Annotated in this window: 38 protein-coding genes and 1 pseudogene (1 of these 39 cut by a window edge); 27 read left to right on the forward strand and 12 right to left on the reverse strand. The window is 64.6% G+C overall.

The genetic code is table 11. From position 1 onward, the window contains the following. The 5 genes from CCC_RS11375 to CCC_RS11395 form a co-directional block, all read right to left on the reverse strand. Positions 1-685 carry the 5' portion of an enoyl-CoA hydratase/isomerase family protein gene (locus CCC_RS11375; RefSeq protein ID WP_009867742.1) on the reverse strand. 83 nt of this gene lie to the left of the window's left edge, so the window shows 685 of its 768 coding nt (coding positions 1-685); it begins with the start codon at positions 683-685; the stop codon falls past the left edge of the window. A gap of 225 nt (positions 686-910) precedes the next feature. Continuing rightward, positions 911-1,855, reverse strand: a complete 945-nt coding sequence (locus CCC_RS11380; RefSeq protein ID WP_052473110.1) for an alpha/beta hydrolase — start codon at positions 1,853-1,855, stop codon at positions 911-913. Positions 1,856-1,943: 88 nt separating this feature from the next. After that, positions 1,944-3,140: a 3-oxoadipyl-CoA thiolase gene (locus CCC_RS11385; RefSeq protein WP_009867744.1), complete on the reverse strand. Its 1,197-nt coding sequence runs from the start codon at positions 3,138-3,140 to the stop codon at positions 1,944-1,946. A gap of 3 nt (positions 3,141-3,143) precedes the next feature. Beyond that, positions 3,144-4,664, reverse strand: a complete 1,521-nt coding sequence (locus CCC_RS11390) for a 3-hydroxyacyl-CoA dehydrogenase (protein ID WP_041041336.1) — start codon at positions 4,662-4,664, stop codon at positions 3,144-3,146. Positions 4,665-4,666: 2 nt separating this feature from the next. Further along, positions 4,667-5,437 (reverse strand): enoyl-CoA hydratase, encoded by a 771-nt coding sequence (locus CCC_RS11395; protein ID WP_009867746.1) that lies wholly within the window; start codon positions 5,435-5,437, stop codon positions 4,667-4,669. A gap of 133 nt (positions 5,438-5,570) precedes the next feature. On the opposite strand from CCC_RS11395, the gene CCC_RS11400 reads away from it, so the two are divergent. From CCC_RS11400 to CCC_RS22615, 23 genes are all read left to right on the forward strand, one after another. Then, the gene (locus CCC_RS11400) at positions 5,571-6,353 is read left to right on the forward strand and encodes an IclR family transcriptional regulator (RefSeq protein ID WP_009867747.1); all 783 of its coding nucleotides are present in this window, start codon (positions 5,571-5,573) and stop codon (positions 6,351-6,353) included. Between the two features lie 36 nt (positions 6,354-6,389). Continuing rightward, positions 6,390-7,541: an acyl-CoA dehydrogenase family protein gene (locus CCC_RS11405; RefSeq protein WP_009867748.1), complete on the forward strand. Its 1,152-nt coding sequence runs from the start codon at positions 6,390-6,392 to the stop codon at positions 7,539-7,541. Next, on the forward strand, positions 7,541-9,094 hold the full coding sequence (locus CCC_RS11410) for a class I adenylate-forming enzyme family protein (RefSeq protein WP_041041338.1): 1,554 nt from the start codon (positions 7,541-7,543) through the stop codon (positions 9,092-9,094). Before CCC_RS11405 ends, CCC_RS11410 begins: the two co-directional genes overlap by 1 nt. 22 nt (positions 9,095-9,116) lie before the next feature. Then, on the forward strand, positions 9,117-10,283 hold the full coding sequence (locus tag CCC_RS11415; protein WP_009867108.1) for an ABC transporter substrate-binding protein: 1,167 nt from the start codon (positions 9,117-9,119) through the stop codon (positions 10,281-10,283). 141 nt (positions 10,284-10,424) lie between these two features. After that, positions 10,425-11,300, forward strand: a complete 876-nt coding sequence (locus tag CCC_RS11420; protein WP_041041340.1) for a branched-chain amino acid ABC transporter permease — start codon at positions 10,425-10,427, stop codon at positions 11,298-11,300. Positions 11,301-11,302: 2 nt separating this feature from the next. Further along, positions 11,303-12,256 carry a branched-chain amino acid ABC transporter permease gene (locus CCC_RS11425; protein ID WP_041041341.1) on the forward strand — a complete coding sequence of 318 codons (954 nt, stop codon included), beginning with the start codon at positions 11,303-11,305 and terminating at the stop codon, positions 12,254-12,256. After that, positions 12,246-12,962, forward strand: a complete 717-nt coding sequence (locus CCC_RS11430; RefSeq protein WP_201773303.1) for an ABC transporter ATP-binding protein — start codon at positions 12,246-12,248, stop codon at positions 12,960-12,962. The genes CCC_RS11425 and CCC_RS11430 overlap by 11 nt, the downstream gene beginning before the upstream one ends. Continuing rightward, positions 12,946-13,674, forward strand: a complete 729-nt coding sequence (locus tag CCC_RS11435; protein WP_009868203.1) for an ABC transporter ATP-binding protein — start codon at positions 12,946-12,948, stop codon at positions 13,672-13,674. The genes CCC_RS11430 and CCC_RS11435 overlap by 17 nt, the downstream gene beginning before the upstream one ends. Continuing rightward, positions 13,664-14,095, forward strand: coding sequence for a PaaI family thioesterase (locus CCC_RS11440; RefSeq protein ID WP_041041343.1), 432 nt, complete (start codon positions 13,664-13,666; stop codon positions 14,093-14,095). The genes CCC_RS11435 and CCC_RS11440 overlap by 11 nt, the downstream gene beginning before the upstream one ends. Further along, positions 14,092-15,078: an NAD(P)H-dependent flavin oxidoreductase gene (locus tag CCC_RS11445; RefSeq protein WP_009868201.1), complete on the forward strand. Its 987-nt coding sequence runs from the start codon at positions 14,092-14,094 to the stop codon at positions 15,076-15,078. Before CCC_RS11440 ends, CCC_RS11445 begins: the two co-directional genes overlap by 4 nt. Continuing rightward, positions 15,075-16,484, forward strand: a complete 1,410-nt coding sequence (locus tag CCC_RS11450; protein ID WP_041041345.1) for a hypothetical protein — start codon at positions 15,075-15,077, stop codon at positions 16,482-16,484. The genes CCC_RS11445 and CCC_RS11450 overlap by 4 nt, the downstream gene beginning before the upstream one ends. 30 nt (positions 16,485-16,514) lie before the next feature. Beyond that, positions 16,515-17,735 (forward strand): CaiB/BaiF CoA transferase family protein, encoded by a 1,221-nt coding sequence (locus CCC_RS11455; RefSeq protein WP_009868198.1) that lies wholly within the window; start codon positions 16,515-16,517, stop codon positions 17,733-17,735. A gap of 37 nt (positions 17,736-17,772) precedes the next feature. Continuing rightward, on the forward strand, positions 17,773-19,752 hold the full coding sequence (locus CCC_RS11460; protein WP_009868197.1) for an O-linked N-acetylglucosamine transferase, SPINDLY family protein: 1,980 nt from the start codon (positions 17,773-17,775) through the stop codon (positions 19,750-19,752). Positions 19,753-20,311: 559 nt separating this feature from the next. Then, positions 20,312-21,310, forward strand: coding sequence for an FAD:protein FMN transferase (locus CCC_RS11465; protein WP_009868196.1), 999 nt, complete (start codon positions 20,312-20,314; stop codon positions 21,308-21,310). A 5-nt stretch (positions 21,311-21,315) separates the two neighbouring features. After that, positions 21,316-21,852 carry a SoxR reducing system RseC family protein gene (locus CCC_RS11470; RefSeq protein WP_009868195.1) on the forward strand — a complete coding sequence of 179 codons (537 nt, stop codon included), beginning with the start codon at positions 21,316-21,318 and terminating at the stop codon, positions 21,850-21,852. Between the two features lie 15 nt (positions 21,853-21,867). Further along, the gene (gene rsxA, locus CCC_RS11475; RefSeq protein ID WP_009868194.1) at positions 21,868-22,449 is read left to right on the forward strand and encodes an electron transport complex subunit RsxA; all 582 of its coding nucleotides are present in this window, start codon (positions 21,868-21,870) and stop codon (positions 22,447-22,449) included. Between the two features lie 13 nt (positions 22,450-22,462). Then, complete coding sequence (locus tag CCC_RS11480) at positions 22,463-22,999, forward strand: RnfABCDGE type electron transport complex subunit B (protein ID WP_009868193.1); 537 nt, start codon at positions 22,463-22,465, stop codon at positions 22,997-22,999. Positions 23,000-23,012: 13 nt separating this feature from the next. After that, the gene (rsxC, locus tag CCC_RS11485; RefSeq protein WP_009868192.1) at positions 23,013-24,509 is read left to right on the forward strand and encodes an electron transport complex subunit RsxC; all 1,497 of its coding nucleotides are present in this window, start codon (positions 23,013-23,015) and stop codon (positions 24,507-24,509) included. Next, complete coding sequence (locus CCC_RS11490) at positions 24,506-25,582, forward strand: RnfABCDGE type electron transport complex subunit D (protein WP_009868191.1); 1,077 nt, start codon at positions 24,506-24,508, stop codon at positions 25,580-25,582. Before rsxC ends, CCC_RS11490 begins: the two co-directional genes overlap by 4 nt. Continuing rightward, positions 25,579-26,211: an electron transport complex subunit RsxG gene (rsxG, locus tag CCC_RS11495; protein ID WP_041041347.1), complete on the forward strand. Its 633-nt coding sequence runs from the start codon at positions 25,579-25,581 to the stop codon at positions 26,209-26,211. The genes CCC_RS11490 and rsxG overlap by 4 nt, the downstream gene beginning before the upstream one ends. After that, a complete protein-coding gene (locus tag CCC_RS11500) occupies positions 26,211-26,882 on the forward strand; it encodes an electron transport complex subunit E (protein WP_041041349.1) in 672 nt (223 codons plus the stop codon). The genes rsxG and CCC_RS11500 overlap by 1 nt, the downstream gene beginning before the upstream one ends. 16 nt (positions 26,883-26,898) lie before the next feature. After that, positions 26,899-27,192: an RnfH family protein gene (locus CCC_RS11505; RefSeq protein ID WP_009868234.1), complete on the forward strand. Its 294-nt coding sequence runs from the start codon at positions 26,899-26,901 to the stop codon at positions 27,190-27,192. After that, entirely contained in the window at positions 27,189-27,602 is a 414-nt protein-coding gene (locus CCC_RS22615; protein WP_009868235.1) for a hypothetical protein, read from the forward strand. The genes CCC_RS11505 and CCC_RS22615 overlap by 4 nt, the downstream gene beginning before the upstream one ends. Before the next feature lie 79 nt (positions 27,603-27,681). Here the strand turns inward: CCC_RS22615 and CCC_RS11515 are convergent, their stop codons facing one another. From CCC_RS11515 to CCC_RS11545, 7 genes are all read right to left on the reverse strand, one after another. After that, the gene (locus CCC_RS11515) at positions 27,682-28,932 is read right to left on the reverse strand and encodes a cation:proton antiporter domain-containing protein (protein WP_052473111.1); all 1,251 of its coding nucleotides are present in this window, start codon (positions 28,930-28,932) and stop codon (positions 27,682-27,684) included. Continuing rightward, complete coding sequence (locus CCC_RS11520) at positions 28,929-29,735, reverse strand: ABC transporter permease subunit (RefSeq protein ID WP_009868238.1); 807 nt, start codon at positions 29,733-29,735, stop codon at positions 28,929-28,931. The genes CCC_RS11515 and CCC_RS11520 overlap by 4 nt, the downstream gene beginning before the upstream one ends. Beyond that, complete coding sequence (locus tag CCC_RS11525) at positions 29,732-30,619, reverse strand: ABC transporter permease subunit (RefSeq protein ID WP_009868239.1); 888 nt, start codon at positions 30,617-30,619, stop codon at positions 29,732-29,734. Before CCC_RS11525 ends, CCC_RS11520 begins: the two co-directional genes overlap by 4 nt. Then, entirely contained in the window at positions 30,616-31,755 is a 1,140-nt protein-coding gene (locus tag CCC_RS11530; protein WP_009868240.1) for an ABC transporter ATP-binding protein, read from the reverse strand. Before CCC_RS11530 ends, CCC_RS11525 begins: the two co-directional genes overlap by 4 nt. A gap of 5 nt (positions 31,756-31,760) precedes the next feature. Beyond that, positions 31,761-32,870, reverse strand: a complete 1,110-nt coding sequence (locus CCC_RS11535) for a polyamine ABC transporter substrate-binding protein (RefSeq protein ID WP_041041352.1) — start codon at positions 32,868-32,870, stop codon at positions 31,761-31,763. A 222-nt stretch (positions 32,871-33,092) separates the two neighbouring features. Beyond that, complete coding sequence (locus CCC_RS11540) at positions 33,093-34,763, reverse strand: cation acetate symporter (protein WP_041041354.1); 1,671 nt, start codon at positions 34,761-34,763, stop codon at positions 33,093-33,095. Beyond that, positions 34,760-35,074 carry a DUF485 domain-containing protein gene (locus CCC_RS11545; protein WP_009868244.1) on the reverse strand — a complete coding sequence of 105 codons (315 nt, stop codon included), beginning with the start codon at positions 35,072-35,074 and terminating at the stop codon, positions 34,760-34,762. The genes CCC_RS11540 and CCC_RS11545 overlap by 4 nt, the downstream gene beginning before the upstream one ends. Before the next feature lie 270 nt (positions 35,075-35,344). Here CCC_RS11545 and CCC_RS11550 point away from each other — a divergent pair, with 270 nt between their 5' ends. From CCC_RS11550 to CCC_RS22165, 4 genes and pseudogenes are all read left to right on the forward strand, one after another. Then, complete coding sequence (locus CCC_RS11550; protein ID WP_009868245.1) at positions 35,345-38,122, forward strand: cache domain-containing protein; 2,778 nt, start codon at positions 35,345-35,347, stop codon at positions 38,120-38,122. Positions 38,123-38,176: 54 nt separating this feature from the next. Next, a complete protein-coding gene (locus CCC_RS11555; RefSeq protein ID WP_009868246.1) occupies positions 38,177-38,893 on the forward strand; it encodes a response regulator transcription factor in 717 nt (238 codons plus the stop codon). A gap of 85 nt (positions 38,894-38,978) precedes the next feature. Continuing rightward, positions 38,979-40,604, forward strand: a complete 1,626-nt coding sequence (locus CCC_RS11560) for an acyl-CoA synthetase (protein ID WP_009868247.1) — start codon at positions 38,979-38,981, stop codon at positions 40,602-40,604. After that, positions 40,604-40,717 (forward strand): annotated as a pseudogene (locus tag CCC_RS22165) (electron transfer flavoprotein subunit beta/FixA family protein); the annotation flags it as partial. The gene CCC_RS11560 and the pseudogene CCC_RS22165, both read left to right, overlap by 1 nt.

Raw genomic sequence — 40,717 nt, forward strand, 5'->3', positions numbered from 1 at the left:
CGTAGCCGTCGCGCGACGGGTCGAGGGAAGCCTCGATACAGGATTTGGACGCCGCCACGGCGGCGCGCGGCAGCGTGGCCAGGCGGTCGGCCAGATTGGCGGCCTTGTCGGCCAGTTCGGCGCGCGGTGCCGACCAATGGACGATGCCCAGGGCGGCGGCGCTTTGGCCGTCCAGGATTTCGGCCCCCAGGATCAGGCGCTTGGCGATGGCCGGGCCGCACAGCCGGGTCAGGCGCTGCGTCCCCCCCGCCCCTGGGATCAGGCCCAGATTGACCTCGGGCAGGGCCAGCTTGGCCTCATTGGCCGCCATGCGGAAGTCACAGGCCAGGGCCAGTTCCAGCCCGCCACCCATGGCCGCGCCGCCCACCTCGGCCACGGTGGCCAGGGCTAAGGTTTCGATGCGCTTCAAGACGTTCTGAAGGTCACGGACAAAGGCGATCTGAGTATCCACCAGATCGGGGTTGGCCAGATTCTCGCGCATCTCGGACAGATCGGCCCCCGCGCAGAACGCCTTTTGCTCGGAGCGCAGATGCAGAACGCGGATGGTCTTATCCGCCTCCACCACATCCATGGCCCCATGCAAGTCCTTGATCAGGGCACGCGACAGGGCGTTCACAGGCGGGCTGGCCAGGGTCACCACGAAGACGGCACCCCGTCGGGCGGTATTGAGCACGGAGAAGGACATTCACGCCTCGAACTGACTGAGCATTCAATCTGACTGAATGTTCATTCATTCTGATGTGGGAGTCAAGGGCGATTGAATGACCGTTCAACTCCATCATGATCGCTACTTCATATCGGAAGACGGATGGGCACGGACGCCGCTTCGTGGCCACGGATAAGCACGGATGAATACTCATCCGCGTGCGGTGCAAAGCCCCGCATCCGTGTCCATCCGTGTCTCAAAAACTCAGGCTTGAACGGACCGCCAAGCCCCGCAAACCTCCGCCAAGGCTTGCCTGCCCGAGGCGACATAGCCCGCCAGTCCCAGGCAGCCGTGGATGGAGCCTTCCAGGCGCACATGGCGCACAGGAACCCCCGCCCCTATAAGGGCCTGGGCATAGGCGTCCCCTTCATCCACAAGGGGGTCGAAGCCGCATGTCAGCACCAAGGCCGGAGCCAACCCGCCATGGGAGGCGGCGCGCAAGGGCGATGCGTCGGGCTCTAGCACCGGTCCCTCATGCCCAACGAAATATTGTTGGGTAAACCACTCGATATCGCCCTGGGTCAGGAGATAGCCGTCAGCCAGCCGCGTGCGGGAGGGAAAATCTCCCTTCTGGTCCACCGCCGGATAAATCAGCATCTGAAGCGCCAGAGGAATATTCAGATCGCGGGCATGCAGGGCCACCACCGCGGACAAGGTGCCGCCAGCGCTGTCGCCAGCCACGCCCAACGTCCAGCCCGCATACTCTGCCGCCGCCCATTTGAGCGCGGCGATACCGTCTTGAATGGCTGCGGGATAGGGATGTTCCGGCCCCAGGCGATAATGTAGCGCCACCACCACGGAGCCGCTTTCGGCTGCCAGGGCGCGGCAATGGGGATCGTGGGTCTCCAGATCGCCCACCACAAAGCCGCCGCCATGGAAATACAGCAACATCGCCTTGGCCTTGGGGCCGCCCTGAGGCTGATAGCGCCGGGCGGGAATTCCCGCGATGGTGATGTCCTCGGCCTCCACCCCATGCGGAGCAGGTGGGTTCGACCGCGAAAGCCGCAACGCGAACTCCGTCCGCGCCCCAACCGGCCCCAGTTCATACAATTTCGGAAGCTTCAGTTCGGCGACCTTGGCCAGAATGAACTCCAAATCGGCATCAAGCCGCCCCGGCGTGCCCAGGGAAAAGAAACCGGTTTCAAGCATGGGCTCACTCCTTGGGCGCGGAACAAATAACGAGGGCGGCGGATTGTTGCCTGATCCGCCGCCCTTCGTCGACTGAATCCGAGGAGGACTAAACTCTTTCGATCACAGCGGCCAGGCCATGGCCGACGCCGATGCACAAGCTGACCACGGCGTAACGCCCGCCGGTCCGCTGCAACTGCCGCGCCGCGGTCAGTGCCAACCGCGCACCGGAACAACCCAGCGGATGGCCGATGGCGATGGCGCCGCCATTGGGATTGAGGCGCGAATCATCGGCGGCCACGCCCAGTTGGGTGACACAGCCCAGCACCTGCACGGCAAAGGCCTCGTTGATCTCGATGAGGTCGAGATCCTTGAGGGAAAGTTTGGCCCGCGCCAGGGCCTTGGTGATGGCCGGAACCGGCCCCAACCCCATGACGCGCGGGGCAACACCGGCCGCCGCACCGGCAATGATCCGGGCGATGGGCTTCACCCCCGCCTTTTCTCCCGCCGCGCGCGAGCCGATGAACAAGGCGCAGGCGCCGTCATTGATGCCCGACGCATTCCCGGCGGTCACCACGCCGCCCTCGAACAAAGGCTTCAGCTTGGCCAAAGCGGCCAGATCGCTTTGGGGGCGCGGATGTTCGTCTTCGCTCACCACGGTGTCGCCCTTGCGGCCCGCTATGGTGATGGGGTGGATCTCGCCTTCGTAGAAGCCCTCCGCCTTGGCGCGGGCATATTTGGCCTGGGAAGCGGCGGCGAAGGAATCCGAGGCCTCGCGGGTCAGGCCCAGATCATGGGCGATGTTGTCGGCGGTCTCGGGCATGGAATGGCTGCCGAATTGCTTCACCACCTTGGGGTTGGCGAAGCGCGCCCCGATGGTGGTGTCGAAGATCTTGGCGTCGCGCGACCAGGCGCTATCGCCCTTGGCCAGAACGAAGGGCGCGCGGGTCATGCTCTCCACCCCGCCCGCCAGATACAGATCCCCTTCGCCGCAGGTGATGGAACGCGCCGCGTCCAGGACGGCGGCCAGGCCCGAGGCGCACAGACGGTTGACGGTCTGGCCCGCCACCTCGACGGGCAGACCGGCCAGCAAAGCGGCGTGGCGCGCCACGTTGCGGCTGTCCTCGCCCGCCTGATTGGTGCAGCCGAGGATGACGTCCTCGATATCCTCGGGCTTGAAGGCGGAACGGGCCACCAGGGCGCGGATCACCTCGGCGGCCAGATCGTCGGGCCTGACGGGGGCAAGGCCTCCGGCATGACGGCCGATGGGAGAGCGCAGTCCGTCGTAAAGGTAAGCGTCGAGCATGGATCAGGACTCCGAGGTCAACAGGGAAACACCCAACAGGGCGCGGCGCTTCAGCCACAGGCTGGCGCGATAGCGGGGATCGCCGGTGATGGCCAGCAAGGTGTCGAGAATGGCGACCACCTTGGCCGCGCCGATGCGGTCGCCCCAGGACAGCGGCCCGGCGGGATAGCCGAGACCCAGCGTCACCGCCTTGTCGATGTCTTCCGGCGTGGCGATGCGCTGCTGGGCGATGTCACAGCCGATATTGACGATGGTCGCCACCACGCGCTGGGCCACCAGACCGGGACTGTCGCAGATCACCGAAACCGCCACCCCGTCGGCGGCCAGCAAACCATGGGCACCATCGCGGATCTCAGGCTCAGTCACCGGATTGGTCATTAAGGTGCGATGGCCTTCCAGCCCGAACAGGGGATCGATGGCAACAGCACGGGTCGCATCAAGCCCCAGGCGCACCACGGCCGTAGTGCAATCCTCGCCCAGAACCGGAACCAGGCACAGGGCCTCCTTGGTGGGCTTCTTGCCCTTTTCCAGCTTGACGCCAAGGCTGGTTACCAAAGCGGAAACGGCCAGCGATCCTTCGCCCGGCGCCACCCAGACCGGCCCGGCCCAGGCGGTGGGAATGGCGGGCGCGGGCGGCGCCACCTGCTTGTCGCCCTCATAAGCGTAGAAGCCCCGGCCCGTCTTGCGGCCCAGCAGCCCGGCCACCAGACGGCTCCGGGTGATGGGCGACGGGCGGAAGCGCGGTTCCTGGTAATACTGGTCGTAAATGCTTTCCATCACCGGATGGGAAACGTCCAGCGCGGTGAGGTCGAGCAGTTCGAAGGGCCCCATGCGGAAACCGGCGGCACCTTTGAGGATACGGTCGGCGGTGAACACATCCGTCACCCCCTCCCCCACCAGTTTCAGCGCCTCGGTGCCATAACCCCGTCCGGCGTGATTAACCACGAAACCGGGGGTGTCCTTGGCCTTGACCGGCGTGTGGCCCATGCGCCGCGCTAAGGTGATCAGCGCCTCGACCACCCAAGGCGCGGTCATGACACCATCGATGACCTCGACGACCTTCATCAGTGGAACGGGATTGAAGAAATGAAAGCCCCCCACCCGCTCCGGATGCTTGCAGGCGGCGGCGATGGAGGTCACCGACAGCGACGAGGTATTGCTGGCGATCAGGCAGTCGGAGGAAACGATCGCTTCCAGATCCTTCATCAGGGCCTGCTTGACCTTGATGTCCTCGACGATGGCCTCCACCACCACATGGGCGGGCGCCAGATCGGCGAGGCTTTCGCCTAGCTTGAGCCGCGCTGTGGCGCTCGCACAGGCCTCGGGCGTCAGCTTGCCCTTCTCGGCCAGTTTGGCCAGCATGGCGGCGACCGCATCACGGGCCTTGGCGGCGGCGCCGGGCTGCGCGTCAACCAGGATGACCGTGACACCGGACATCACGGCGATCTGGGCGATACCGCGCCCCATTGTGCCGGTCCCCACGAGTCCAAGAATCAGATCGGAACGATTGGCGTCGAGGCTCATGGTCATTTTCCCTCATAAGCAGGCTTGCGCTTCTCGATGAAGGCCTTCATGCCTTCCTTCTGGTCGCGGCTGGCGAATAGCAGTTGGAACGCCTTACGCTCCAGCATCAAGGCGGTATCGAGCGAGGCATCCTGACCCGCCAGCAGCACTTCCTTGATCTGGGCGATGGCCACGGGCGGCATGCGCGAGATGGTCTTGGCGATCTCCAAAGCCTTGTCCAGAACCTGCTCATCGGGGACCACCAGACTGGCAAGGCCCATCTGACCGGCCTCCACACCGCTGATGGCCTGGCCGGTCATCACCATCAGCATGGCCTTGAACTTGCCCACGGCCCGCGTCAGGCGCTGGGTGCCGCCCGCGCCGGGCATGATGCCCACCTTGACCTCGGGCTGGGAGAAGCTGGCGTTTTCGCCCGCCACGATGATGTCGGCATGCATGACCAGTTCACAGCCGCCGCCCCAGGCATAACCGTTCACGGCGGCAATCACCGGCTTTGGGCAATTGGCGATAGCCCGCCACAGCAGGTGGTTGTTCCTCTGCATCAGTTCGATGGCGCCCACCTCGGCCATGTCCTTGATATCGGCCCCGGCGGCGAAAGCCTCCTGGTTGCCCGTCATGACGATGGCCCGCACCGAGGGGTCCGCACCCAGCGCCGTCATGTGCTCGGCCAACTGACGGCGGACCTCGCCGTTAAGGGCGTTCTTGGCCTCGGGCCGGTTGATTCGCAGCAACACCACGGAATCAAAGGGTTTTTCCAACAGCACTTCCGTCATGGCGTCCCTCAGTTTCGCTGTGCGAAATTCAATTTCACATTTTGTTGACGCCAGAGCCTAAGTCGTGATTTGGTCCCTTGGCAAACAAAATCATACCCCCCGGTCACAACGGCGGGGTCCGGGAGATGAAGCCTTGAGCGAATCCGAGGAAACGCAGGATCGGCAATTCGTGGTGGCGCTGTCGCGTGGCCTCGATGTGCTGCGCTGCTTCCGCGCGGGCGACGCCATGCTGGGCAACCAGGAGATCGCGGCGCGCACCGGCCTTCCCAAGCCCACCGTGTCGCGGCTGACCTATACGCTGACCAAGCTGGGCTACCTCACCTATATCGACCGTTACGCCAAATACCAGTTGGGCACCGCTGTGCTGTCGCTCGGCTATACCGCCCTGGCCGGGATGGATATCCGCCATGTGGCGCGGCCGCTGATGCAGGAACTGGCCGATTATTCCGATGTGGCAGTGTCTCTGGGCAGTGGCGATCAGACCAGCATGATCTACATCGAATCCTGTCGGGGTAAAGGGGCGCTGACCATCCGCCTGGCCGTGGGTTCGCGCATTCCCGTGGCCACCACCGCCATGGGGCGCGCCTATCTGGCGGGGCTGGCCGAGACGGAGCGCACCCCCATCCTCGACGAGGTGCGAAAGCGCCACCCCGACGACTGGCCACGCATCAAGTCGGGCCTGGAGCGAGCCTTGCGCGAATACGCGGCGCGCGGCTTCACCATGTCGGTGGGCGACTGGCAGTCGGATGTTCACGCCGTGGGCGTGGCGCTGACCAACCCCGCCACCGGCGTTGTGATGGCGCTGAACTGCGGCGGCGCGGCCTTCCTGCTGCCGCGCGAACGCCTGGAAGACGACCTCGGCCCCCGCCTGGTGGCGGTGGCGCGCAAGATCGAGGCGGCGCTGGGACGCCGCTAGACCCCTCATCCATTTTGAAGACGGGACGAGACCCACATGATCCGTGACCAGGAAATCCTCAATCAGTTGCTCGACACCATTTCGCGCTTCGTGCGCGAACGTCTGGTCCCCAACGAGGAACGCATCGCCGAAGACGACGCCATTCCGCCCGAAATCGTCGCCGAGATGAAGGAATTGGGCCTGTTCGGCCTGTCCATCCCCGAGGAATACGGCGGGCTGGGCCTGACCATGGAAGAAGAAGTGCTGTGCGCCTTCGAGATCGGCCAGACCAGCCCGGCCTTCCGCTCCATCTTCGGCACCAATAACGGCATCGGCTCGCAAGGAATCATCATCGACGGCACCGAAGAGCAGAAGCGCAAATACCTGCCCCGTCTGGCCACCGGCGAGCTGATCGCCTCCTTCGCCCTGACCGAGCCCAATGCCGGGTCCGATGCCGCCTCTCTTCGCACCACGGCGCGCAAGGACGGCGATCATTACATCGTCAACGGCACCAAGCGCTTCATCACCAATGCGCCGGAGGCCTCCATCTTCACCCTGATGGCTCGCACCAACCCTGAGAACAAGGGCGCGGGCGGCATCTCGGCCTTCATCGTCGAGGCCGATTCCCCCGGCCTAAGCTTGGGCAAGATCGACAAGAAGATGGGCCAGAAGGGTGCTCATACCTGCGACGTGATCTTCGAGGATGTGCGCGTGCCCGCCGCCAACATCATCGGTGGCGTCGAAGGCCAGGGCTTCAAGACCGCGATGAAGGTTCTGGACCGTGGGCGCCTGCATATCTCGGCCACCTGCGTCGGCGTCTCCGAGCGCCTGATCAGGGACAGCGTCAAATACGCCGCCGAGCGCGTCCAATTCGGCAAGCCCATCGGCGAGTTCCAGCTGGTCCAGGCCATGCTCGCCGATTCCAAGACCGAAGCCTATGCGGCGCGCTGCATGGTGCTGGACGCGGCGCGCAAGAAGGACCAAGGCATCAACGTCTCCACCGAGGCCGCCTGCTGCAAGATGTTCGCCTCCGAAGCCGTGGGCCGCATCGCCGACCGCGCCGTGCAGGTTCATGGCGGCGCGGGCTACATCGCCGATTACGGCATCGAGCGCTTCTATCGCGATGTCCGCCTGTTCCGCATCTACGAGGGCACCACCCAGATTCAGCAACTGGTCATCGCGCGCAATATGCTGAAGGACATCGCCTGATGCGGCCAATCGCCGACATCCTGGCCGATCTGCCGCCGCGCCTGTCCCAATTGGTCCGCCAGTGGGAACGCCGATCGCCCCAGGCCCCCGCCATGATCCAAGGGGAAACCCGCTGGAGCTACGCCCAGTTAGGCAAGGCCATGGACGAGGCCGGGGCGCTGCTGAAAGGCCTGGAGGTCCGTCCTGGCGACCGGCTGATGCTGGTGGGCGAGAACTGCCTGTTGCTGGTGGCCATGATCTTAGCGGCGGGCGAGCTTGACGCCTGGGCGGCGATTATCAATGCCCGGCTCTCGGAACGCGAGATCGACACCATCCGTGACCATTGCGGCGCGCGACGGGTGATCTACACCACCGAGGTCTCTGCCGAAGCCACTGTCCATGCCAGACGGCACGGGGCGCAATTGCGCGCCACCCCCCTGCTGGGCAGCTTCGCCGTGGGACCGCTCAACCACGATTGTGGTTCGGAAGAAGTCGAACCCGGCAATGGGCAAGTGGCGGCGCTGATCTACACTTCGGGCACCACCGGCACGCCCAAGGGCGTCATGCTCACCCACCGCAACATCATGTTCATCGGCGCGGTGTCGGGGGGATTGCGCGATATGGGCCCCGGCGACGTGGCCTATGGCGTGCTGCCCATGTCCCATGTGTTCGGGCTGGCGTCGGTGCTGGTGGGAACCCTTTACGGCGGAGCCTGCCTGCATGTGGCGCCGCGCTTTGCCCCCGCCCAGGTGTTGGCCGATCTGAAAGCCGGCCTCACCATGTGGAACGGCGTGCCCGCCATGTTCGCCAAGTTTCTGGAACATATCCGCCTCACCGGGGCCAAGGTCGAGGCCCCCGCACTTCGTTTCCTGTCGGCGGGCGGCTCGCCGCTCGACCCCGCCATCAAGGCGGAGACCGAAGCCGTGTTCGGTCAGGTGTTGAACAACGGCTATGGCCTCACCGAATCGGCGCCGACCATCTGCCAGACAAGGCTTGATGCGCCCCGCACAGATTGCTCGGTGGGCCATGCCCTGCCCGGCGTCGAGGTGCGCATCGTCGGCGAAGGCGGCAAGGATGTGCCCAAAGGCGAAGTGGGCGAATTGTGGAGCCGCGGCCCTGGCACCATGAAAGGCTATTACCGCGCCCCCGCCATGACCGCAGAGGTGATAAACTCCGACGGCTGGCTCAATACCGGCGATTTCGCCCGCCAAGACGCCGACGGAGCCCTGTTCATCGTGGGACGCGCCAAGGAACTGATCATCCGCTCGGGCTTCAATGTCTACCCCGCCGAGGTGGAAGCGGTGTTCAACGCCCATCCCCTGGTCACCCATTCCGCCGTGGTCGGCCGCCCCGCCGCCGACGGCAACGAGGAGGTGGTGGCCTTCGTCCAGGTGGCGCCGGGCACCGATCTTGCGGCCCAAACCCTTCTGGACTGGGCGGCGCAACGCCTTGCGCCCTACAAGCGCCCCGGCGAAGTGGTGGTGGTCGATCATCTGCCCGCAGGCGCCACCGGGAAGATCCTGAAAAACCGCCTTGCCGAGGCGGCAAGAAACCACAGCTACGACACATTATAAAAGTTGGGAGGACTTAAAGATCATGTCCAAAAGCAAGCTTTGTGTTTCAGCCCTGGCCCTGTCCCTGATGCTGGGCTTCGCCCCGGCCCATGCCGCCGAATTCAAGATCGGCGCCGAGATTCCGCTGTCGGGCAATCTGGCCCGCGTCGGCACCGCCATGAACGAGGGCATCCAGGTGGCCGCCGAGATGTTCAACAAGAAGAGCGGCAAGCACAGTGTGAAAATCATCACCATGGATGACGAATCCTCGCCCGCCAAGGCGGTGGGGGCCGTGGAGAAGCTGGCCGCCGACGGCGTGGTGGCCTATACCGGCGGCTACGGCTCCAACATTATCGGCCCGGCCTCCGAAGCCGCCGAGAAGCTGGGCAAGGTCTATGTGACCTCGGGCGGTGTCGCCTCGGAACTGACCAAGCGCAACTTGAAGACCTTCTTTCGCATCAACAGTTCGGAAGGCTATGCCCGCGCCTTGATGGGCATGTTCAACAAGCAAGGCGTCAAGTCGGTGGCGGTGGTCTATTCCACCAAGGAAGCCACCGAGGAAGTGGCCAAGATGCTGCAATCGGGCCTCGGACCCCAGGGCGTCAAGGTCACAATGCATGCGTTTGATCCGGCCACCAACGATTTCAAGCCCATCATCCACAAGATCAAGCTGCAGGACCGTCCCGACGCCATCGCCATGATCGGCTACGAGAACGACTATGTGGGCATCTTGCGCGCCGCCAAGGTGTTGAAGCCCGACATCAAGACCATCGCGGGCGTGTGGTCCCTGGCCACCGCCAAAATGGCCGCCGAATTTCCTGATCTGATGGAGAACGTCTCGGGCACCTCGACGCTCTCCTATCCGGCCGAGTTCACCACGCCCGAAGCCAAGGAATTCGCCGAGACCTATCAGAAGATGTTCAACAAGGCCCCCGATTACCTGGGAATCTTCGGCTATGTGCAGTCCAAGCTGCTGTTCGAGGCGGTGGCGCGCGCCGCCGATACCGGAACCGTGGACAAGGGCGGCATCGCCACCGAGATGCGCAAGACCCTTTCCGACACGGTGATCGGCAAGGTGCGCTTCGACGAATCCGGCGACAATCCCGAATTCACCCACCGCATGGGCCAGCATCAGGCGGGCAAGGTGGTGCTGGTCTGGCCCAGTGATGCCGCCACCGGCACCATGAAGTACCCGGCCGTGCCGTGGTGAGGTCAGCCTCAAGCGTCACCCCGGACGAGCAACGCGAGATCCGGGGCCCAGGGGGGACGACTCCTGGGCCCCGGATAGCGCTCCGCGCTTCCGGTGTGACGAAAATCAGAGTCTTTCTCCTCTGCCCCAGGGTCCAAGTCCATGCTTGAACTAACCCTTCAATCCCTGTTTTCCGGCGTGCTGTCGGGAGCCTATTACGCTCTGATCGCCCTGGGTCTTGCCCTGGTGTTCGGCACCATGCGGGTCATCAACCTCGCCCATGGCGAACTGGTCTTGCTGGGCGCCTATATCAGCTATACCGCCGAGGAAAAACTGGGCCTCGATCCCCTGGCCTCCCTGCCCCTGGCCCTGGCCGTGGTGGTGGGAACCGCCATCCTGGTCTATTATCTGGTCAGCCTGATCAAGACGGATCGCGAGCTCAATTCGCTGATCCTGACCTTCGGCATCGGGGTGATCCTCACCAATGGGGTGCTGATGATCTGGTCGGCGGATATCCATTCCGCCACCACGCCCTGGTATCACGACGCCACTATTTTGTTCGAGACCCTGTTCGCCATGCAGGCCGAGCTGGTCTTTGCCGGGATCGGCATCCTTCTGGTGGGCGCGGTGTGGTGGTGGCTGGAAAAAAGCTGGTATGGCAGGGCGTTACGCGCCGTAGCGTCGAACCGCGACGCCGCCAAGCTGATGGGTGTCAACCCGCAATTGACGGAGATTCTGTCCTTCGCCGTGTCGGGCCTGCTGGCCACGGTGGCGGGGGTGGCCATCTACACCGCCAAGGTGATTCAGCCCGCCATGGGCCATCACCTGACGGTCAAGGCCTTCATCATCACCGTGCTGGCAGGCATGGGTTCGGTGCCCGGCGTGCTGCTGGGCGCGGTATTGCTGGGCGTGGTGGAAAGCCTCACCGTCACCCTGGCGTCCTCGGCGCTGCAGGAACTGGCGGGCATGGTGCTGTTCCTGGTGGTGCTGCTGTTGATGCCGTCCGGCCTGTTTGGCCGTGCCAAGCGGCGGGGGTAGGCATGAACGACAAGATCAAGATCGCCCTCTTCCTGGTACTCGCCTATATCGCCGTTCCCCTGGCCCTGGGCTCCAACGCCTATGTCATCGGATTGATCGTCGCGGCGCTGACCATCGGCGGCATCGCGGTGGCCTGGGCTCTGCTGGGCAATCTGGGCGGCATGGTGAGCTTTGGCCACGCCGCCTTTTTCGGCGTGGGCGCCTATGTCTCTGCCCTGCTGACGCTGAAAGGAGGCTGGCCGGTCTTTCCGTCCATGCTGATGGCGGGAATCGGCGCGGCCATCGCCTCGGTGGCGACCATGCCAGCGCTGCGGTTGCGCGGCCCCTATTTCGCCCTGGCCATCCTGGCCTATGCGGAAATCTTCCGCATCCTGGCCACCGAGGCCAAGCCCATCACCGGCGGCGCGGCCGGATTGCTGTCCATTCCCCGCCTGCCCATTGTTCTGGGCCTGGATTTCGGCTCCAAGTTGGGTGGCTATTTCGTCATTCTCACCATCGTGGCAGCCTCCATGGCGGTCTACCACCTGATCCGCAGCTCCACTTACGGCCTGGCACTGAAAGCCATGCACGACAGCGAGGACGCGACACGGGTGGTGGGCGTCAATTCCACTCTACTCAAGGCCTGGATGCTGGCGGTCTCGGCCTTCATCACCGGCGTGGTGGGCGCCTTCAACGCCCATTACATCAACTTCCTTGAACCCGATTACGCCTTTGCCGGGCAGTGGACGACCCTGGCCATCGTCTCGGCCATCTTCGGCGGCTACCGCACGGTGACCGGTCCGCTGCTGGGCGCGCTGGTGGTCTATCTGGTGGATCAGCTGGCCTTCAAGCCCATCCTGCCCCAGGGCCACCAGATCGTGCTCGGCGTGCTGCTGGGCGCCATGATCCTGTTCAGCCCTGGCGGGTTGATGCCCCTGCTGCTCGCTAAAAAGAAGGGACCGGCCCATGCTGCTTGAGCTTGACGGCATCACCGTGGCCTTCGGCGGCCTGACCGCCGTGGGAGATGTGACCTTTTCCATGGCCAAGGGCGACGTGCTGGGTCTGGTCGGCCCCAACGGAGCGGGCAAGACCACCTTGTTCAACGCGGTCTCGGGGCTGGTGCGCCCCACCCGCGGCACGGCCCGCTTTAACGGCCATGATCTGGTGTCCATGCCCATCCACGCCCGTGCCCGCGCCGGGATCGGCCGCGCCTTCCAGGTGCCCCAGCCCATGCACGAGTTGACGGTGCGCGAAAACCTGATGGTGGCGTCGCGTTTTGCCACGGGGCGCGTCGATAAGGAGCGCATCGAGGAGATCCTCGACCTCCTGAAGCTGGGCCACAAGGCGGAGTCCGACGCGGCCACCTCGCTGGCGCTCACCGAGCAGAAGGCCCTGGAAGTGGGCAAGGCCTTGGCCACCAACCCAAAGCTGCTGATGCTGGACGAGGTGCTGGCGGGCCTTGAGACGGCGGGCAAGCGGGCCTTCATGCATACCCTGGCCGAGGTGAAACAGCGCTACGGCATCGCCCTTTTGATCATCGAGCACGATATCGAGACCATCACCCGCCTGTGTCCCCGCGTGGTGGTGCTGAACTTCGGCCGACTGATCGCCGAGGGCAGCCCCGACCTTGTGTTCAACGACCCCGAAGTCATCAGGAGCTACACCGGTGGCGAAGCTGCTTGAGATCGAAGATTTACGGGCCGGATACGGCTCCATCAACGTGTTGTGGGACCTGTCGCTCACCATCGAGGAAGGCAAGCTTACCTGCATCCTCGGCCCCAATGGCGGCGGCAAGACCACCCTGTTGCGCGCCATCATGGGACTGGTGAAAACCGGAGCGGGCCGCGTCCTCTATCAAGGCGCCGACCGCACCAATGCCGCCACCTGGGACATGGTGGCCGACGGTATCGCCATGATCCCCGAAGGCCGCATGGTGTTCCGCGACATGAGTGTGGCCGACAATCTGATGATGGGCGCCTTCCCCAAGAAATGCCGCAAGAACGCGGCGCGCAATCTGAAGATGGCCTATGACATGTTCCCAAGGCTCTACGAGCGCCGCGACCAATTGGCCGGAGCGCTGTCGGGCGGCGAGGCCCAGATGCTGGCCATGGGGCGCGGCCTGATGGAGGAGCCGAAACTCATCCTTGTGGACGAGCCCTCGCTGGGCCTCGCCCCCGTGGTGGTGGACGAGGTGATGGGCATCCTCGACCGCCTGCGGCATGAAGGCCTGACCATCGTCCTGGTGGAGCAGAACACCAACAAGGCCCTGAAGATCGCCGACCATGTCTATCTGGTCAGAGGCGGAAAAGTGGTCTTGTCCGAAACGGCAAGTTCAGTGGATCTCGGCCATCTTCACGACCTCTATTTCGCCAGGGACACCCTGAATGAGCAATAACTTGCTGGACGGCGAGCCCAAATCGGGCTTTCAGGAATTGCTGGACTACCACCTTACCGAATGGTCCGAGGACCGCGCCGTGCTGGAACTGACCATATCGCCGAAACACTGCAACCGGGCCGGTCTGGTCCATGGCGGCGTGCTGGCCACCCTGATCGACACCTCCTGCGGCTTTTCCGCCACCTTCTGCCCCCATCCGGGAAGGGTGCGCCGTGTTGTCACCTTGCAGCTGACAACCAGCTTCACCGGCCAGGTCCGCCACGGCACGCTTCGCGCCATCGCCCACAAGAAGGCGGGCGGTAGCCGCATCGTCTTTTGCGCGTCCGAGGTCTTCGACGAGAACGGCAAGCTGATCGCCATGGGCGAAGGTACCTTCCGCTACCGCACGGGCAGCGAAACGCCGCATGGGGTGGCACTGTGACCCCCCTCTTCCAGACCCGCGTCACCGAGCTGTTCGGCATTCGCCTGCCGGTGCTGGCGGGCGGGCTGCAATGGCTGGCCACGCCCGACTATGTGGCGGCGGCGGCACATGCGGGGATTTGCGGCTTCATCACGGCGGCCAGTTATGAGGACACCGCCGACCTCAAATCCGCCATCCGCAGATGCCGCGAGCTTTCCGACGGCAAGCCCTTCGGCGTCAATGTCTCCATGCTGCCCAAACTGGTCCAGGGCGAACGCACCCAAGCGGTCTTCGACCTGATTGTCGAAGAGAGCGTGCCCTTCGTCGAAACGTCGGGCCGCAATCCCGCCTCCTACCTCCCCGCCCTCAAGGCGGCGGGCATCAAGGTGGTGCACAAGGTGCCTGCGGTAAAATACGCGCTCAAGGCCGAGGCCGAGGGCGTCGACGCCGTGGCCGTGGTGGGCGCCGAATGCGGCGGCCATCCCGGCATGGACATGGTGGGCACCTTTGTTCAGGCCAATGTGGCGGCGGCCAAGCTTTCCATCCCCTTGCTGGTGGGCGGCGGCATCGGCACCGGCGCCCATCTGGTGGCCGCCCTGGCCTTGGGCGCCGATGGCGTGGTGGTGGGCACCCGCTTTCTGGTGGCTGAGGAGATCTGGGCCCATGCCGACTACAAGCAGCGCCTGATCGAGGCCGACGAGACCGAGACCACCTTGATCCTGTCCTCGCTTCGCAATACGGCGCGGGTGTTGCGCAACGAAGCCACCGCCACGGTGCAGGCCCTGGAGAACCAGGGCGCCGGGATCGAGGCGCTGATGCCCCATATTTCCGGCAAGGTGGGACGTGAGGCCTATCTCAGCGGCGATTGGACCAAGGCCGCCCTGTCCGTTGGCCAGTCGGTAGCCTTCGCCGACCGCATCGAGCCCCTGGCCGCCATCGTCGCCCGTTTCGAGGACGAGGCGCGCGCTGCCCTGGCCCGGCTGAAAAGGTTGGCGGCGCCATGACCGACGGCCGCCCCTCCGCCCTTTTACTGCTGGGCATGATCGCCTGCGTGCTGGGCGATGTGATCGTTCCGGCAGAGTTTATGCGTCTGGGCGCGCGGGTGCTGTTGGTGGCCTTTCTGACGGCGGAATGGCGGGGCATGGCCGTCAATGCCAAGGTGATGATCGGCTTGGCCTTGGGCCTGACCATGGGGGCCGCCGTAACCGGTGTCGCCGAGCCCGGACGGGTCATCGCCGCCTCGCTTGATACCGGCGCCTTCTTCGCCACCTTCTTCGCCAACCAGTTTTTCCTGCGCGAAGCCGCGCGGACATCGCCCCTGGTCAGCCGCTGTTCCACCTTTTTCGTCACCCAGCCTCCGGGGCGGCGCTATGCCCTGCTGACGCTGGGCGGCTATCTGTTCGGCATCATCCTCAATATCGGGGTGCTGAGCCTCCTTGGCATCATGATCAAGCAGCGCAACTCGCTGGAGGCGGCGGGCGGCAATGAGGAGATCAGGGATATCCGCGAGCGCCGCATGATTCTGGCTCTGCTGCGCGGTTTTTCCATCACGCCGCTCGCCTCGCCGCTGTCCATCTCGCTGGCGGTGCTGCTGACGGCGCTCCCCAGCCTTCATTGGAGTACCATGCTGCCGCTTGGCATGGCGACGGGGGGGATCGTGCTTGGCCTGGGCTGGCTGCAGGACCGCATCCAGGCACCTGCCCATCTTCGCCATCTGGTGCCCCCAACCGAGCCCACCCGCGACCTCAGAGCCCTGGGCGGCGTGACGGGATTGGTGCTGCTGGTGTTCTTCATGGCGCTGATTTTCGAGTGGCTGCTGGGCGTGCCCTTGAGCCGGGCCATGCTGGTTTCCACCCCGTTGGTGGGCCTGGGCTGGCTGGCGCGGCAATATCTGGAGGGCGGCATCGTCAAGGGCTGCGCCGAAACCGGCCGCCGGGTGGTGGTCCAGGCGGGGGCCACCTTCCCCGCCTATCGCACCGAGATCGCCATTTTGTCCTCGGCTGGCTTCATCGGTACCTTGTTCTCCGCCATGATCCCGCCCGAAACCTTAGGGGCGCTCATCGCCTCGCCCCTTTTGCCCGCCGCCATTCTGCCCGCCCTGGCCATCCTGGCGGTGGCGGGACCGGCGCTGATCGGCATCAATCCCATCGTTTCCGTCACCATCATCGCCTCGGCGCTGAGCGCGGCGCCGTCGCTGCCGCTATCGACCGAATCCCTGGCGCTCGGCCTGATCGCAGGCTGGTGCCTGGCCATCAATTCCTCGGCCATGACCGCTTCGGCCATGTTGCTGGGCGAATTGGTGGGCAAGCCGTCGAGGGCCATCGTGCTGGGCTGGAACGGTGCCTTCACCCTGGCGGTCTTTTCGGTGCTGTGCCTGTGGCTGACCCTTCTGTCGCGTTTGACACAATGAGTAATGGCGAGATTCGGGAGGAATAACGAGATGCGGGCTTTGGACGACATCTTGGTCCTCGACCTGTCGCGGGTGCTGGCCGGTCCCTTCTGCACCCAGATGCTGGCCGATCTGGGCGCCAAGGTGATCAAGGTGGAAAAGCCCGGTTCCGGTGACGACACCAGGGGCTGGGGCCCGCCTTTCCTCGCCGACCCGGAAACGGCGGAGAAAGGCGACGCCGCCTATTATCTCGCCGCCAACCGGGGCAAGCATTCGGTGACCATCGACTTGGCGAAGCCTGAGGGCCAGGAGCTGATCCGCGCCCTGGCGGCCAAGGCCGACGTGCTTGTGGAGAACTACAAGCTGGGCGGGCTGGCCAAATACGGCCTGGACTACGCGTCCTTGAAGACCATCAACCCCCGGCTGGTCTATTGCTCGATCACGGGATTTGGCCAGGACGGCCCTTATGCGCCGCGCGCCGGTTACGACTTCATGATCCAGGCCATGGGCGGCATGATGAGCGTGACGGGCGAGAAGGACGGCCTGCCCGGCGGCGGGCCCCAAAAGGCGGGCATCGCCATCGCCGATCTGTCCACCGGTCTGCACGCGGTCATCGCGGTTCTGGCGGCGCTCAACCAGCGCCATCGCACCGGGCGCGGCCAGTATATCGATCTCGGCCTGCTGGACGTGCAGGTCTCCATGATGTCCAATCAAGCCATGACCTATCTGGTCAGCGGCAAAGCCCCCGGACGCGCGGGCAACGGCCATGCCGCCATCGTGCCCTATCAGGCCTTTGCCACCATGGACGGCCATCTGATCATCGCGGTGGGCAATGACGGGCAATTCGCCAAACTGGCGGACGAACTCGGGCATCCCGAATGGGCCGAGGACGAGCGCTTCGCGCTCAACCGCACCCGCGTCGAGCACCGCGACGTGCTGACCCCCCTGATCGAGGCAGAAACCCGGCGCTATGATTCGGCCCAGTTGCTCGAAGCCTTGGAGCGCCGCCAGATTCCTTGCGGCCCCATCAACACCATGGACAAGGTCTTCGCCGATCCCCAGGCCAAGGCGCGCGGCCTGGACCAGGAGGTTCCCCACGCAAGGGCCGGGACCATTCCCACCGTGGCCAGCCCGCTGCGCCTGTCTGATTCCCCCGTCCTCTATGACCGGGGACCGCCGCTGTTGGGCGAGCACACCGAGAGCGTCCTGACCGAGATGCTGGGGCTTGATAGCGCAATGCTGGCCGCGCTTCGCGACAAAGGCGTGGTGTGAGCTTGACGGAGGCAGGGGCGCCCCCGATAACTCAGGGATGAGTTCCGACCCCGCCTTGCTGCTCCAAAGGGCCGAAGCGCTGCACAATCAGGGCCGCGTCGAGGAGGCGGATCGTCTTTACCAAGACCTCATCACCCAGGCTCCGCAATCGCCCGAGGCCGCCAAGGCGCTGACCAATCGGGGCGTCATCGCCCAGGGCGGAGGCCGGACCGACGAGGCCCTCGACCTTCATGGCCGCGCCCTTGCCCTGGTGCCCGGACTGGCAGAAGGCTGGTGCAACCGAGGCGATCTGTTCAGCGATCTGGGCCGGTGGAACGAGGCGCAAGCCGATTTCGCCCGCGCCGCCAAGCTCTCCCCCCAACTGCTTCCGGCCTGGTTCAACCTGGGCAATGCGCGCCTGCAATTGGGCGAAGCGGCGGCAGCGGAGGTCTGCTATCGCCGCGCCTTGGAACTGGCCCCCCATCTGCCGGTGATTCACGCCCAACTGGCCCGCTGCCTGGATGCGCTGGGCCGGGCGCAAGAGGCCGCCGACGCCATGGAGGCGGCATCGCGGCTGGCCCCCGGCGACTGGCGGATGCTGACCGATCTGGGCGCCCTACAGCAGCAGGCCGGACGGATCACTGCGGCCAAGGAAAGCCTGCGCTCGGCCATCTCGCTCAATCCCGCCCATGCCAGCGCCCATTACAATCTGGGCAATGTCTTTTACGGCGAGGGTCGCGCCACCGAGGCCTGCGCCTGCTGGCAGGCCGCCTGGACCATGGATACGGGGCTGAGGGACGCGGCGTCCAATTACCTCAACGGCCTGCACTACCTGCCCAAAATGAGCGGCGAAGAGACCGGCAAGATTCATCGCCAGATGATGGAGCGCATGGGTGCCCCCACGCCCTCGGGCTACGCCAATACGCCCGATCCGGGGCGGGTGATCCGGGTGGGCTATGTCTCGGCCGATTTGCGCCGCCATCCCCTGGGCCTGCTCATGCGCCCGGTGCTGAAGGGCCACGATCCGGCCCGGATTTTCGCCGCCTGCTATTCCACCCGGTCGGGCGACGACGACATCACCCCGGAATTGCGCCGCCACGCCGCGTTATGGCGCGATGTGGCCGGGCTGGATGCCGAGGCTCTGGCCCGGCTGATCCAAGACGACGGCATGGATATCCTGGTGGATCTTGACGGCCAGACGGCGGGCAACCGGTTGGATCTGTTCGCGCGCAAGCCCGCGCCGGTGCAGATAAGCTGGCTGGGCTATCCCTTTACCACCGGGCTGGCCGCCATGGACTATGCCCTGATGGACCGCGCCACCGTGCCGCCAGAGGCGGAAGGCTGGTTCAGCGAGACGGTGCTGCTGCTGCCCGGCTCGCGCCTGTGCTATCAGGGGGCCCAAACACCGGAGCCGCAACCGCCGCCCATGCTGCGCCGAGGCCATGTCACCTTCGGCAGCTTCAACAATATCGCCAAGCTGAATGGGCAGGTCGTGGCCTCCTGGGCGCGCATCCTGCACCGGGTGCCCGGCTCGCGCCTGGTGCTGAAATGGCCTCACCTTGCCTGGAAGGAGGTGGCGAGCCCTTTGCGCGAAGCCTTCGCCGCCCAGGGTATCGACCCCGATCGGCTGGAGCTGCGCGGCAATTCCCCACCCAGCCAGTTGCTGGCCGAATACGGTGATGTGGACATCGCCCTCGATCCCTTCCCCTATTGCGGCGCCTTCACCTCGTGCGAAGCGCTGTGGATGGGAGTCCCGGTGGTGACCCTGGCCGGGCCGCGCCCGTTCTCGCGCCAAAGTCTGGCCCTGCTGTCGGCCATGGGCCTGGAGGGCGATCTGGCGCGCTTCGATCTTGCGGAATACGAGGATCTGGCCGTCAGTTTGGCCGCCAACCTGCCCCGCCTGGAAGAACTGCGCCGCGAACTGCGCCCGGCCATGCGCCGGACCATCGGCGATTCCGCCGCCCATCTGGCCGCGCTGGAACAGGTCTTCCGGCAGGTTTGGACCGCATGGTGCGTAAAGATAAAGGGGGAAGCCTGAGAAGGCTCCCCCCTTTACCGCTCTCCCCTACCCCCCCGGGTTGGGATCGCTACAGCCGCTGCTCCCGCGGCCGCAAGTCGTCGGCACTGCAAAAATAAAGACCTGGCCCCATGGGCACAGGTCACTGCGTGTTTTTACTTAGCATCAAACCCCACCCATGCCAAGCCCAAAAGGATAGGTCGACACCATCCTTTTGGGCGGAAGCGCTGTTTGAAGGGAAAGGCCACGCTTCTTGTCGCTTTTGCGACAATGACGACATCTCGGCCAAATTGCTTTTTCAGCCCCTGCTAAAGGCCATAGGCGACCTGCCACAGCCCATGGATAGGGGCTGTATCATGAAAAAACGGCTGATTTTCGCCATTTCGCAAATTTGGCATTGCAATGCGTATTTCAAAACACGCACTCTTGATGTGGACGATGACCTCGCATACCATCCATGCAACGTTTTTTTGAGCAATTATACTTTTGTGGCGCGGGTCTTGCTAAGTGTCTTTGGCAAGGCCACGGGAACAGGCCCCCTTGCGTCAGGAAGTTTCACCCGAAGGAGGGCTTAGGCTCGATGACCGTTCGTATCACCCGCCGTCGTGCCATCACGGTTCTGGCCGCCGCCGCCGGACTGCCGTTGTTGATGAAGGCCAATGCCGCCCAGGCCCGCCTGGTGCGCTGGGAAGGGACGACGCTGGGCGCGCCGTCGACCATCCAGCTCTTCTCCACCGACGAGGCCCAGGCCCGCGCCGCCCTGGCCGCGGCCCAAGCCGAACTGGCCCGGCTGGAAGCCATCTTCAGCATCTACCGCGCCGATTCGGCCCTGTCGGCCTTGAACCGCGACGGCAAGCTGGACAATGCGCCCGCCGAATTCGTCGAACTGGCCGCCCATGCCAAGAGCCTGGCTGCCATCAGCGACGGCGCCTTCGACCCCACCATCCAGCCGGTGTGGCAGCTTTATTTCAGCCACTTCACCGCCGCCAACCCCGACGCAGCTGGCCCGTCGCGCAAGGATCTGGACGCGGCCCTGGCCCTGGTTGACTGGAAGGGAATCGAGATCGACCCCGCCGGGCGCCGTGTGGCCCTGGCCCGGCCCGGCATGGCGCTGACGCTCAACGCCCGCGCCCAAGGCTATATCACCGACAAGGTGGCCGAGGTGCTGCGCGCCCACGGCTTCACCCAGATGCTGGTGGATATGGGCGAGCCCCGCGCCATGGAGGCTAAGCCCGACGGCTCCGCCTGGCGCATCGGCATCGCCAATCCCGCCGACAATTCCAAGGCCGTCACCTCGGTCGACGTGATCAACAAGTGTGTCTCCACCTCGGGCGGCTATGGCACCATCTTCGACGAGGCGGGCAAGTTCACCCACATCATCGACCCCAGGACCGGCAAGACCGCTCCGGCCGATCTGGGCGTGACGGTGATCGCCGACAACGCCACCATCGCCGATGGCCTGGCCACCGCCCTGATCCTGGCCCCCGAGGCCAAGCGCGCCCATATCCTGCGGGCGGGCGGCGCGGAGAAGGCCTTCTTTGTCACGCCCGAAGGTGTGGTCGCGACGGTGACGGCCTAAGTCGGATGAGCGATCCCCTGTCCACGTTTCCCGATACCGATGACCGCGACATGATCGAGGGCTTTGCCCGCGTTGTCGCCATCAGCGACGGCAAGGCCTGGGCCGAACCCGAGCAGGCGCCCAGTTGCGGCGGCTGCCACTCGGCCGGGCTGTGCAGTATCGGCAAGCAGATCGGGGACCCGACCGCGCGCCAGATGGCCAAGCGCTTCGCCCTGCCGGGCGATCTGGGCCTGACGGTGGGGGAAAAAGTGGTGGTGGGTGTGCGCGAGGACACCCTGACCAAGGGCGCGCTCACCGCCTACGGCTTGCCGCTGGTCACTTTGCTGGCGGGCGGCATCTTGGGACAGGAACTGGGTCGCAGCGATGCCTTGGCGGCGCTGGGAGCCGTCATCGGTATGGTGGCCGGGCTTTTCGGCTCCCGCATCATCGCCGGTATTCTTTCGGCACGGGGGGAACTGACCCCCCGCTTCCTGCGCCGCACATTTGATGTGCCCGCGGATGGGGCCTGCCACACGGAACTTGGCCACACGGAACTTGGGTAAAGGGGAAAGCACCCGATGCAACATTACCTTCTGCTGATCATCAGCGCCGCCCTGGTCAGCAATGTCGTGCTGATGCGGTTCCTGGGCCTGTGTTCCTTCATGGGCGTCACCACCCGGGTCGATACCGCCGTGGGCATGGGGGCCGCCACCACCTTCTGCATCACCATTTCGGCCATGCTGGACTGGGGTCTCGAGCACTATCTGCTGGAGCCTTACGAACTGGGCTATCTGCGCACCGTGGCCTTCATCCTGGTCATCGCGGCCGCCGTGCAGTTCACCGAGGCCGTGGTCCGCAAGGTCTCGCCCGTCATGTTCCAGATGCTGGGCATCTATCTGCCGCTGATCACCACCAACTGCGCCGTGCTGGGCGTCAATCTGCTGCTGGTTGAAGGCAAGATGAACTTCATCGAGAGCACGCTGTTCGCCCTGGCCTCGTCGCTGGGCTATTCGCTGGTCATGGTGCTGTTCGCCGGCCTCAGAGAGCGTATCGCGCTCAACGCCGTGCCACGCCTGTTCGCCGGTCCGCCCATCGGCTTCATCACCGCCAGCTTGCTGGCCCTGGCCTTCATGGGCTTTTCCGGTATGAGCACCAATTAGGAGGTTGCCTGTCATGTTGTTGGATGTCGGAAGTCTGGCGGTGATGGGTGTGACGCTGGGCGCGGTTCTGGGAACCGCAGCCAAGCTCCTGGCCGTGCCCAATAACCCCATCGAGGAAGAGCTGCAGAACCTGCTTCCCGGTTCCCAGTGCGGCCAGTGCGGCTTCGTGGGCTGTGCCCAATACGCCGCGGCCCTGGCCAAGGGCGGCACGCCGGTCACGCTCTGCGCGCCGGGCGGCAAGGCCACCATCGAGGCTCTGGCCAAGAAGCTGGGCGTGCATGCCGATGCCGACGGTCACGAAGAGGTCGGCCCCCGCGTCGCCTTCGTCAACGAGGATCTGTGCATCGGCTGCCTGCGCTGCATCGGCGAATGCGGCTCGGACGCCATCGTCGGCGCGCCCAAGCAGCTTCACACGGTGATCGCCGACGCCTGCCACGCCTGTGGCAAGTGCTTCAAGATCTGCCCCACCGAGGCCATCGAGATGCGCCCCATCCCGCAAACCATCGCAGCCTGGCACTGGAATAAGCCCGGCGAGCATTCGGCTCATTGAGGAGAGACGGTCGATGAAACTGTTTCCCATCCTGGGGGGCATCCACCCGGAATACCGCAAGGAGCTGACGAGCGAAAAGGCTATCGTCGCCCTGCCGCTTCCGAAGACGCTTTACCTCCCCTTGCAGCAGCATATGGGCGCGCCCGCCAATACCACCGTCAGCGTGGGTGACGAAGTCAAGAAGGGCCAGGTCCTGGCCAAGGCGCAGGGCGCCATCTCGGCCGCCGTGCATGCCCCCACTTCGGGCCGCATCGCCGCCATTACCGAGATGACCGCGCCCCATCCTTCGGGTCTGCCCCAGTTGACCATCATGCTGGATTCCGACGGCAAGGATGAGTGGGCCGAGCCCATGGCCGCCATTGCCGATCCCTTCGCGGCTTCTGCCAATGAGATCAAGACCCGCGTCGCCGAGGCCGGTATCGTCGGCCTGGGCGGGGCGACCTTCCCCTCGGCGGTGAAGCTGGGCCTGGGTGGTCAGCACAAGCTGGAAATCCTGCTCTTGAACGGCGCCGAGTGCGAGCCCTACCTCACCTGCGACGACCGTGTCATGCGCGAATTCGCGGCCCAAGTGGTGGATGGCGCCCGCATCATGGCCCATGCGCTCGGCGCTCCCAAGGTGATCATCGCCGTGGAGGACAACAAGCCCCAGGCCGTGGAATCCTTGAAGGCCGAAGCCGCCAAGACCCCCAATGTCGAAGTGGTGGGCGTGCCGGTTCAGTATCCCATGGGCGCCGAACGCCACCTGACCCAGGCGGTGACGGGGCGCGAAACGCCGGCCCGCAAGCTGACCGCCGATGTGGGCGTGGTGGTGCACAACGTCGCCACGGCGCGCGCCGTGCATCAGGCGGTGCGTCTGGGCCGTCCGCTGGTCTCGCGCGTGGTCACGGTCAGCGGCGGCGGCGTCGCCGAGCCGAAGAATATCGAAGTGCCGCTGGGCACCAAGGTGAGCGAGCTGCTGGACTTCTGCGGCGGCATCTCCAAGGCCACCAAGCGCGTCATCTCCGGCGGCCCCATGATGGGCCAGCCTTTGCCCTCGCTGGACGTGGCGGTGGTCAAGGGTACGTCGGGCATCCTGGCGCTGACCCAGTCCGAAACCAACGAACACGCATCCAGCCCCTGCATCCGCTGCGGCTCCTGCGTCACCTACTGCCCCTGCGGTCTGGTGCCGGTGGAGATGGCCAGCTTCATCAGGAACGACAAGCTGGACCTGGCCGCCAAGATCGGCGTGCAGGATTGCGTGTCCTGCGGCTCTTGCTCCTATATCTGCCCGTCGCATATTCCGCTGGTGCATTTCTTCAACTACGCCAAGGGCAAGATCGCGGCCCTCGACCGCGAACGGCGCAAGACCGAGCAGACCAAATCGCTGGTCGAGGCCCATAACGCGCGTCTCGAACGCCAGGCCCAGGCCAAGCGCGAAGCCGCCGCCAAGGCCAAGGCCGCCAAGGAGGCCGCCGAAGCCGCTGCCGCCGCCCAGGCTCAACCCACCATCGAAGGCGGGGCCAACGCATGAGTATCGTGATCGACAAAAGCGGGCCGTTCACCCACGGCCCCAATACCGTGTCAAAGACCATGTTCACGGTCCTGGCGGCCCTGGCGCCCGCCACGCTGTATAATCTGTGGCTGTTCGGCCTTCCCGCCATTTTGCTGTTCATCGTGACCATGGCCGCCTGCGCGCTGTGCGAGGCCGCCTGCGTGCGCATCAGCGGCGGCAATCCCGACCGGGCCCTGGGCGACGGTTCGGTGTTGATCACCGGCTGGCTGCTGGCGCTGTCCCTGCCCCCCTGGGCGCCCTGGTGGGTGGCCGTGGTGGCCTCGGTCTTCGCCGTCTGCCTCGCCAAGCATGCCTTCGGCGGATTGGGCCAGAACGTCTTCAACCCGGCCATGGTCGGCCGCGTGGTGGTGCTGGTCTCCTTCCCGCTGCAGATGACCTCCTTCGTTAGCCCTAAGCCGCTGTTCACCCCCGGCTCGCCCGGCCTGTCCGAGTCCATGACCATCATCTTCGGACGTGGGTTCAGCCTGGACGGCATCAGCACCGCCTCGCCGCTGGGCTTCATCAAGACCGAGCTGTCCAAGGGCGTTCCGGTCACCCAGTCGCTGTCGTCCTTCCCCAGTCTTGGCGACATGATGATCGGCTTCCACCCCGGCTCCATGGGCGAGACGGCGGTGCCGCTGATCCTTCTGGGCGGCCTGTTCCTCATGTGGCGCAAGATCATCAGCTGGCACATTCCGGTGTCCATGCTGGCGACCCTGTTCCTGTTGGGCACCATCTTCAGCACCATCGACCCGGCCCGCCACACCGGCGGCATGGTCCAGCTGCTGTCGGGCGCGTCGTTCCTGGGCGCCTTCTTCATCGCCACCGACTATGTCACCTCGCCGGTGTCCAAGTCGGGCCAGTTGGCCTTCGGCTTCGGCGTCGGGTTGCTCACCTGGATCATCCGCACCTATGCCGGATATCCCGAGGGCGTGGCCTTCGCCGTGCTGCTGATGAACGCGCTGACGCCCATTCTCGATCAACATTTCCGGCCGCGCGTCTTCGGGCGCACCCGCAAGGGCGAGCCTCTGCCGGTCAGGGGGGACAAATGAGCCAAGCCGTACGGCCCACCTGGGTCCACGCCTTCATCCTCGGCACCTTCTGCGCCGGTTTCGGCGTGGCGCTGGCGCTGACCGACGACGTTACCAAGGCGCCCATCAAGGATCGCGCCCTGGAAGATAAGATGAACTCGCTGGGTCAGGTGATCCCTAAGTCCATCCACGACAACAACCCGGTCACCGACGCCATCACCCTGCCCAATCCGGCCGCGGGCGGCCATGGCGGCGCTCCGGCCGAGACCATCGTCTACCGCGCCATCAAGGACGGCAAGATCACCGGCGTGGCCTTCGAGCTGGACGCCTCGGGCGGCTATGGCGGCCCGGTCAAGCTGATGATGGGTATCGCGCCCGACGGCAAGCTTTTGGGCGTGCGCGTCATCTCCCACAAGGAGACGCCCGGTCTGGGCGACAAGATCGACGCCGCCAAGACTGACTGGATCACCCGATTCACCGGCCTGTCGCTGGGCAACCCGCCTGCGGATAAGTGGAAGGTCAAGAAGGACGGCGGCCAGTTTGACCAGTTCTCGGGCGCCACCATTACGCCACGCGCCGTGGTGGGTGGCATCCGCCACGGTCTGGAATTCTTCGCCGCCAATTCGGCCCGCATGATGGAGAAGAAGTGATGTCTGCAAGCTACGGACGGATCATCAAGGACGGATTGTGGGAAAACAACGGCGTGCTGTGCATGCTGCTGGGCATGTGCCCCACCATGGCCATGACCGGCACCGCCACCAACGGTTTGGGCATGGGCCTGGCCACGGCGGCGGTGATGGCGGCGTCCAACCTGATGGTGGCCATGTTCCGCAACTACGTCACCCACGAGGTGCGTATTCCGGTCTATATCCTGATCGTGGCGGCCAATGTCACCTTCGTGGATCTGGGCATGAATGCCTGGATGCACGAGCTTTACAAGGTGCTGGGCCTGTTCATTCCGCTGATCGTCTCCAACTGCCTGCCGCTGGCCCGTCTGGAGGCCTTCGCCGCCAAGGAGCCGGTGCTGCCCTCCTTCCTGGACGGATTGTTCATGGGCCTGGGCTTCACCCTGGCGCTGACCGCCATCGGCGCGGTGCGCGAGATGATCGGCCAGGGTACCCTGTTCGCCGATGCCGCCCTGCTGCTCGGCCCCTGGGCCAAGATGTTTGAACTGCGCGTCATGCCCGCCGATTGGGGCATCCTGGTCCTTATCCTGCCGCCCGGCGGCTTCCTGATCGCCGGTTTGATGGTGGTGGCCAAGCGTCTGGTCGATCTTGCCGGTGGCAAGGAAATCAAGATGGCTGGCGCGCACAGCGTCTAAGGGAGAGCTAGACATTATGAAAATCGGAGTCGTCTACGCCCTTCCCGCCCGCCAGTCATGGCTGACCATCGACGTTCCGGAGGGAACCACGGTCAAGGAAGCCATCCAGAAGTCCGGCATCCTGAACCAGTTTCCCGAGATCGATCTGGACACCCAGAAGGTCGGAATCTTCGGCAAATCCGCCGCCCTGGACGCGGTGGTGGAGGAAGGGGCGCGCATCGAGATCTACCGCCCCATCACCGTCGATCCCAAGACCGTCAAGCGCCGCGCCGCCCCCGAGGCTCCCGCGGCCGGAGGAGCGGAGTCATGAGCACCCAGGATCTCAGCGTCACCCAGGCGGTGGCCTATTCCGTCCTTTACGCCCTGGACATCGAAGCCGCAGCGCCCTGGAAGGCCTGGGCCCATATCTGGCTGAAGGGCGATGACCGCACGGCGGCCTCGGCCCAGATGGCGGCGGCCGGGGCGTCCACCCCATCGGCCAAATCCGCCGCCAATGCCGCCCGTCTGGCCGCCGAAGCCACCCAGTTGCAGACCGAGGCCGCCATGTTGATGGCCGAGAACCGCAACGCCTCGTGGCAGCTTGACCAGTACGAATTGCGCAACGAGCAGTGCCTGAACTCGGTCGCCGAATCCATCCGCATGGGCAGCAGCGACGGAACCCTCGATACCCAAAGCCCCCGCTCGGCGGAATTGCGGGCCAAGGTTCAGAAAGAGTTCTGAGGAGTAATATGCGGGGCTCCGCCCCGGTCCCCGGCTGGAGGCTTACGCCTCCAGACCTCCCCTGATTTTATCGATAAAATTAAAGGGGGTCTGGGGTCTGCCCCAGATGGGTTCGGGCGATAGCCCGATCATGCGGCAAAGCCATCCCCGCCAACGGCTTGGTCAGCGCCGTGGCGAACAGCGCCATCAGCACCATGGCACCGAAGCAGGTCTCGGAGATCAATCCGGTATCGGCCAGCAGGGTGAGAACCACCAGTTCCATCAGTCCCTTGCAGGTGAGCAACCCGCCGAGCGTCAACGCCTCGCGGCCCGTGCAGCCGCCCATCCAGGCGGGCAGCGCCGAGACCAGCTTGCCCAGAATGGCCGCAGCACTCATCACCCAGAAGATGGTCAACGCCCCGCCTCCCAGATCGATGCGGGTCTTCAACCCCACCGAGATGAAGAAGAAGGGCAGCAGCACCACCTGCACGAAGGTTTCGAAACTGCCGACGATGGCCTGGGCCACCTTGCGCGGCATCACCGCGCCGAACACGAAGGCGCCGATCACTGCGTGCAGGCCCAGTATTTCGGTGACCAACGAGGCCAATGCCAGACCGATGGTCAGCAGAACCACATCACCCGCCCCCACCCTGCCGCTGGCCTCGGCATGGGCGAAGAGACGGCGCAACAGCGGCCGGACCACCCAGAACAGAAAGCCCGCGAACAGCAGGGCGCCCAGGGCGGCCTGCCCAGCCTCCCACAGGTCGCCACCACGGCTTAGCGCCAGCAGCAAAGCCACCGCCACCCACAGAGCTGCATCGTTGAAGGCCGCCGCGCCGATAGCCATGACACCCGTTTTGTGGTGCTCGAGCCCCATCTCGCGGACCACGGCGCCCAGCACGGGCAAAGCGGTCACGCCCGCCGCAATGCCCATGGCGGCGGCGAAGACCGGCCTTGTGGCGAAGAACCCCGCCGCGTCGGGGATGGCGGCAAACAGCCACCAGCCCCCCACCGCCCCCGCCAGACTGGGCACCACCACGCTGGACAGGGCCAGGACGGAGAAACAGCGCCCCTGGCCCCTGATCCGCGCCAGATCGAAATGCAGGCCGATGGAGAAGGCGAAAAACACCACGGCAAGCCGCACCAGCCCGTCCAGCGCCAGCAGCGAGGCGGGCGGGAACAGCCGCATGGCAAGTTCAGGCGAGGCCCAGCCCAGAAGGCTCGGCCCCAGCGCGATCCCCACCGCCATCTGTACGGCAGCCAATGGCATCAGGCGGCCAATCAGCCTCATCCGCCACAGACCATAGGGCAGGCCGATGATCAGCGCGGTCTGGATCAGGAAGAGGCTCACCCGCCCTGCTGCTCCTTGGTCATCATCACGCGGCCCGCGATGGCGATGGCGATTCCCACCAGAGCCACCACGATGGTGGCCAGCGCGTTGATCTCGGGGCTTACCCCCAGTCGCACCTTGGAGAAGATGACGATGGGCAGCGGCGTGGCGCCCGGCCCGGAGACGAAGGCGGAAATCACCACATCGTCCACCGACAGCGTAAAGGCCAGCAGCCAGCCCGCCGCCAGGGCGGGCGCGATGATGGGAAGCGTGATGCGCAAAAAGACGGTGAGCGGTCGGGCCCCCAGATCCATGGCCGCCTCCTCCAGCGACATGTCCATCTGGCTCAAGCGCGAGCGCACCACCACGGTAACGAAGGACAGGCTGAAGGTGATATGGGCGATGACGATGGTGGTCATGGACCGCCCATCGGGCCAGCCCAGCAGATGCTCCATGCCGACGAACAGCAGCAGCAGGGCCAGGCCAGTGATGATCTCGGGCATCACCAGCGGGGCCGAGACCATGCCGGTGAACAGGGCACGGCCGGGATAACGCTTGAAACGCACCAGAACCACCGCCGCCAATGTGCCCAGAATAGTGGCCGAACAGGCATTGACGAAGGCGATCTTCAAACTCAGCCAGGCGGCGTCCAGCACCTGGGAATCGTGCAGCAATTCGCCATACCATTTGGTGGAAAAGCCGCCCCACACGGTGACCAGCTTGGACGCGTTGAAGGAATAGATCACCAAAAGCGCGATGGGCAAGTAAAGGAAGGCATAGACCAGCGCCAGGGCGCTATAGAGGGCGAAGCCGCGATTGTTCATCCCTCGCGCTCCAGCCGTTTGGCCTCGAAATGCTGGAACACCATGATGGGCACCACCAGAAGCACCAGCATGGCCACCGCCACCGCCGAGGCCGTCGGCCAGTCGCGGTTGTCGAAGAACTCGGCCCACAGCACCTTGCCGATCACCAATGTGTCGGGACCACCCAGCAGATCGGGAATGACGAACTCGCCCACCGCCGGAATGAAGACCAGCATGCAGCCCGCGATGATTCCGGGCATGCTGAGCGGCAAGGTGATAGCCAAAAACGCCTTGAATGGACGGCAACCCAGATCGGCGGCGGCTTCCAGCAGCGACAGGTCCATCTTCTCGAGCGTGGCGTAAAGCGGCAGGATCATGAACGGCAGGTAGGAATAGACCATGCCGATGACCACCGCCGTGGAGGTCTCGAGAATCTGCAAGGGCTCGGAGATGACCCCCATGCCCATCAGGGCCATGTTGAGCAGGCCTTCGTTCTTCAAGATGCCGATCCAGGCGTAGACGCGGATCAGGAACGAGGTCCAGAACGGCAGCGCCACCAGCATCAGCAGCGCCTGGCGGCGGCTGGCGGGTGCGCGGGCGATGGCATAGGCGGCGGGATAGCCTAGCAACAAACAGCCCAGCGTGGAGATCCCCGCCAATTTAAGCGATCCCAGATAGGCCAGCAGATAAAGATCGTCCCCCAACAGGGTGTTGTAGCCCGCCAGCGTCCCTCTAAAGACACCCTCGACCCAGAGCGGCATATAGGGCGGAATGCCCATCTGCGGCTCGGACAGGCTGATCTTGAGAACGATCAGGAAAGGCACCAGAAAGAACAGCAGCAACCAGGCATAGGGCGCCAGTCCCACCAGGAAACGCCCTCCCCTGCCCTCCAGCAGGCCTTTCATTTGGTGAGCACCAGGGAATCTGCGGGATGCCAAGCCAGGAACACAGGATCGTCCCAGGTCAGGCGGCTGTCCTCGCCGTGATGCAGATTGGTGCGCAGGGCCTGCACCTTGCGGCCCGAGGCGAGGCGCACATGGTAGATGGAGACGTCGCCCAGATAGGCGATGTCGCTGACCACGCCCTCGGCCCAGTTCTGGCCCGATTGGGGCTTGTCGCGCCCGATGCCCATCTTTTCCGGGCGCACCATGACGGTAACCGCCGCGCCCGCCGCCAACTTAGGCGCGCCCTGGACGGCTAGGTCGTGTTCCAGCTCGGGGCAGGTCACGGACACAGCCCCCTCGCCACCCTTGGCTGTCCCCTCGAACATATTGGCGGCGCCAATGAAATCGGCGACGAAGCGGGTGCCGGGATATTCATAGATCTCCACCGGGCTGCCCACCTGCTCGATACGCCCGGCATTCATGACGCCGATGCGGCTCGACATGGTCATGGCTTCGCCCTGGTCGTGGGTGACCATGACGAAGGTGATGCCGACCCGGTCCTGGATATTGACCAGTTCCAGCTGAGTGGCCTCGCGCAGCTTCTTGTCCAGGGCCGCCAAGGGCTCGTCCAGCAGGACCACCTTGGGCTCCTTGGCGAGGCAGCGGGCGAGCGCCACGCGCTGGCGCTGGCCGCCCGACAACTGGTGCGGCTTGCGCCCCGAGAAACGGCTCATCTGAACGAGGTCCAGGCTGGCGGCCACCTTGTCCCTGATGACCGCCTTGGGCAACCCATCCTGCTTCAGGCCAAAGGCGATATTGTCGGCCACGCTCATATGGGGGAACAGGGCATAGGACTGGAACATCATGTTCACCGGCCGCTCATAGGGCGGCACAGCCGTGACGTCTTGGCCATCGATGAGGATGCGCCCCGTCGTCGGCGTCTCGAACCCGGCCAGCATGCGCAACAGCGTGGTCTTGCCGCAGCCCGAGGCGCCGAGCAGCGAGAAAAACTCGCCCTTGTGAATGGCGAGATCCACATGCTCCACGGCGGTGAAATCCCCGAACCGCTTGGAAATCCCCTCGAAGCGGATCAGCGGCACCGCCTGGGGATCGTTCCAGGGAGCATTGGCCTCCCGCTTGACCGCCGCCTGCGCCATGCCCTTTAGCGGCCCGTCTTGACGGTGGTCCACAACCGGGTGCGCTCGCGCTCCTTGGCCATCTCGGCGGGCGGAACCTGGAACTCCTTGGCCACCACGGCCTCGGGCGGGAAGATCACCGGATCGCTTTGGATGTCCTTGTTGACCAGATGCTTGGAGCCCGAGATGGGATTGGCATAGCCGGTGGTATTGGTGAAGCCCGCCGCCACTTCCGGCTTCATCAGGAAATCGATGAACTTATGCGCGTTGTCGGGATGGGGGGCATCGGCGGGAATGACCATGGAATCGATATTGACCACGGCGCCTTCCTTGGGGATGACCACCTTGACCTTGACGCCCTTGCCCGCTTCGGCGGCGCGGTTGCGCGCCTGGACCAGATCGCCCACATAGCCGTGCGCCATGCAGATGTCGCCATTGGCCAGATCGTTGATGAATTTGGACGAATGGAAATACTTGATGCTGGGACGGATCTTGGTCACCGCCTCGGCCGCCGCCTTGAGATCGGCGGATTCGAGCGAGGCGCCGTTCTTACCCAGATAAACCAGGGCGGCGGGGAAAACCTCGGTGGGCGCGTCCAGCAGGCTGACACCGCAGCCCTTCAGCTTGGAGACCTGGGCCGGATCGAACAGGGCCGACCAACTGTCCAGGGGCATGCCCGGCGCCGCCTTGGCGACCTTGTCCACGTTATAGGCATAGCCGCTGGCCGAGATGGCATAGGGAATGGCGTAGAGATTGCCCGGATCGGCGGAGCGGCCCAGCGTCACCATCACCTGGGCGTCCAGATTGCCGTAATTGGACAACTTGGTGCGGTCCAGCTTCTGATAAATGCCCGCCTTGATCTGATTGGCCAGGAATGGGGACGCCGAGGGGAACACCACGTCATAGCCCGACTTGCCCGCCTGCAGCTTGGCCTGAAGCACTTCGTTGCTGTCGTAAACGTCGTAATTGACCTTGATGCCGGTCTGGGCGGTGAACTTCTCCAGCGTATCGGGCGCGATATAGTCCGACCAGTTGTAGACGTTCAGCACCTTGTCTTCCGCCGCCTGGGCACCAGGAACTGAAGACGCAACCGCAGCAATCAGCGACAAAGCGACAGCCGTCAAGGAAACGCGCATGACCTTATCCCCCAGCCAGAAATCCCGATGCCGGGCCGATCGCCGCCGATACCCGTGCGGGGCCGATATTTCCGGTCCAGGGACTGCCTTGTCAACGGGCAATGCTTAAAAAAAGGCCCGCCGGAGAAGAACCCCGGCGGGTTTCGCAGTTTGCGGGAGGTAACTGAATAGTTTGGCGGACCGATTCACCGGCTGGCGACGTCGCCAGCCGGGATCGGACCACTAGTGATTGGAGGCCGATGCAGCACCGATTCCCGTCTGGGCGCGGACATACTGGTCCTCGAACAGAGCCTTCTCCGCCTCGGCGGTCGCGCTCTTGTCCAGCTTGGAGACCAAGATGGTGACGGCAAAGGCCAGGGTCATGGAGAACAGGGCCGGATGCTCGTAGGGGAAGATGGGCGCCGGATTGTTCAGCACCACCACCCACACGGCCTTGGACAGCACCACGCAGGCCACCGCCGACACCAGACCGGCGATGCCGCCCCACAAGGCGCCCTTGGTGGTCAGGCCCTTCCAGTACATGGAGAGGAACAGCACCGGGAAGTTGGCCGAGGCCGCGATGCCGAAGGTGAGGCCCACCAGGAAAGCGACGTTCTGCTTCTCGAACATGATCCCTAAGATCACGGCGATGACGCCCAGCACCAGGGAAGCCAGCTTGGAGACGCGCATCTCCTCGGCCTCGGTGGCGTGGCCCTTGCGGATGACGCGGGCATAGATGTCGTGGGCGATGGCCGAGGCGCCGGCCAGGGCCAGACCCGAGACCACGGCTAAGATGGTGGCGAAGGCCACCGCCGACAGGAAGCCCAGGAAGATGTCGCCGCCCAGGGCCTTGGCCAGATGCATCACCGGCATATTGCCGCCGCCCAGCAGCTTGCCGCCCACCTTGCCGCCTTCGAAGAACTGCGGATCGGTGCCGACGATGCTGACCGCGGCGAGGCCCAGGATGCAGACCACCAGGAAGAAGAAGCCGATGAAGCCCGACGCCACGAACACGCTCTTGCGCGCTTCCTTGGCGTTGGGAACGGTGAAGAAACGCATCAGGATGTGCGGCAGCGCGGCGGTGCCGAACACCAGACCCAGCGACAGCGACACCGCCGAGACCGGATCGGCCAGCAGAGTGCCCGGCCCCATGATCTTGACGCCCGCCTTGTGGGACGAGACCGCCTTGGCGGCCAGGGTTTCCAGGCTGAAGCCGAACTTGGACAGAGCCAGGACGCAGAGCAGGACGCCGCCGCCCAGAAGAAGACAGGCCTTGATGATCTGCACCCAGGTGGTGGCGATCATGCCGCCGAAGGTGACATAGACCACCATCAGCACGCCGACGATGATCACCGCCACGGCATAGTCGAGGCCGAACAGCAGCTTGATCAGCTGACCGGCGCCGACCATCTGGACGATCAGATAGAAGCACACCACGGTGAGCGACCCCATGGCCGCGAAGGTGCGCACCTTGGACTGGTCCAGGCGGTAGGACGCGATGTCGGCGAAGGTATAACGGCCCAGATTCCTGAGGCGCTCGGCCAGCAGGAACAGGATGATGGGCCAGCCGACGAAGAAGCTGATGGTGTAGATGAAGCCGTCGAAGCCGGTGGCGAACACCATGGAGGACAGGCCCAGCAGAGTGGCCGCCGACATATAGTCGCCCGCAATGGCCAGACCATTCTGGAAGCCGGTGATGCCGCCGCCCGCCGTATAGAAGTCGGCGGCCGACTTGGTGCGCTTGGAGGCCCAATAGGTAATGCCCAGCGTGCCCATGACGAAGGCGAAGAACATGGCGATGGCGGTGACGTTCACTGGCTGCTTCTCGGAGCCGCCGAGATCGCCGGGACCGGCCAGGGCGGGCGCGGCGACCAGCAGGGCCGCCACGGCGAGGGAAATCAGGGACTTGCTCATTCCAGCACCTCGCGCACCACGTCCTTGTTCAGCTCCTCGAACTCGCCATTGGCGAAGTGGGAGTAAAGACCGGTCAACAGCCACGACACCACGATGATGGCGGCGCCCACCGGCACGCCCACGGTGAGGTTCGAGCCCTCGGACAGCGGCGTGCGCAGGATCTCCGGCGCGAAGGCGACGATCATCATGAAGCAGTAATAAGAGCCCAGCACGATCACCGACAAAGTGACGGCCAGCCGCGTGCGCTTCTTGACCAGTTCGTGGAATTTCGGGTTCTGGCGAACCCGCGCATAGGTGTCTGAATCAGACATGTCCCCTCCGGATGTGTTTATTTTCACCCTCCACCTATCAAAGGAGCTTTGCCGAACTTTTCCTCAATCATGACGAATTGTATCCGGGACGCAGCCATGCGATGGCATAAGCAAGGTTGATATGGGCAGCGATTTGAAGTGACACTCGACCATGTCATCCCGAGCGCAAGCCGAGGGATCTCCATTTGTCGTGGCATTACCGAAACTGACATGTCGTACCAGGATGAGATCCCTCCTCCCGTCGATCGTCGGGATGACAGGCCGCAATAGATGATCCGCTCGCGCCTGTTCTTCCGGCTGTTCTCGGCCATTCTCGCCGCCGTGGCCCTGTTCGCGGCGGCCATCTACGCCTTTTCGGTGCCGCTGATCGAGGAGAAGGCCTACGAGATCGAGCTGAACGCCAGCCGGACCATCCTCGACAATGTCTTCGTCATGACTGGCAAGATCGATGTCAGCCTGGAAGACCGCCGGGCCATGACGGTGGAATCCTACAAGGCGCAGCTCAAAAACGTGGTCTCCCTGGCCGCGTCCTATCTGGAACACGTCTTCGCCCGCGCCGACCGGGGCGAGATCAGCGAGGCCGAAGCCCGCCGCCTGGCCTTCGACGGCTTGCGCGCCTTCAAATGGGGCAATAACGATTATATCTGGGTGACCGACTACAATTCGGTGATCCGCTCCCATCCCGACCCCGAATTCCAGGGCCGCGACGCCTCGCGGGTTCAGGGCTCGGACGGACGCGCCATCCTGCCCACCATCATCGCCATCGCCCGCAACAAGGGCGAGGGCTTCCATACCTATCCCTGGCAGCGCCTGGGTGAGAGCAAGACCAGCGAGAAGCTTTCCTATTTCATCGACATGCCCAATCGCGGTCTGGTGATCGGCACCGGAGCCTATCTGGACGACATCGACCGCGAGGTGGAGCGCCGCAAGGCCGAGGCCGTCGAGGACCTGCGCCAGGCGCTGCGCAATATCCGCATCGCGCGCACCGGCTACGTCTATATCTTCGACGCGGCCAAAACCATGATCATCCACCCCAACGCCAATATCGAGGGTCAAGCTTTTGGCACCCGTGTCGATCCGGCCACGGGTCGGCGTATCGCCGATGAATTGATGGAAGCCGCCGACAGTGACCGCCCGCTGACCTATCTGTGGGACAAGCCGTCGGATCCGGGCAATTACGCCTATGAGAAGATTTCCTGGGTGCGCCACTTCAAGGGCTTTGACTGGTATATCGCCTCCTCGGTCTATGTGGACGAGTTGAAACGCTCCTCGGCGGTGTTGGGCAACCGACTGGTGACCATCGCCCTGGCCTTCCTGGTGGTTGCGGCCGCGCTGGGCTATCTGGCGGTGGACTGGCTGACCCGGCCCCTCAACCGTCTGGCCGAAACCGCAGAACAGGTCCAAGCCGGGAATCTGGACGCCCAAAGCGGCATCCGCCGCGATGACGAGATCGGCCTTCTGGCCGAGGCCCTGGACGGCATGGTCCGCCGGGTCAAGGACGATATCCTGACGCTCGATTCCCGCGTGCAGGAACGCACCATGGAACTGGAAGAGGCCGAGACCCGCCGCCGCCTGATTCTCGACGCCATTCCTGCCGCCATCGCCTATCTGGGCCGAGACGAGGTCATCCGCTTCGTCAACCGGGGCTGGGCGGATCTGGTGCGCCAAGATACGGCCAACCTGATCGGCAGCAGCCTTCGGTCAGCCATCGGGCGCTTTGCCCACAATGCCATCCAGCCGCATATGGAGCGCACCTGGGCGGGCGAGGAAGTGAGTTTCGAATACAGCTTCCCCCATCCCGACGGGCATGTGGTCACCACCAAGAACATCCTGATTCCGCAACTGGCGGCCAATGGAACGGTGAGTGCCATGTTCGTTCTGGCGCTCGACATCACGGCGGAAAAGGCCACTGAAGGCCAGTTGATGGAGGCCCAGCGCATGAAGGCGGTGGGCCAGTTGTCGGGTGGCTTGGCCCATGACTTCAACAATCTGCTCTCAGTCATCTTGGGCAATCTGGCGGCGGCGCGCGACCGATATGGAGAGGTCGAGGGGCTGGATTCCTATCTGGAACCGGCGGTGCGCGCCAGCCGCCGTGGCGCCGACATCACGTCGCGCCTGCTGGCCTTCTCGCGCCAGCAGCCCTTGAAGCCGCAACCCGTGGATGTTTCCGCCCTGGTGCGCGAAGTCTCGGTGCTGCTGTCGCGCTCACTGCCGTCTTCGGTCACCATCACCATTCCCGACGAGGGCGGCGAATGCTGGGCCATCGCCGATGCCAACCAGTTGGAGAACGCCCTGATCAACCTGGCGCTCAATGCCAGGGACGCCATGCCCGATGGCGGGCGCCTGGAAATGGATGTGCGCCTCCGGACCGTGACCGATCCCCTGACCTTCGACGAGAAGGTGGAGCCCGACGATTACCTGGAAATCCGCGTGTCGGACAGCGGCGAGGGCTTTGCTCTCGAAGCCATGACCCGGGCCTTCGAGCCCTTCTTCACCACCAAGCGCCTGGGCTCGGGCCTGGGTCTGTCCATGGTCTACGGCTTCGTGAAACAGTCCAAGGGCTATATCGCCCTGGACAGCCGTTTGGGTGTCGGCTCCACCGTCACCATCTTGCTGCCCCGCGCCGCCCCGGTGGCCTTGGAGGCGGAGGAGGATTCCACGCCGCTTTCACCATCGCGCTGGCAAGGGCAACTAGCCCTCATCGCCGAGGACGATGCCGATGTGCGCGCCGTGCTGCGCGGCCAGTTGGTGGATCTGGGCTTCTCGGTGGTCGAAGCGGAAAGCGGCGACGAGGCCGCCGATCTGTTCGGCCAGATCGAGGGCCTGTCCCTGGTGGTCTCCGACATCGTCATGCCCGGCATGAGCGGTATCGAACTGGCCGAGCGCATCCGGGCCGAGCGCCCCGCCATCCGCGTGATTCTCATCAGCGGATTCTCCTTCGACACTAGCCCCGAGGCCGATGATCTGGTCATATTGCGAAAACCATGGGACAGATCCGATCTCGCCGCCGCCGTAGCCCGGACGACGGAGCCTTCGGACGCGGCGTGAAGGGCTGGGCAATCAGAGGCCCTCGCCCGGCGATTGAGGGGCTGATGTAAAACAATGAGCGGCAAGAAGCGCATCTACGTCATCGATGACGAGCCCGATATCCGCGCCTTGCTGCGCCAAGTGCTGGAGGGCTACGGCTATCAGGTGACGCCCCTGGCCAGTGGAGCCCTGGCCCGCCAGGCCATCCGCCGCGAGCCGCCCGATCTGTGCATCGTCGATCTCGGCCTGCCCGACATGGATGGCCTCACCCTGGTCCGGGAATTGTGGGAGGACGTGCGCTTCGGGGTGATCATCCTGACGGGGCGCGGCGGGGTTTCTGACCGGGTTCTGGGGCTGGAACTGGGCGCCGACGACTATATCGTCAAGCCCTTCGAGCCGCGCGAACTGGTGGCCCGCGTCAATTCGGTCATCCGCCGCCGCGATCAACTGGCCGCCACCAGCGGCCCCATCACCACGCGGGCGGCCTTCGGCGAGTGGATCTATGATTCCGGCGATCTCAGCCTCACCCATGCCGATGGACGCCAAGAGACGCTCACCGCCGCCGAGGCCGTGCTGCTCACCGCACTCCTGCGCGCGCCCAAGCGCGTTCTGTCGCGCGAGCAATTGCAAGGGGCCGAGCCGGAAAAGGACGATTTCGCCTTCGACCGCGCCATCGATGTGCGCATCTCGCGCATCAGGAAGAAGATCGAAGCCGATCCGAAATTCCCCCGCCTGATCAAGACGGTCTATGGCGCAGGCTATCTCTTCGCCACCGATGTGCGGTGGGAGTAGAAACAATTCGTTAGAATCCGGAGACACTTGGGCAATGAGAGGCCGCTAGAACCTTCGGCAAAATATTGGAAGGGAGAGTCCTCTAATGTCCGCCAATCCGTATGAACTGGGTCTGACCAAGAACGACGCCAATTTCGTGGCGCTGACGCCGCTCACCTTCCTGGAGCGCGCCGCCGCCGTATGGCCGGATCGTCTGGCCGTCATTCACGGCCCCGTACGCCGGACCTGGGCCGAAACCTTCGTGCGCTGCCGCAAGCTGGCCGCCGCGCTCGCCCAGCGCGGCATCGGACTGGGCGACACCGTGGCCCTGATGGGCGCCAATACGCCCGAGACCTTCGAGGCCCATTTCGGCGTCCCGCTGACCGGTGCCGTTCTGAACGCCATCAACACCCGTCTCGACGCCGACGCCGTCACCTTCATCCTCAACCATGCCGAGGCCAAGATCCTCATCACCGACCGGGAGTTCTCGCCGGTGGTAAAGAAGGCCCTGGCCGCGCTGGGCCGCACCATTCCGGTGATCGATATCGACGATCCCCAGTTCAAGGGCGGCGAACTGCTGGGCGAGAAGACCTACGAGCAGCTTCTGGATGAAGCGCAATCCGAAGCGCCCTGGACCATGCCCTCCGATGAGTGGCAGGCCATCGCTCTCAACTACACGTCGGGCACCACCGGCAATCCCAAGGGCGTGGTCTACCACCATCGCGGCGCTTATCTGAACGCGGTGTCCAACGCGCTGTCATGGCAGATGGGCGACGGCACGGTCTATCTGTGGACGCTGCCCATGTTCCACTGCAATGGCTGGTGCTTCCCCTGGACCATGGCCGTGGTGGCGGGCACCAGTGTCTGCCTGCGCCATGTGCGCGTCGATGCCATCATGAGCGCCATCAGAGACGAGAAGGTCACCAATTTCTGCGGTGCCCCCATCGTGCTCAACATGATCAACAACGCGCCCGCCGCCCTGAAGGAAGGCATCAGCCATGCCGTCAAGGTGATGACCGCCGGTGCCGCGCCGCCCGCCCCCGTCATCGCGGGCATGGAGCGCATGGGCTGGGAAGTGACCCATGTCTATGGCCTGACCGAGTGCTATGGCCCCACGGTCCAGTGCGTTTGGCACGACAAGTGGAATCCCCTCTCCATCGAAGAAAAGGCCCAGATCAAGGCGCGCCAGGGCGTGCGCGGCCCCATGCTGGAAGGCCTGATGATCGCCGATCCCTTGAGCCTGGAGCCTGCGCCCAAGGACGGCAAGACGGTGGGCGAGATCTTCATGCGCGGCAACAATGTCATGAAGGGCTATCTCAAGAATCCCGCCGCCACCCAGGAAGCCTTTGCCGGTGGCTGGTTCCATACCGGTGATCTGGCGGTCTGGCACCCCGACGGCTATGTCGAGATCAAGGACCGCTCCAAGGACATCATCATCTCAGGCGGCGAGAATATCTCGTCCATCGAGGTGGAAGACATCCTCTACGCCCACCCCGCCGTGCTGGAAGCCGCCGTGGTCGCCCGGCCCGACGAGAAATGGGGCGAGACGCCATGTGCCTTCATCGCGCTCAAAGATGGCGCCGAGGCCAGTGAAGCCGATATCATCAGCTTCTGCCGCGAACGCATGGCCCATTTCAAGGTGCCGAGGACCATCGTGTTCGGCGGACTGCCCAAGACCTCCACCGGCAAGGTCCAGAAGTTCATGCTGCGCCAGAAGGCCAAGGAGCTGTGATGACCAAGGTACTCGTCGCGATCAAGCGGGTGATCGACTACAACGTCAAGATTCGGGTCAAGTCGGATGGTTCGGGTGTGGAGACCCAGAATGTGAAGTTCTCCATGAACCCC

The sequence above is a fragment of the Paramagnetospirillum magnetotacticum MS-1 genome (genome assembly GCF_000829825.1).
GTDB classification, from domain to species: Bacteria; Pseudomonadota; Alphaproteobacteria; order Rhodospirillales; family Magnetospirillaceae; genus Phaeospirillum; species Phaeospirillum magnetotacticum.

Bases quoted from the DNA above. Each gene is read 5' to 3' on its own strand.
- CCC_RS11420 (WP_041041340.1), top strand. From the start codon at position 10,425: ATGCTTGAACTAACCCTTCAATCCCTGTTTTCCGGCGTGCTGTCGGGA.
- CCC_RS11555 (WP_009868246.1), top strand. From the start codon at position 38,177: ATGAGCGGCAAGAAGCGCATCTACGTCATCGATGACGAGCCCGATATC.
- CCC_RS11505 (WP_009868234.1), top strand. From the start codon at position 26,899: ATGAAAATCGGAGTCGTCTACGCCCTTCCCGCCCGCCAGTCATGGCTG.
- CCC_RS11415 (WP_009867108.1), top strand. From the start codon at position 9,117: ATGTCCAAAAGCAAGCTTTGTGTTTCAGCCCTGGCCCTGTCCCTGATG.
- CCC_RS11550 (WP_009868245.1), top strand. From the start codon at position 35,345: ATGATCCGCTCGCGCCTGTTCTTCCGGCTGTTCTCGGCCATTCTCGCC.
- CCC_RS11410 (WP_041041338.1), top strand. From the start codon at position 7,541: ATGCGGCCAATCGCCGACATCCTGGCCGATCTGCCGCCGCGCCTGTCC.
- CCC_RS11395 (WP_009867746.1), bottom strand. From the start codon at position 5,437: ATGACGGAAGTGCTGTTGGAAAAACCCTTTGATTCCGTGGTGTTGCTG.
- CCC_RS11440 (WP_041041343.1), top strand. From the start codon at position 13,664: ATGAGCAATAACTTGCTGGACGGCGAGCCCAAATCGGGCTTTCAGGAA.
- CCC_RS11450 (WP_041041345.1), top strand. From the start codon at position 15,075: ATGACCGACGGCCGCCCCTCCGCCCTTTTACTGCTGGGCATGATCGCC.
- CCC_RS11480 (WP_009868193.1), top strand. From the start codon at position 22,463: ATGTTGTTGGATGTCGGAAGTCTGGCGGTGATGGGTGTGACGCTGGGC.
- CCC_RS11460 (WP_009868197.1), top strand. From the start codon at position 17,773: ATGAGTTCCGACCCCGCCTTGCTGCTCCAAAGGGCCGAAGCGCTGCAC.
- CCC_RS11525 (WP_009868239.1), bottom strand. From the start codon at position 30,619: ATGAAAGGCCTGCTGGAGGGCAGGGGAGGGCGTTTCCTGGTGGGACTG.
- CCC_RS11500 (WP_041041349.1), top strand. From the start codon at position 26,211: ATGTCTGCAAGCTACGGACGGATCATCAAGGACGGATTGTGGGAAAAC.
- CCC_RS11470 (WP_009868195.1), top strand. From the start codon at position 21,316: ATGAGCGATCCCCTGTCCACGTTTCCCGATACCGATGACCGCGACATG.
- CCC_RS11465 (WP_009868196.1), top strand. From the start codon at position 20,312: ATGACCGTTCGTATCACCCGCCGTCGTGCCATCACGGTTCTGGCCGCC.
- CCC_RS11390 (WP_041041336.1), bottom strand. From the start codon at position 4,664: ATGAGCCTCGACGCCAATCGTTCCGATCTGATTCTTGGACTCGTGGGG.
- CCC_RS11385 (WP_009867744.1), bottom strand. From the start codon at position 3,140: ATGCTCGACGCTTACCTTTACGACGGACTGCGCTCTCCCATCGGCCGT.
- CCC_RS11430 (WP_201773303.1), top strand. From the start codon at position 12,246: ATGCTGCTTGAGCTTGACGGCATCACCGTGGCCTTCGGCGGCCTGACC.
- rsxC (WP_009868192.1), top strand. From the start codon at position 23,013: ATGAAACTGTTTCCCATCCTGGGGGGCATCCACCCGGAATACCGCAAG.
- rsxG (WP_041041347.1), top strand. From the start codon at position 25,579: ATGAGCCAAGCCGTACGGCCCACCTGGGTCCACGCCTTCATCCTCGGC.
- CCC_RS11535 (WP_041041352.1), bottom strand. From the start codon at position 32,870: ATGCGCGTTTCCTTGACGGCTGTCGCTTTGTCGCTGATTGCTGCGGTT.
- CCC_RS11540 (WP_041041354.1), bottom strand. From the start codon at position 34,763: ATGAGCAAGTCCCTGATTTCCCTCGCCGTGGCGGCCCTGCTGGTCGCC.
- CCC_RS11380 (WP_052473110.1), bottom strand. From the start codon at position 1,855: ATGCTTGAAACCGGTTTCTTTTCCCTGGGCACGCCGGGGCGGCTTGAT.
- CCC_RS11455 (WP_009868198.1), top strand. From the start codon at position 16,515: ATGCGGGCTTTGGACGACATCTTGGTCCTCGACCTGTCGCGGGTGCTG.
- rsxA (WP_009868194.1), top strand. From the start codon at position 21,868: ATGCAACATTACCTTCTGCTGATCATCAGCGCCGCCCTGGTCAGCAAT.
- CCC_RS22615 (WP_009868235.1), top strand. From the start codon at position 27,189: ATGAGCACCCAGGATCTCAGCGTCACCCAGGCGGTGGCCTATTCCGTC.
- CCC_RS11520 (WP_009868238.1), bottom strand. From the start codon at position 29,735: ATGAACAATCGCGGCTTCGCCCTCTATAGCGCCCTGGCGCTGGTCTAT.
- CCC_RS11405 (WP_009867748.1), top strand. From the start codon at position 6,390: ATGATCCGTGACCAGGAAATCCTCAATCAGTTGCTCGACACCATTTCG.
- CCC_RS11530 (WP_009868240.1), bottom strand. From the start codon at position 31,755: ATGGCGCAGGCGGCGGTCAAGCGGGAGGCCAATGCTCCCTGGAACGAT.
- CCC_RS11425 (WP_041041341.1), top strand. From the start codon at position 11,303: ATGAACGACAAGATCAAGATCGCCCTCTTCCTGGTACTCGCCTATATC.
- CCC_RS11490 (WP_009868191.1), top strand. From the start codon at position 24,506: ATGAGTATCGTGATCGACAAAAGCGGGCCGTTCACCCACGGCCCCAAT.
- CCC_RS11545 (WP_009868244.1), bottom strand. From the start codon at position 35,074: ATGTCTGATTCAGACACCTATGCGCGGGTTCGCCAGAACCCGAAATTC.
- CCC_RS11560 (WP_009868247.1), top strand. From the start codon at position 38,979: ATGTCCGCCAATCCGTATGAACTGGGTCTGACCAAGAACGACGCCAAT.